Annotated in this window: 41 protein-coding genes, 1 tRNA gene and 1 other annotated feature (1 of these 43 cut by a window edge); of the genes, 29 read left to right on the top strand and 13 right to left on the bottom strand. The window is 33.9% G+C overall.

Annotated elements, in window-relative coordinates:
* Window positions 1-108: 108 nt before the first annotated feature.
* The 5 genes from PTSHG_RS04910 to PTSHG_RS04890 form a co-directional block, all read right to left on the bottom strand.
* The gene (locus tag PTSHG_RS04910; protein ID WP_019107775.1) at window positions 109-1,845 is read right to left on the bottom strand and encodes an NADH-dependent [FeFe] hydrogenase, group A6; all 1,737 of its coding nucleotides are present in this window, start codon (window positions 1,843-1,845) and stop codon (window positions 109-111) included.
* A gap of 9 nt (window positions 1,846-1,854) precedes the next feature.
* Window positions 1,855-3,624: an NADH-quinone oxidoreductase subunit NuoF gene (locus PTSHG_RS04905; protein ID WP_019107774.1), complete on the bottom strand. Its 1,770-nt coding sequence runs from the start codon at window positions 3,622-3,624 to the stop codon at window positions 1,855-1,857.
* A complete protein-coding gene (locus PTSHG_RS09780) occupies window positions 3,617-4,006 on the bottom strand; it encodes a hypothetical protein (protein WP_019107773.1) in 390 nt (129 codons plus the stop codon). The genes PTSHG_RS04905 and PTSHG_RS09780 overlap by 8 nt, the downstream gene beginning before the upstream one ends.
* Window positions 4,007-4,034: 28 nt before the next feature.
* Complete coding sequence (locus PTSHG_RS04895) at window positions 4,035-4,541, bottom strand: NADH-quinone oxidoreductase subunit NuoE family protein (protein WP_019107772.1); 507 nt, start codon at window positions 4,539-4,541, stop codon at window positions 4,035-4,037.
* Between the two features lie 168 nt (window positions 4,542-4,709).
* Complete coding sequence (locus tag PTSHG_RS04890; protein WP_019107771.1) at window positions 4,710-5,894, bottom strand: coenzyme F420-0:L-glutamate ligase; 1,185 nt, start codon at window positions 5,892-5,894, stop codon at window positions 4,710-4,712.
* Between the two features lie 228 nt (window positions 5,895-6,122).
* On the opposite strand from PTSHG_RS04890, the gene ftsE reads away from it, so the two are divergent.
* The 4 genes from ftsE to PTSHG_RS04870 are packed head-to-tail and all read left to right on the top strand — an operon-like array spanning window position 6,123 to window position 10,095.
* Entirely contained in the window at window positions 6,123-6,821 is a 699-nt protein-coding gene (ftsE, locus tag PTSHG_RS04885) for a cell division ATP-binding protein FtsE (RefSeq protein WP_019107770.1), read from the top strand.
* Window positions 6,796-7,698 (top strand): permease-like cell division protein FtsX, encoded by a 903-nt coding sequence (gene ftsX / locus PTSHG_RS04880; RefSeq protein WP_019107769.1) that lies wholly within the window; start codon window positions 6,796-6,798, stop codon window positions 7,696-7,698. Before ftsE ends, ftsX begins: the two co-directional genes overlap by 26 nt.
* 13 nt (window positions 7,699-7,711) lie before the next feature.
* A complete protein-coding gene (locus PTSHG_RS10230) occupies window positions 7,712-8,926 on the top strand; it encodes a murein hydrolase activator EnvC family protein (protein ID WP_019107768.1) in 1,215 nt (404 codons plus the stop codon).
* Window positions 8,926-10,095 carry a S41 family peptidase gene (locus PTSHG_RS04870; protein ID WP_019107767.1) on the top strand — a complete coding sequence of 390 codons (1,170 nt, stop codon included), beginning with the start codon at window positions 8,926-8,928 and terminating at the stop codon, window positions 10,093-10,095. Before PTSHG_RS10230 ends, PTSHG_RS04870 begins: the two co-directional genes overlap by 1 nt.
* An 83-nt stretch (window positions 10,096-10,178) precedes the next feature.
* Here PTSHG_RS04870 and PTSHG_RS04865 read toward each other — a convergent pair.
* Window positions 10,179-10,252, bottom strand: a tRNA-Cys gene (locus tag PTSHG_RS04865).
* A 163-nt stretch (window positions 10,253-10,415) separates the two neighbouring features.
* Here PTSHG_RS04865 and PTSHG_RS04860 point away from each other — a divergent pair.
* The 3 genes from PTSHG_RS04860 to PTSHG_RS04850 are packed head-to-tail and all read left to right on the top strand — an operon-like array spanning window position 10,416 to window position 12,701.
* Window positions 10,416-10,892 carry a dihydrofolate reductase gene (locus tag PTSHG_RS04860; RefSeq protein ID WP_019107766.1) on the top strand — a complete coding sequence of 159 codons (477 nt, stop codon included), beginning with the start codon at window positions 10,416-10,418 and terminating at the stop codon, window positions 10,890-10,892.
* Window positions 10,889-11,563, top strand: a complete 675-nt coding sequence (locus PTSHG_RS04855; RefSeq protein ID WP_019107765.1) for a response regulator transcription factor — start codon at window positions 10,889-10,891, stop codon at window positions 11,561-11,563. Before PTSHG_RS04860 ends, PTSHG_RS04855 begins: the two co-directional genes overlap by 4 nt.
* Window positions 11,550-12,701: a sensor histidine kinase gene (locus PTSHG_RS04850; protein WP_019107764.1), complete on the top strand. Its 1,152-nt coding sequence runs from the start codon at window positions 11,550-11,552 to the stop codon at window positions 12,699-12,701. The genes PTSHG_RS04855 and PTSHG_RS04850 overlap by 14 nt, the downstream gene beginning before the upstream one ends.
* A 10-nt stretch (window positions 12,702-12,711) precedes the next feature.
* On the opposite strand, the gene lepB is transcribed toward PTSHG_RS04850, so the two are convergent.
* Window positions 12,712-13,233: a signal peptidase I gene (lepB, locus tag PTSHG_RS04845; protein WP_019107763.1), complete on the bottom strand. Its 522-nt coding sequence runs from the start codon at window positions 13,231-13,233 to the stop codon at window positions 12,712-12,714.
* A gap of 82 nt (window positions 13,234-13,315) precedes the next feature.
* Between lepB and PTSHG_RS04840 the strand changes: the two genes are divergently transcribed.
* From PTSHG_RS04840 to rplL, 11 genes are all read left to right on the top strand, one after another.
* Window positions 13,316-14,872 carry an NAD(P)/FAD-dependent oxidoreductase gene (locus tag PTSHG_RS04840; RefSeq protein ID WP_019107762.1) on the top strand — a complete coding sequence of 519 codons (1,557 nt, stop codon included), beginning with the start codon at window positions 13,316-13,318 and terminating at the stop codon, window positions 14,870-14,872.
* Entirely contained in the window at window positions 14,866-15,330 is a 465-nt protein-coding gene (locus PTSHG_RS04835) for a tRNA (cytidine(34)-2'-O)-methyltransferase (RefSeq protein WP_019107761.1), read from the top strand. The genes PTSHG_RS04840 and PTSHG_RS04835 overlap by 7 nt, the downstream gene beginning before the upstream one ends.
* 38 nt (window positions 15,331-15,368) lie before the next feature.
* Window positions 15,369-17,666 (top strand): ATP-dependent DNA helicase, encoded by a 2,298-nt coding sequence (locus PTSHG_RS04830; protein WP_019107760.1) that lies wholly within the window; start codon window positions 15,369-15,371, stop codon window positions 17,664-17,666.
* A gap of 403 nt (window positions 17,667-18,069) precedes the next feature.
* The gene (locus tag PTSHG_RS04820; RefSeq protein WP_019107758.1) at window positions 18,070-18,957 is read left to right on the top strand and encodes a CPBP family intramembrane glutamic endopeptidase; all 888 of its coding nucleotides are present in this window, start codon (window positions 18,070-18,072) and stop codon (window positions 18,955-18,957) included.
* 185 nt (window positions 18,958-19,142) lie between these two features.
* Window positions 19,143-19,292, top strand: coding sequence for a 50S ribosomal protein L33 (gene rpmG, locus PTSHG_RS04815; protein WP_010242627.1), 150 nt, complete (start codon window positions 19,143-19,145; stop codon window positions 19,290-19,292).
* Between the two features lie 9 nt (window positions 19,293-19,301).
* On the top strand, window positions 19,302-19,517 hold the full coding sequence (gene secE / locus PTSHG_RS04810) for a preprotein translocase subunit SecE (protein WP_005956279.1): 216 nt from the start codon (window positions 19,302-19,304) through the stop codon (window positions 19,515-19,517).
* Window positions 19,518-19,531: 14 nt separating this feature from the next.
* The gene (gene nusG, locus PTSHG_RS04805) at window positions 19,532-20,074 is read left to right on the top strand and encodes a transcription termination/antitermination protein NusG (protein ID WP_019107757.1); all 543 of its coding nucleotides are present in this window, start codon (window positions 19,532-19,534) and stop codon (window positions 20,072-20,074) included.
* Between the two features lie 47 nt (window positions 20,075-20,121).
* Window positions 20,122-20,547, top strand: coding sequence for a 50S ribosomal protein L11 (gene rplK, locus PTSHG_RS04800; protein WP_019107756.1), 426 nt, complete (start codon window positions 20,122-20,124; stop codon window positions 20,545-20,547).
* A 39-nt stretch (window positions 20,548-20,586) separates the two neighbouring features.
* A complete protein-coding gene (gene rplA, locus PTSHG_RS04795; protein ID WP_019107755.1) occupies window positions 20,587-21,288 on the top strand; it encodes a 50S ribosomal protein L1 in 702 nt (233 codons plus the stop codon).
* Between the two features lie 98 nt (window positions 21,289-21,386).
* Window positions 21,387-21,508, top strand: a sequence feature (ribosomal protein L10 leader region).
* 8 nt (window positions 21,509-21,516) lie between these two features.
* Window positions 21,517-22,053, top strand: coding sequence for a 50S ribosomal protein L10 (gene rplJ, locus PTSHG_RS04790; protein ID WP_019107754.1), 537 nt, complete (start codon window positions 21,517-21,519; stop codon window positions 22,051-22,053).
* A gap of 45 nt (window positions 22,054-22,098) precedes the next feature.
* Window positions 22,099-22,482: a 50S ribosomal protein L7/L12 gene (gene rplL, locus PTSHG_RS04785; RefSeq protein ID WP_019107753.1), complete on the top strand. Its 384-nt coding sequence runs from the start codon at window positions 22,099-22,101 to the stop codon at window positions 22,480-22,482.
* A 91-nt stretch (window positions 22,483-22,573) separates the two neighbouring features.
* Here rplL and epsC read toward each other — a convergent pair whose 3' ends face one another.
* On the bottom strand, window positions 22,574-23,125 hold the full coding sequence (gene epsC, locus PTSHG_RS04780) for a serine O-acetyltransferase EpsC (protein WP_019107752.1): 552 nt from the start codon (window positions 23,123-23,125) through the stop codon (window positions 22,574-22,576).
* Window positions 23,118-24,008, bottom strand: a complete 891-nt coding sequence (gene cysK / locus PTSHG_RS04775; RefSeq protein WP_019107751.1) for a cysteine synthase A — start codon at window positions 24,006-24,008, stop codon at window positions 23,118-23,120. The genes epsC and cysK overlap by 8 nt, the downstream gene beginning before the upstream one ends.
* Before the next feature lie 546 nt (window positions 24,009-24,554).
* Here cysK and glmU point away from each other — a divergent pair.
* The 10 genes from glmU to pyk all read left to right on the top strand — a co-directional run bounded on the left by glmU (window position 24,555) and on the right by pyk (window position 39,840).
* Window positions 24,555-25,934 carry a bifunctional UDP-N-acetylglucosamine diphosphorylase/glucosamine-1-phosphate N-acetyltransferase GlmU gene (glmU, locus tag PTSHG_RS04770; protein ID WP_019107750.1) on the top strand — a complete coding sequence of 460 codons (1,380 nt, stop codon included), beginning with the start codon at window positions 24,555-24,557 and terminating at the stop codon, window positions 25,932-25,934.
* A 12-nt stretch (window positions 25,935-25,946) separates the two neighbouring features.
* A complete protein-coding gene (locus PTSHG_RS04765; protein ID WP_019107749.1) occupies window positions 25,947-26,897 on the top strand; it encodes a ribose-phosphate diphosphokinase in 951 nt (316 codons plus the stop codon).
* Between the two features lie 9 nt (window positions 26,898-26,906).
* Window positions 26,907-27,476 (top strand): aminoacyl-tRNA hydrolase, encoded by a 570-nt coding sequence (pth, locus tag PTSHG_RS04760; RefSeq protein WP_019107748.1) that lies wholly within the window; start codon window positions 26,907-26,909, stop codon window positions 27,474-27,476.
* 8 nt (window positions 27,477-27,484) lie between these two features.
* Entirely contained in the window at window positions 27,485-30,964 is a 3,480-nt protein-coding gene (mfd, locus tag PTSHG_RS04755; RefSeq protein ID WP_019107747.1) for a transcription-repair coupling factor, read from the top strand.
* Between the two features lie 46 nt (window positions 30,965-31,010).
* Window positions 31,011-32,096, top strand: coding sequence for a peptidylprolyl isomerase (locus PTSHG_RS04750; RefSeq protein WP_019107746.1), 1,086 nt, complete (start codon window positions 31,011-31,013; stop codon window positions 32,094-32,096).
* A 203-nt stretch (window positions 32,097-32,299) separates the two neighbouring features.
* Window positions 32,300-33,235, top strand: a complete 936-nt coding sequence (gene whiA, locus PTSHG_RS04745; RefSeq protein WP_019107745.1) for a DNA-binding protein WhiA — start codon at window positions 32,300-32,302, stop codon at window positions 33,233-33,235.
* A 1-nt stretch (window position 33,236) separates the two neighbouring features.
* The gene (locus PTSHG_RS04740; RefSeq protein WP_019107744.1) at window positions 33,237-33,503 is read left to right on the top strand and encodes an HPr family phosphocarrier protein; all 267 of its coding nucleotides are present in this window, start codon (window positions 33,237-33,239) and stop codon (window positions 33,501-33,503) included.
* Between the two features lie 209 nt (window positions 33,504-33,712).
* On the top strand, window positions 33,713-37,138 hold the full coding sequence (locus PTSHG_RS04735; RefSeq protein ID WP_019107743.1) for a DNA polymerase III subunit alpha: 3,426 nt from the start codon (window positions 33,713-33,715) through the stop codon (window positions 37,136-37,138).
* A 6-nt stretch (window positions 37,139-37,144) separates the two neighbouring features.
* Complete coding sequence (locus PTSHG_RS04730; protein ID WP_019107742.1) at window positions 37,145-38,098, top strand: ATP-dependent 6-phosphofructokinase; 954 nt, start codon at window positions 37,145-37,147, stop codon at window positions 38,096-38,098.
* 8 nt (window positions 38,099-38,106) lie between these two features.
* Window positions 38,107-39,840 carry a pyruvate kinase gene (pyk, locus tag PTSHG_RS04725; RefSeq protein ID WP_019107741.1) on the top strand — a complete coding sequence of 578 codons (1,734 nt, stop codon included), beginning with the start codon at window positions 38,107-38,109 and terminating at the stop codon, window positions 39,838-39,840.
* 50 nt (window positions 39,841-39,890) lie between these two features.
* Here pyk and PTSHG_RS04720 read toward each other — a convergent pair whose 3' ends face one another.
* From PTSHG_RS04720 to murJ, 4 genes are all read right to left on the bottom strand, one after another.
* Window positions 39,891-40,619, bottom strand: coding sequence for a putative ABC transporter permease (locus PTSHG_RS04720; RefSeq protein WP_019107740.1), 729 nt, complete (start codon window positions 40,617-40,619; stop codon window positions 39,891-39,893).
* Window positions 40,616-41,086: an HD domain-containing protein gene (locus PTSHG_RS04715; RefSeq protein WP_019107739.1), complete on the bottom strand. Its 471-nt coding sequence runs from the start codon at window positions 41,084-41,086 to the stop codon at window positions 40,616-40,618. Before PTSHG_RS04715 ends, PTSHG_RS04720 begins: the two co-directional genes overlap by 4 nt.
* 143 nt (window positions 41,087-41,229) lie before the next feature.
* Window positions 41,230-42,546 (bottom strand): hypothetical protein, encoded by a 1,317-nt coding sequence (locus PTSHG_RS09775; protein ID WP_019107738.1) that lies wholly within the window; start codon window positions 42,544-42,546, stop codon window positions 41,230-41,232.
* Between the two features lie 128 nt (window positions 42,547-42,674).
* Window positions 42,675-44,276: a murein biosynthesis integral membrane protein MurJ gene (gene murJ, locus PTSHG_RS04705; RefSeq protein ID WP_019107737.1), complete on the bottom strand. Its 1,602-nt coding sequence runs from the start codon at window positions 44,274-44,276 to the stop codon at window positions 42,675-42,677.
* 134 nt (window positions 44,277-44,410) lie between these two features.
* Here murJ and PTSHG_RS04700 point away from each other — a divergent pair, with 134 nt between their 5' ends.
* Window positions 44,411-45,068, top strand: partial view of an ABC transporter ATP-binding protein gene (locus tag PTSHG_RS04700; protein ID WP_019107736.1) — the 5' portion only. Its footprint extends 1,088 nt past the window's final position; the window shows 658 of its 1,746 coding nt (coding positions 1-658); the start codon lies at window positions 44,411-44,413; its stop codon lies beyond the right edge, outside the window.

Here is a 45,068-nt window from a genome sequence, read left to right as displayed (position 1 = left end):
GCCGGTGGATTTTTATTATGTTTAGATTTATATAATTATTACAAAGTAGAAAAGGTGGAGAACAAAATGTTATCTCCACCTTTTCTACTTTGTAATAATTAAATTGTTTTAAATTTTTTCTCTAGGAGAGTAAGATGTGTGAAGCAAATCGTGAGCTCTTTCTCCATAAGGCTTGCCAAGATAATTTTTATAAATTTCTTTTATCATTGGGTTTTCATGAGATTTTCGGATTTTTTTATTTTTATCAATGTCATAAAGGGCTCTTTGTCTCTTTAGTAAAATTTCTTCATGACCATGATGATAAGGTTGACCACCGCCACCGATACAGCCACCGGGACAAGCCATAATTTCTATGGCATCAAAATCATACTTTTTACTTTTTATACCATCTAATAATTTTCGTGCGTTGCCAAGTCCATGAGCTATGCCAACTTTTAAGTTTAAGTCGCCAACTTTAACTTCAGCTTTTCTTATGCCCTTTAGACCTCTAAGTTCGTCAAATTCAATTTTATCTAATTCTTGACCAGTGAGCCATTCACTTGCAGTTCTTATAGCGGCTTCTATTACGCCACCAGTTGTGCCAAAAATTGTTCCTGCGCCAGAAGATTCGCCCATTAACTCATCAAAATCACTTTCTTCAAGCCCGTTGAAATCTATTCCGTAAAGTTTTATCATTCGTCCAAGTTCTCTAGTTGAAAGAACATAATCCACGTCGCGAATATCTTTTGTGCCAAGTTCTGATCTTGCAGCTTCAGCTTTTTTTGCTGTGCAAGGCATTACTGAAACCATGACAATGTCCTTGGCTGGTATTCCCGTTTTATTTGAGTAATAAGTTTTTACCATGGAACCCATCATAATTTGTGGGGACTTGCAGCTTGAAGGTATGTCTAACATATCGGGATAATTCATTTCGATAAATCTAACCCAAGCAGGGCAACATGATGTCAAAATAGGAAGAGTCTTGTTGTTTTTTATTCTATCAACAAGTTCGCTTGCTTCTTCCATAACTGTTAAATCGGCAGAAAAGTCTGTGTCAAAGACTACATCAAAGCCAAGTTTTCTAAGGGCTGTGACAAGTTTTCCACTTGTAACTTCGCCAGCTTCCATGTCAAAGAGTTCTCCTATGGCAACTCTAATTGATGGTGCGACTTGAACTACTACGTGTTTCTTTGGATTTTTTATGGCATTAAAGACTTTTGCCGTTGCATCAATTTCTACTATTGCACCAGTTGGACAAACTGCCACACATTGTCCGCAGAAGGTACAAGAACTTTCGGCAAGGGGAATGTTAAAGGCAGGGGCAACTATGGCATCAAAGCCACGATTTAATCCACTGAGAGTGCCAACAGTTTGAACTTCGTTACACATTGTTTCACATCTTCTACACATTACACATTTATTTGGATTTCTATAGATGGAGTTTGAAGATGAGTCTACTTTGTGCTGCATTCTTTCGCCCTTGTAGGCAATTTCTCTTATGCCCATTTTTTCTGCTAAGGCTTGAAGTTCACAGTTTAAGTTTTTAGGACACACTAGACAGTCCTTTGGATGATTGGAAAGAAGAAGCTCTAGGTTAATTTTTCTTGCTTCAACTGCCTTTGGAGTATCTGTCTTTACTATCATTCCTTCACTTATTTCTTCTGAGCAAGCTGTGCAAAGTTTTGGTCTTCCCACAACTTCTACCATGCAAATTCGACAGCTTGAAGGTTTGTTTTCATAATTAAAGTTAGGAAGTTTCATATGACAAAGTGTAGGGATGTCTATGCCAATTTCTTTTGCAGCGTCTAATATTGTCGTGCCTTCCTTAACTTTTAATTTTTTATCATTAATAACACAATTTATCATAATTCACCTCTATTTAGGTTCCACAACTGCACCTACAGGACATGTCTTAAAGCAAGTTCCACAGGCTATGCACTTGTCTTCATCAATTTCATGCTTTTCTTTTGGTTTTCCAGATATACATTTTACAGGGCATTCCCTTGCACATCTGTGACAACCAATGCACTCATCTTTATTTATCTTATAGGACCTTTTGATTTGATGTCTTGCATATTTTAAGTATTCTTCAGGGAAATATTTCATAGTAGATAGAATTGGATTAGGTGCAGTTTGTCCAAGTCCACAGGCAGCTGAATTAATTACGTTGTGACATAAGTCTTCGATTTTTTGAAGGTCTTCTTCAGAGCCCTTATCATCCAAAAGTTTTTTTAGCATTTCCAGAAGTCTCTTTGTCCCAACTCTACAAGGTGTGCATTTGCCGCAGGACTCATCTTGAGTAAATTCAAGATAAAATTTTGCAATCTCAACCATGTCATTGTCTTCGTCCATGACAATCAGTCCACCGGACCCCATCATTGCACCAATTTCTTTTAAGTTTTCATAATCAATTGGCGTGTCAATATTTTCTTTAGTAATCATTCCACCAGAAGGGCCACCAATTTGTACTGCCTTAAACTTTTTGCCGTCAGTAATACCACCACCGATGTCATAGACAATTTCACGAATAGTTATGCCCATAGGCACTTCAACGAGTCCAACATTGTTTACCTTGCCAGCTAGGGCAAAGACCTTTGTGCCCTTAGATTTTTCTGTTCCCATGGAAGTGAACCAGTCAGTTCCACGCAAAATAATTTTTGGAATATTTGCATAAGTTTCTACATTATTTACAGTTGTTGGCTTACCCCTATAACCCTTTACACTTGGGAAAGGTGGTTTTCTAGTAGGTTCGCCTCTCTTACCTTCAACAGAGTGGATGAGGGCAGTTTCTTCGCCACAGACAAAGGCTCCGGCGCCATACCTAATTTCAATATCAAAATCAAAGCCTGAATTAAAAATATTTTTCCCCAAGAAACCATACTTTCTAGCTTGAGAAATTGCTGTCTTTAGTCTGTGAATAGCTAAAGGATATTCTGCTCTAATGTAAACAACTCCATGATTTGCACAAGTTGCATAGCCGCCAATAGTCATTGCTTCAACAATAGAGTTTGGGTCTCCCTCCAAAATACTTCTATCCATAAAGGCACCAGGGTCTCCTTCATCAGCGTTGCAGAAAATATATTTTTCATGACCTGGAGAATTATATGTATTTTGCCACTTGATGCCAGTAGGAAAACCACCACCGCCACGACCACGTAGTCCAGATGCTTTTATAATGTCAATTACTTCTTGTGGGGTCATCTCAGTTAAAACTTTTAAAAGAGCTTGATAGCCATCATAGGAAATGTAGTCATCAATATTTTCTGGGTCAATCTTGCCACAATTTTTTAGGGCGACACGAGTTTGTTTGCCATAAAAGCTCATTTCTTTTTGATTGTAAATTGGCTCTTTATTTTTTGGGTTTTTGTAGAGAAGTCTTTTGACAGGTCTGCCATGAAGAATGTGCTCTGCCACAATTTCATTTACATCATCTGGACTTACATGAGTGTAAAAGACATTGTCAGGCTCAACTTTTACAATGGGGCCTTCTCCACAAAAGCCAAAGCAACCAGTTATCATTGCCTCAACATCTCTGATTTTATATTTCTCAATTGCCTTGTCAAAATTCTCCTTAATCAAATCACTTCTTGCAGAGACACAACCAGTTCCCTTGCAAATAAGTATTTGTAATCTCAAATTATTCATGTGACACCTCTTTTTCGTACTCGAGGGTTTGACTCTTCATAGAAGCAACATTTAAAATAAAATCTTTAATGGAGTCTGTGTTAAGGGAGTTGCTCTTCACATTTGCACAGACGTTAAATTTTATTTCAATGTTAAACTTTTCTTTTTGATTTGGATCGTCTTTAAATAAAAATTTGCAGTTTCGCATACCCTTTTCGCGGACAAAACTTTTTAAGTCGTCAAAAACTTTTTCGATTTCTATATATTTTTCTGTTTCGTTTCCAGTTATAAAAATTTCTATAATATCATCGTCTTGCATTTCGCCAATATCTCTCAAAATAGTTTGATGATGCCTTGACTCTTTTATAGAAATAAGTTTTTCCAAGGAATCTATTTTTGTCATAATTACCTCCTTTGAATTTAAAGTTTTTCTATTTAGTCGCTTCTTCTAGTTCTTTTCTGTGAGAAGCTATTATGTCTTTTACATCTTCAACTTCAACATGACCATAAATTTTGTCATTTATACGGACTACTGGACCAATGCCACAAGCACCAAGGCATCTAATGGAATTGACATTGAAGAGACCGTCTTCACTTAATCCATCGCCGTCTACATTTAATTCATCCTTAAAAGCCTTCATAATTTCTTCGGAACCCTTTACAAAGCAAGCTGTACCTAAACATACGTCGACTCTAAATTTTCCCATTTTCTTTTCGTTGAAAAAGGAATAAAAAGTTACTATGCCATTTATTCTGCTTGCAGGGAGATCAGTAAGTCTTGCTATATAAACTTGAAGATCCTTTGGTAGGTAACCAAAAATATCTTGAGCGTAATGAAGAATACTAATAATATTGTTTTCCTTATTATCAAAAGTATCTATGTAGTCTTTTAAACTCTTTAAGAGAGCATTATCTAAGCCCATAGTTTTTAACTTCATATCTACCACCTCTTATTTCATTGTAATACAATGAAAAGGTTTTATCAAAGGAAAGGGGATATTTTTTAAAAATAATACAATAATATACTTAAAGGTGGATGAGAAATTTAAAAATTGGCAAGAAAAAAAAGGAGCCTAAGCTCCTTAAATTTTATGATTTTCTATTAATTATTCTGTTGCGAAGTTGTCGAAGTAGCCTTGGATTAAAATTACTGGAGTTCCCTTGTCGCCAGAGCCACTTGTTAGGTCGCAAAGACTTCCAAGTAAGTCAGTAATTCTTCTTGGAGTTGTTCCAAGAGTTTCATCAGTTCCAACTAAATCTTTATTTTTGTGATTTATTTTTTCTTTCATTGCAGCAGTTGCTTCTTCAGTGTTCATATCTTTAAGGTCAGTGTCTGCAATATATTTTATTTTAAGTTCGCTAGGTGTGCCAGCAAGTCCCTTTGTGTGAGCAGGGGAAACTACTGGGTCAGCAAGTTCCCAAATTTTTCCTACTGGATCTTTGAAAGCACCGTCGCCATAAATCATTACTTCGATTTCTTTATTGTACTTGTCAACTAATTTCTTTTGAACAGCATTTACAAATTCTTCTCCATCTCTTGGGAATAACTTTAATTTTGATTCAGAAGCGAAGTTTGAACCAAGTAGACCAAATTCTTCGTTGTAACCACTGCCATTAATTGATTCATTTAGAATATCGTCAAGACCAAGAACAACTTTTGCACCTTCATCTTTTAAAAGTCTCTTGATTGAAAATCTTGTATGAGTTGAACCAATAAGAACTTCATCAGTGTAATTTAAAATTGTCTTAGGGTCATTTGAGAAGTGGATTTCACAGTTGCCGCCACAAATTTCTTTGTAAAGAGTAACGTAGTCAATTCCTGTGAATTCGTGCTTAACAACTTCGCCAAAAATTCTTCTATAATCTTTTTCTTCTAACACATCAGTGAAAGGATTAATCTTTGCTTCGTAAATAAGATTTGGATCCATTAACGAATTTCCAACTTCATCGGAAGGGTAGGAGAATAGAAAATGGATTTTCTTTCCTGATTTTGCAATTCCTCTTAAAATTGTTGAAAATCTGTTACGGCTAAGAATAGGGAATACAATTCCAATTTCTCCGTCGTATTTCTTATTAATATCTTCTGCTATATCATCTACAGTTACATAATTGTTTTGAGCTCTAGCAACAAGAGATTCAGTTACAGCAACTACATCTCTGTCTTTCATAGAAATATTTTCAGATTCAAGAGCCTTACTTAGGGAATCAACGACGATATCAACTAAATTGTCTCCACTTTTTACAATCGGTGTACGAATTCCACGTACTACTGTTCCAATGTATCTTTGCATAATTCCTCCTACATTTAATAACATTAAAATAAATTACTTTTTTACTTCAAAATTATACACGAAGACTTTTGAAATGTAAAATATTTTTTTAAAAAAATTTTTTAAATATTTTAATGCGTTTTTTAAAAATATTAATAATGTTGGAAAATTTCAGAAAATTAACAAATCCACTGTACAATTGTAACCACTTTGTAATATAATTATTAGAGATTAGAGAAAGGTGTAAGTATGATTAAATTTGAAAATGTATTTAAGGAATACAACAACGGCGTTACTGCGCTTTCAAATGTAAGTATTGAAATACCTAGAGGCGATTTTGTATTTTTAGTTGGGCCATCTGGCGCTGGCAAATCTACTATGATAAAACTTTTGATTAGAGAAGAAAAAGTAAATCGTGGAAAAATTTTTATTGGCGACAATGACATAACAAAATTTTCTAAATATATGATACCTAAGCTTAGGAGAAATATTTCAGTTGTCTTCCAAGACTACAGATTATTAGAAAAAAAGACTGTCTATGAAAATGTGGCATTTGCCCTTGAAATTCTTGGAGAGTCAAAAAAAGAAATAAATGAAAAAGTTGACTATGCCCTTGATCTTGTCAATTTAACTGACAAGAAGAAGGACTATCCATCAGAGCTTTCTGGTGGAGAGTCACAAAGAGTTTCCATTGCAAGGGCAATAGTAAATAAGGCGCCTTACCTTGTTTGCGACGAGCCAACAGGAAATCTTGATGAGTCCACTGCTTGGGACATTATGAGTGCTTTAAAAAATATTAATGACGATGGAAAGACTGTTATTATGGCTACTCACGCAGTAAATATTGTAGATAAATTTAATAAGAGAGTTGTCACTCTAGAGGAAGGACGAATCATATCTGATGTTAAAGAGGGAGGTTACTATGAAAGTAATACGCCAATTCTTTAATGTTTTGAAAGAATCTTTTTCTGGCATCTGGAGAAATAAGACAATGTCTTTTACTTCTATAATTTCCATTTCTGCCATGCTAACACTCTTTGGAGTTGTCATGCTAATGATTTTAAACTTAAATGGAATTGTCTACCAAACTGGAGAAAAGTTAGATAAAGTTGTATTTTTCTTAAAAGACGAGGCAAGTCCTAGTGATGTTAATGCCTTTATTGATGAACTTCACAGCAATGAAAAGGTCAAAAAAGTTTCCTACGTTTCAAGAGATGAAGCTTTAAAGGAATTTAAGGAAGGTTTTGGAGAAAATTCTGAAATTCTTGAAAACATTCCAGGTGGAAACCCTCTTCCAGCTTCAGTAACTGTTGAAATGAAAGAATTGTCTTATGGCAAGGAAGTCGAAGAATCTTACAAGGATCTTCCAATTGTTGAAGACCATAATTATTATTACGATTTCGTCACTCAAATGATGAAAGTTCAAAATGGAGTAAAATATGTTGGGGCAGGTATTGTGCTTATACTTGTGCTTGTGTCTGTACTCATTATCCACAACACTATTAAAATTTCCATTTCAAATCGAAGAAAAGAGATTAATATTATGAAGTATGTTGGTGCTACTAACACATATATTAGAGGGCCTTTCTTGATAGATGGAATTATTTTTGGTGCTTTAGGTGCTCTTATTGCAGGTTTTATAACTATAAAACTATATGAAATTTTATTTGATAGGTTAAATCCTCAGCTTTACGATATTACTAATGTAGATTTGATACCCGCCTTGTCTATAAGGATGGATATGTATATAATATTTGTATGTATTGGTGTTGGAATAGGCTTCTTTGGAAGTTTGTTTTCAACTAAGAAATTTTTGGATGTGTAGGTGAATTGAGAGAATGTATAGTAAGAAAAAATTTCTTGCTCTATGCCTTGCAGCACTTATGACAGTGCCAACTGGCGCTCTTGCCAAGTCTTCAAAGTCTTTGACTATTGAAAAAAATAAGAAGAAGCAAGAGCAAACACAGTTAAATAAAAAAATCAAGGAGCAGAAGACTAATATTTCAAACACAGAAACTGAAAAAAAATCAGTCAATGGCGAAATTGAAAGTTTAGACGCAAAGATTCAAGTTGCTTCTGCCAAAATTTCATCATTACAAGGTGAAATTTCAAAATTAAATGCTGACATAGATGAAAATCAAAAGAAATTAGAAGAAGCGCAAGTTAATTTATCAGAAAATACTGATGCACTTCGCATGAGACTTAGAGAGATGTACAAAAGAGGTAATGTAAATTATCTTGAAGTTATTTTAAATTCAAGGGACATCGAAGAATTACTTAGAAATAATGAAATTATCTCTTCTATAGCAAAGGCTGATAGGGAATTAATCGAGTATATAAAAGAACAAATAGATACAATAAATGACGCTAAAGAGAGACTCCAAATTGACAGAGCAAAGGTATCTGCAAATAAGGCTGCTGTTGAAAATGAAAGGGCAACTTATCAAGCGGCAGTTAATGCAAAAAATGAATATATGAAAGTTTTAGAGTCAAATTTAGATTTATATAAAGCTGAATTTGAAAAAGCTCAGGCAAATTGGGAAAGTTTGGATTCAGAAATAGCAAGACTTCAAAAGGAAATTGCCGAGCAAAAGAAAGCTGAAGAAGCTGCTAGAAGAGCAACAAGAGTTCACAGTAATATTTCCGTATCCTCTGGGCCTAGAGATGGTCAAAAGTATACTTGGCCAGTTCCAGGACATTATTCTATCTCTTCTCCTTATGGATATAGAGTTCATCCAATATTAGGATATTCAAAATTCCATTCTGGAATAGACATACCTGCACCAATAGGAACACCTATAGTTGCTGCAAAATCTGGTACAGTTATTATGGCAAAGCTTATGAGCGGTTATGGAAATGTGGTAATGGTTGATCATGGAGAAACTGTTACAGTCTATGCTCACTGTTCAGCAGTAAATGTAAATGTTGGCGATTCTGTAAAGGAAGGCGATGTAGTTGCCTTTATTGGCTCAACAGGGCTTTCTACTGGACCGCATTTGCACTTTGAAGTGAGAGTTAATGGAGCTACTGTAAATCCAGTGGGATATGTTTAATGAAAAATAATAAATTTTTAAAAATCTTAGCAGTTGTACTTTTAGTAATTACAACTGCTTTTGTTACTAGAATATTAACTGTAAGAGAAGTTCTATCTTCCAATGAAAATTTTGGAAAGGTAATTGTATTAGAAAAATATTTGAAAGAGAATTATCTTTACAACAAAGATATTAAAGATAAAAATTTAGAGTCGGGTCTTTTGAAGGGACTTGTAGCAGGATTGGGAGACCCTTATTCACAATACTTAACTAATGATGAGATGAAAAAATTATCTGAAACAACAACTGGAAAGTTTCAAGGTATTGGGGTTATAATTTCTCCTGACGAAGACGGGACTGTAACTGTAGTTTCTCCAATAAAGGGTTCGCCAGCTGATAGGGCTGGAGTTGAATCTGGAGATAAAATTTTAAAAATCAACGGCAAAGATTTTTCTGCAGAAAAAATTGATGAGGCATCAAAGGAAATGAGGGGCGAAAGAGGAACTACTGTTAAGATTTTGCTTCTCAAAAAGAAAAATTTGAAGACAGAAGAAGTTGAAATAAAGAGAGAAGAAATTAAAATTGACTCTGTAATTAAAAATAAAATTGGAGACATTGGCTACATTGGCATAACAATGTTTGATGAAGAAACTGGAAAGGACTTTGTAAAGGCTTTAAAGGAACTTACAAGGGAAGGTGTAAAGGGAATAATCCTCGACATGAGAGGAAATCCTGGTGGAGTTGTTGATGCTGCCGTTGAAATTGGCGATGCAATTCTTCCAAAGTCCACTTTTGTAACATTAAAAGACAACAAGGGAGAAGTGGTTCAAGATTATAAATTAGATGACTCTTACAATGACATCAAAATGGTTGTATTAGTCAACGAAGGCTCAGCTTCTGCATCAGAAATTTTATCAGGAGCCATAAGAGACCTTGACCGAGCAAAAATTATTGGAAAGAAAACTTATGGCAAGGGCGTAGTACAAAATGTAATGGCACTACCTGAGGGCGATGGACTAAAACTAACCACTTCAGAATACTTTACTCCAAGTGGCAAGTCCATAAATAAGAAGGGAATAGAGCCGGACATTGAAGTTGATCTCCCAGAAGATATTAAGGGAATTGGAATTGACTATAAGGACACAGACACTCAACTTCAAAAGGCAATTGAAATTATAAATGAAAAGTAAAATTAGCAGCTCTCGGGCTGCTTTTTTAATAACCATTAAAAATTTGCAAAAAAAATCTACTGATAAAAATCAGTAGATAACTTTGGAGGCGACAACCGGATTTGAACCGGTGATAAGGGTGTTGCAGACCCGTGCCTTACCACTTGGCTATGTCGCCATAACAACATTAGTATAGCAGAGAAAGATAAAAATTTCAAGATAAAAATTACAATAAATTCAGTTATGTAAAAATTTTTTGAAAACCTTGAAAACAAAATACTTTTAATATTTTTTCTGCTAAGCTATGATTAATATAAGAATTTAATTTATTGGAGGATAAAATGAAATTACTTATACTAATTGACAATAAGAATGCTATTGCCAAGGATGGCAAACAAATTTTATTCATAGATGATGACCTTCACATGTTTAGAGATTATACAAATAATAATATTATTGTCATGGGTAGAACTACTTTTGATGAAATTGGAAGACAGCTTCCCAATAGAATTTCCGTAGTGTTTACTCGCTCTGATAGAAAAGATAAAAAGGATTTATACTATGTGGATTCAATAGAAAAGCTAGAAGAGATTATAAGAAAATCCCCAGACAAGGAAGTTTTTGTAATCGGTGGAGCAGAAATTGTAAAACTTTTGTGGAACAGGCTTGACGAGTTAATTGTTACAAGAGTTGACACAGTAGTTGAAGGGGCGGATACCTTTATTCCTGAATTTGATGATTTTAAATTAGTTGATAAAACTGAAATATCAGATCCAAATTATAAAGTTTATCACGAGAAATGGAAGAGAGTAAAATGAAAATATTAGTTGTTGAAGATGAAAAAAAACTTTTAGAGTCCATAAGAGAAGGCTTGGAGCACTCAGGTTATGTGGTTGACACTGCACTTGACGGAGAAGAGGGGTCTTTTATGGCATTTACAAATGATTATGATTTAATTATTTTAGACATAAATTTGCCAAAAAAAGATGGCTTTGAAATTTTACGAGAAATTCGTGAAGAGAATAGCCAAGTTAATATTATTATGCTCACAGCACTTTCTGATGTTGACGATAGGGTAAAGGGCTTTGATCTTGGCGCTAACGATTATGTCCTAAAGCCTTTTCACTTTGAGGAGATAAAGGCAAGAATCAGGTCACTTCTTAGGAGACAAACTACAATAAAAGATGCAGTAATAGAAACAAGTGGCATAAGCTTTGATACAGCAAAGAGGACTTTTAAGTTTGCTGGAGAGGAGTTAAAGCTCACGCAAAAGGAAGCTGGAATTTTGGAATATTTATTTTTCAACTTGGGAAGATATGTGACAACAGAAGAACTAATGGAACACGTCTGGAATGACGAGGTTGATTTATTTTCCAATGTGGTAAGAGTCCACATGTCTGCTCTTAGGAAGAAATTAAAGACAAGGCTTGGCAAAAATATTATAAGAAACGAAATTGGAAAGGGCTACATTATTGATGAAGAAAATTAAAAATGTTAAGAACACAATAGTCTTCAAGCTAATTTTTTCAATAATTTTAATTTTTATAATAATGACTGCGACTTCAAATTACATCATAGGCAAGTATCAAGAGAAGAGAATTTTAGATATTGGCGAAAAAATTGTGCAGGAAGAAGAAAAAAAGGGCAGCGATTATTTTATCGTTCTGGAAGATTCAAAATTAAAATCAACGAGAGAGATAAAAAATTTTTCCCTATTAGTAATTACAGCAACAATTGCCCTTGGCTCTTTAGTCTATTACTTATTAGTTTCAAGACTTTTAAAGCCATTAAAGATACTAAAGGATAGAGTCCAAGAGATTGATGTGGACAATATAAAGAGTGAAGAAAATATCTATATGCCAGGGGAATCCCAAGAGATTGAGGAACTTTCACTTGCTTTTGAAAAATCCCTAGATAAAATCTATTCAAGCTACGCCAGAGAAAAGTCACTTTCCTCAGCCATTGCCCACGAGTTAAACACTCCAATTTCCATAATGAAGTCCTCTTTAGAAATTTATCTAATGAAAAATGACCTTGCTGATGGGGAATTCAAAGACCTCTTAGAAAATTTTGACGAAAATATAGATAGAATTTCAAAAATAATTGAATCTCTTTTGTTTTTAAATAGGAGAGAAAATGCAGTTTTAAGTGACTTTAATATAAGGGAAGTTGTGGATGAAATTGTCTTTGATTTGGAAGACTTGGCAGAAGAAAAAAATGTAAAAATTATGTCAAGTGTTGATGATAAAATTATTTATTCCAGCGACATTTTATTAGAGAGAGCCATTTATAACCTTGGGAAAAATGGAATAATTTACAATAAAGATGGTGGAAGCCTTAGTTTTGACTTTAGGGAAGATGAGAAAAATTATTTTATTGAAGTAAGAGACACTGGCTGTGGCATCAGTGACGAGGAGAAAGTTAAAGTTTTTGATTTGTTTTATAGAGTTGATGAGTCAAGAGACAGAAAAAGTGGCGGCTATGGAATTGGTTTAAATCTAGTGAAGAACATCCTGAAAAAATTAAAAGGCGACATAAAAATTATGGACAACAAAAATGAAAAGGGTGAAATTATTGGGACAGTTTTTGAAATAATTTTGCCGAAACTAAAAGAAGAGACTAAGTGAAGTCTCTTTTTTAGTTAATTTCATTTATAAGTTTTTTTGAATTTAATGGGAAAAGTCTATAAAAAGGATGGGATCTTATGCTTTTTATTTTAATTGGTCCAAAAAGTCTAGAGTCAACAGAAGCTCCAGGATTTCTGTTGTCGCCAAGGACAAATAATTCATCCTCTTGGACTTTAAATTCCCTTGTAGGAGATAGGGTGTAGGGTTTTTCCTTAAAATATTTTTCTTCCAAAAGTTCTCCGTCAATATATATTGAGCCATCGTAAATTTCAACCTTTTCTCCGGGCAGTCCAACAATTCTTTTGATTAGCATTTTATTTTCAGAAGTGGACTTAAAGACAACAATGTCGCCTCTCCTGAAATCTTTTTTAAACCTATAAAGGGAAGAGGACAAGATTATGTCATTGGGTTTCAATGTTGGATACATTGAAGTTTGCTGAACCCTAACTATATTAAAGAGAAAAGTTCTTATTATAAGGGCAAGTATAATTGCAATAACTATAATTTTTATGTAAGATAAATCTTTTTTCATCACAACCTCCTTTTTTATTATAGCATTAAGCAGAATTTGAAAAAATAGGATTTTTTCGTGTTATAATGTTTTTGGTGAAATTATGATTATTTTAAGAAATATTAAAGTTCCCTATGACAAGGACGAAAAATTTTTGCGAGGAAAAATAGAAAAAGAATTAAATAAAAAAGATTTTGACTATAAAATTTACAAAAAGTCTCTAGATGCTAGGCGTGAAATTAATTACGTCTATCAAGTTTTAGTAGATTTAGATTTGAAAGACATTGACAAAAAAGTTGTAAAAAGGCTAAAGAATAATATTGATGAATTTCAGGAAGAAAAGCTTGAAGTTAAAAATATTAATGATATAAAAACTGCAGTGGTAGTTGGAAGTGGACCTGCAGGACTTTTTGCTGCCTATTTACTTTCAAAAGAGGGAGTAAAGGTAACCTTAATTGAAAGGGGCAAGGCAGTGGATGAAAGAGTTAAGGATATTGATGCTCTTCATGAGAATGGAAGGCTAGATGAAAATTCCAATGTGCAATTTGGCGAAGGTGGGGCAGGAACTTTTTCTGACGGCAAACTTACTTCTCGCTCAAAGGACAAGAGAGTTTCCCATATATTTGACATCTTCGTGGAAAATGGCGCACCAGAAGATATTTTATACGAGCAAAAGCCACACATAGGAACAGATATTTTGCGTGACGTGATAAAAAATATGAGACGTGAAATTGAAAGTCATGGTGCAATTTATAAATTTAATGAAAAACTTTTAGATTTTGACATAGAAGATAAAAAAATAAATAAAATAATAACAGACAAGGGAGAATATGTTGCCGATGCCTACATCTTGGCTCTTGGAAACTCTGCGAGAGATACTTTTTCTATGCTTGATAAATATAATTTACTTGAGCAAAAGCCCTTTGCAGTTGGCTTTAGAATTGAGCACAAGAGAAAAGACATTGAGAAGGCACAGTATGGCATGATTTCAGATAAACTTCCTGCTGCAACTTATCAGCTTAATGTTACAGATAAAAATGAAGCACACTCTGTCTACACTTTTTGTATGTGTCCAGGTGGCTATGTTGTAAACTCATCTTCAATAGATGGAAAGCTTGCTGTAAATGGCATGTCCTATCACGATAGGTCTGGCGACAATTCAAATTCAGCAGTAGTTGCAAGTATTGATGAGAAAATTTTTGGTCAAGGAAACTTAGCTGGCATGAATTTTCAAGATGAAATTGAAAAAAAAGCCTATGAAATTGGAAAGGGCAAGGCACCAGTGCAAAGAGTTAAAGACTTTTTGGAAAATAGAGTGACGGAAAAACTTGGAGAAGTTAGACCAACTTTTAAGCCAGGATATGTTTTTGCCGACTTAAATGAAATTTATCCAGAATCTATTAATCGGGCAATAAAAAATGCCCTAAGGGTTATGGATAAAAGAGTTCATGGATTTTGTAGTGATGATGCAATCTTAACGGGAGTTGAGACGAGGACATCTTCGCCAGTTAGGATTGTGAGAGAAAATTATAGAAGTATAAGATTGGAGAATTTATTTCCAATAGGAGAAGGCGCAGGTTATTCTGGAGGAATAATTTCTTCTGCCCTTGACGGACTTAAATGTGCCATAGAAATTTTGGAAGGAGACAAAAAATGTTAAATATAGTATTTTATGAACCAGAAATCCCCTTTAACACAGGTGCAATTGCAAGAACTTGTGGACTTACTCATACGAGACTTCATCTTATAAAGCCTCTTGGGTTTGAAGTTGATGACAGGCATTTAAAGAGGGCAGGACTTGATTATTGGCACCTTGTAGACATAAATTATTATGATTCCTATGATGAGCTTGTGGAAAAATATCCTGACAGCAATTTCTATCTTGCAAGTACCAAGGCGAAGAAGAGATATTCTGATGTGAAATTTAAGGATGGCGACTTCATAGTCTTTGGTCCAGAAACTCGTGGTTTGCCAGAAAATTTAATTTTTGAGAATTATGATATGGCAATAAGAATTCCCATGTTAAAGGATTATGGCAGGAGTTTAAACTTGTCAAACTCTGCAAATATTATTTTGTTCGAAGCTTTGAGGCAACTTGACTTTTTAGATTTGGAATAATTTTTTAGAGAAATAATTTTAAATAAGGAAGGGTTAGCGTGAAGGAAGTAAAAATCTCCGTAAGAAATTTAATAGAATTCGTAAAGAGATCTGGCGACATCGACAGGAGATTTTTTTCCAACAAAAGGGCTGTCGAGGGCATAAGAGCACACCAAAAAGTCCAAAGGGAATACTCCAAAGATTTTTTGACAGAAGTTTTTTTGAGGACCACAGAAGAAATTGAAGACATAAATTTTACTGTGGAAGGTCGTGCCGATGGCATTGAAGTTTCGGAGGAAGTCACAGTTGATGAAATAAAATCAACTACAAGGGACTTGGAAGATCTTGAAAAAGAAGAAAACATAATGCACTGGGCACAGGCAAAGTGCTACGCCTATATTTATGCCAAAAACAATGATTTAGACAGCATAAATGTCATGCTAACCTACTTCCAACTTGAAACAGAAGAAACTTTAAATATAAAAAAGACTTTTTCCTTTGGAGAACTTCGAGATTTTTTCATGGGAACTTTAATGGAGTATTTGGAGTTTTCCAAGAGAATTGTCCAGTGGAAAGATACAAGGGATGAGTCAATAAAAAAATTAAAATTCCCCTTTAAAAAGTTTAGAAAGGGTCAAAGAGAGCTTTCTGTTGCAGTTTATAACACCATTGAAGATGAAAATAAATTATTTGTAGAAGCACCAACGGGCATTGGGAAGTCGATTTCTACGATTTTCCCAACAATTAAAGCAATGGGAGAAGATAAAATTGACAAGGCCTTTTATCTCGTGGCAAGGTCTACGGGAAAGCAAGCTGCAAAAGATGCGCTGGAAAGACTTTTAAATAAAAAATTAAAACTAAAAATTACAATTGTTACGGCAAAGGAGAAAATTTGCTTAAATGACAAAGTTTCCTGCAATCCCAAGGACTGTCCCTATGCCAAGGGACATTTTGACAGAGTCAACGATGCAATCATAGACATATTTGATTCCTGCGACAATTTTTCCAGAGAAAATATTGAAAAATTTGCAAGACTTCACATGGTCTGCCCCTTTGAATATCAATTAGATTTATTGGACTTTTCGGACTTTATTGTCTGCGACTACAATTACATATTTGATCCAACAGTTTATTTAAAAAGATTTTTTGAAAACACAATGCTAAAGTTTAGTCTTTTAGTTGACGAGAGCCACAACCTTCTGGAGAGGGGCAGGGAAATGTACTCGGCAGAAGTTTTTATAGGAGATTTGGAAAAACTTTTAGAGCTTCTTCCCAAGAAGAGAAAGGCAAGCAGAAAACATCTCATAAGTGCCATTGAAGAATTTAAAAATTTGGGAGATAAAACATACTATACTTATGATTCTTTTTTAAGATTTAATGGAGAAGTGGAAAAGTTAGTTTTTTCAATGAATGACTTTTTGATCAAGGACAAAGAAGTAGATGGATATGAAGAAACCCTTGATATTTATTTTAAAGTTTTTAAGTACATAAAAATTTTGGAATACTACAATAAGGACTTCGTCTCCATAAAGAGTGATGACTCTGTAAAGATTAAATCCCTAGATATTGCACCAATTTTTGAAAATATCTTGAGGACGCCAAGATCTTCTGTATTTTTCTCAGCAACCCTAAGTCCAATAAAATATTACGGCAAGCTCCTTGGAGCAGATGAAAAGACAAACTATTACAAGATAAAATCGCCCTTTGACCCAGATAATTTAGTTGTACTTAGGAATAATAAGATTTCTACAGTTTATAGGGACAGGGAAAATTCTATTGATGAAATAATTGACAATCTTAAAAACTTTTCCAATGATGATGGAAATTATATTTTCTTCTTCCCATCATATTCCTTTATGGAAAGTGTCTACGAAAAATATATTGAAATAGACGATAAGGCTGTAAAACAAGATAGGGAAATGACAGAAAGTGAGCGCCAAGAATTTTTAAATAATTTTACCTTTTCTTCTAGTACAAGGGCTTTTGCAGTCATGGGAGGAGTTTTTTCTGAGGGCATAGACTTAATTGGCGAGAGATTAAGAGGGGTCGCTATAATAACTGTGGGCCTACCTGGACTTTCTTATGAGAGAAATATTTTAAAAAGCCACTTTCAAAAAAAGTACAAGAGAGGTTATGAGTACGCCTACATCTATCCTGGCATGATAAAAGTTGTGCAGTCAGCGGGAAGAGTTATAAGAACAGAAGATGATAAGGGGAAAATTCTTTTAATGGATAAGAGATTTTCCCTTGAACCTTACAACTTTTTACTACCAAGTCACTGGAGGATTTATGACTTTATGGACTCAGTTGAAATTAATGAAATCTTAAAAAAATTTGATGAAGAGAAAAATAATTAAAATTACAGAAATTTATTATTGACAAAAACAACTCAGTAACTGCTAGAAATTGTAATTTTATAATTATTAATAATCAGACAGTTTAGCAGGACAATTGTGTTATACTATAATAAAGTTATTATATAAATCAAAAAAAGTAGGGAATAATATGAAAAACAAGGGGCTAAAAATTGCTTTAATTACTTGGATAATAGTTGTACTTATAAGAAAATTTGTAGAATTAAATATAATTTATGAAGTCGTAATATGGTTCGCTATTTATTTTGTTTTATCTAAGTTATCCGATAAGTTAATGGGGAGTAAATCAGTTAAATAATTTATATAAAACAAAAGAAAGATAAGCTTTTACAAAGAAAAGATTATTGAAACATATAAGGGGATTTCGTAAAAAGGAGATTTTATAGTGAATTTAGATAGGGGAAAAATTCTAGAAAAAATTGGATATGCAGTAATAGTTTCTTTTCTTATTTTTATTTTTTTGGCATCAATTAAATTTAAAGAAATTTCAGACTCTTTTTTAGTATTTAGGTCTCTTTTAAATCCTATTTCCATTTTTATTGGATTTAGTTGTTTCTTTGGTATTCATGTTAGGGATTTTTTTAGAGATTTAATCAAGGGAATAAAAGAAATAAAAGTAAAAGACTTAATTTTATTTTTAAAATATGTTTTTATTTATCAGGGAATTATTATTTTAACAACAAATTTAGATGCTCTACAAGAAATGGGTAATGGTTCGACTAGCTTTATTGATTTATATGTAAGCATTACTATGATATTATTTGTCTTATTTGAAGAATACATCTTTAGATATTTAGTCCAAAGAAAATTAATGAATCTCACAAGTGACTATGGGATACTATTTATGGCAATAGTTTTTGGACTATTTCATTATGGAAAATATAAATCAGGTTTTTTATTTGGTATTGCAGTAGGAATTATTTACGCAATAAGAGAAAATATCGCCTATACCGTAATAATTCACTATTTTTTAAATTCAATTGTATCCTTGAGGATTGCAGTATTTTTTCAAAATCTTTTTACGGCAAATAATATTGAATTAGCAGAGATAAATAAGACAACAGGATTTATAAGTTTACTCTTGGGAGTTATTTTAATTATTGGACAGTTTTTATTAAATAAAGATTTTGTAGCTACTTTTAGTCAAAGGGAAAGGAAAATTCTTAAAAAAATAGTGCAAGAAATTAAATATTTGCCTGAGCTTATAAAGACATTCCCTCTTAATATAGGGCTTCTTTTTAGATTTTTTATTTTCCTGCAAAAATATATTTGAAATTTTAATCTTTTTAGCATAAAAAGTTATAGATTTGTTAGAAAATTTCCAATGGGATAAATTGCACAAAAAATAGATAAAAATATCATAAATTGCTTTACAAATGGGGATTTATGTGATAGTATTACTTAGTAAATTAGAAGGAGCCAAAGGCGGCTCTTTTTTTTAGCACTGGAGGTGTTTTTATGGCAGATAGAGTAGTACTTGAATGCACACAATGTAAAAACAGAAATTATGTGACATATAAGAACAAGAAAAATACTACTGAAAGATTGGAACTAAAGAAGTATTGTAAATTCTGTAAAGAGCATACAACTCACAAAGAAACTAAGTAAGGAGGATTTATGGCTACTAAAACTACACCTAAGACTGAAGAAAAAAAAGGCGGTCTAGGTAGATACTTTAGAGGTGTGAAATCTGAATTCAAAAAAGTTGTATGGCCTACTAAGGATACTGTAATCAAATATTCTATAATAGTAATTGTAGCAGTTATATTGTCATCTTTACTACTATTAGCGTATGATAAAATCATAATGTTTTTATTTGGTTTTATCTATTGATTGGAGTGTTTTAGTTGGATACACAAGAACTTAATAGCAATGAAGCTTCAAAATGGTATGTAATACACACTTATTCAGGTTATGAAAAAAAGGTAAAGGCAAATATGGAAGCTATGGTTCACAATCGCAATATGGAAGATGTCATCTTTGACATTAGAATTCCAATGGAAGACTATGTTGAAACTAAGGATGGTGTCTCAAAGGCAAAGGAAAGAAAGATGTTTCCATCTTATGTCCTTGTCAACATGATTATGAATGACGAAACATGGTATCTTGTGAGAAACACAAGAGGAGTTACTGGTTTCGTTGGGCCAGCTTCAAAACCTGTGCCACTTTCTGATGAAGAAGTGTTACTACTTGGAGTAACGGATAATAAAGAATTATTCGATAATTACGAAGTAGGAGAAGTTGTCAAAGTTATAAATGGACCATTCAAAGATTTGGTTGGCAAAATTGACGACTTCAATTATGACAAAGCTAAGGTTAAGGTATGTATCTCAATGTTTGGAAGAGATACAATTGTTGAATTGGATTTCAATCAAATTATTAAAGAGTAAGAAATGTGTGGGAGGGTAAACCCGCATTACCACAAGGAGGAAATAAAATGGCAAAAAAAGTCATAGCATTAGTAAAATTACAAATTCCTGCAGGAAAAGCTACACCAGCTCCACCAGTTGGTACTGCACTAGGACCTCATGGTGTAAACATCATGCAGTTCACAAAGGAATTTAACGCAAAGACTCAAGATCAAGCAGGTATGATTATTCCTGTTGTTCTAACAGTTTATCAAGATCGTTCTTTCACTTTTATCACTAAGACTCCACCAGCTGCAGTTCTTATTAAGAAAGCTCTTAATATGGCTAAGGCAAGTGGTGAACCTAACAAGAAAAAAGTTGGAAAATTGACAAAGGCTCAAGTAGAAGAAATAGCTAAAACAAAGATGCCTGATCTTAACGCAGCAAGCATTGAAGCTGCTATGGAAATGATCGCAGGTACAGCTAGAAGTATGGGTATAGAAGTAGAAAGATAAGTGGGAGGCTAAGCCGCAAGTACCACGAAGGAGGTAAATATGCCAAAAAGAGGTAAAAAATATCAAGATAGCGCAAAGCTAGTAGATAAATCAAATTTATATGATGTAAATGAAGCTCTTGACTTAGTTACAAAAACTGCTAAGGCAAACTTTGACGAAACAGTTGAACTTGCAGTAAGACTTGGTGTTGACCCAAGACACGCTGACCAACAAGTAAGAGGTACTGTAGTTCTTCCTAATGGAACAGGTAAAGAAATTAGAGTTCTTGTTCTTGCTAAAGGAGAAAAAATTAAAGAAGCTGAAGCAGCAGGAGCTGACTACGCAGGTGGAGAAGAATTAGTAGAAAAAATTCAAAACGAAAACTGGTTTGAATTTGATGTAATTATTGCAACTCCAGATATGATGGGCGTAGTTGGTAAAATCGGTAGAGTTCTTGGACCAAAGGGACTTATGCCAAACCCTAAATCAGGAACAGTTACATTTGATGTAGGACAAGCTGTAAAAGAAACTAAAGCAGGTAAAGTTGAATATAGAGTAGACAAAGCTGCAATCATTAATGTTCCAATCGGAAAAGTTTCTTTTGGAGTTGAAAAACTTGCTGAAAACTTTAAGACAATTGCAGATGCTATAATAAAAGCAAAACCAGCAGCTGCAAAGGGTCGTTATTTAAAATCAGTAACAGTTTCATCAACAATGGGTCCTGGAATCAAAGTAAACGGATCAAAATTAATGGAAAAATAAAAACACCTATGACCACAGATTTTTCTTTAAGATCTGTGGTTTTTTACATATTAAAAAATTAAAAAAAATCTCTTGACAAAACAATTAAGACTATATATAATACTAATGTTACTAAGCCGCAGACAGTAGGTGGCAATGCCATAAGTCCTACCGAGGTTTGAAATTCGGATTTATTTGATTTTCACATCTCACGGCGGCGTGAGATTTTTTTATTTTGGGGGTGACAAATTGAAAGAAGAAAAATTACAATCAAAACAAGCCCTAGTAGATGAAATTAAAGGAAAAATAGAGGGTGCACAATCAATTGTACTTGTAAATTACAGAGGTCTAACAGTTGAAGAAGTAACTGAACTTAGAAGTAAGTATAGAGCAGCAAATGTTGACTATAAAGTTTACAAAAACACAATGATGAGACGAGCTTTTGAAGAATTAGGAGTTAATGGTCTTGAAGAATTTTTAAAGGGACCAAGCGCTATTGCATTCGGAATGGAAGATCCAGCATCTGCAGCAAAAATTTCATCTGAGTTTGCAGAAAACCATGATGCATTGGAAATTAAAGCAGGTTATGTTGATGGAAAAGTATTATCACTTTCTGAAATCGACGCTCTTGCTAAATTACCATCTAAGGAAGTTCTTGTTGCTCAAGTTCTTGGTGGCTTGAATGCACCAATCCAAGGATTTGCTAATGTATTAAATGGAACATTATCAGGATTCGCAAGAGTTATTGCACAAATCGCTGATAAAAAGGAAAATGAAGCAGCATAATTGATATGCAAAAAATTAGAATTATAAAAATTACGGAGGAATAAAATGTCAGAAAAAGTACAAAAATTAATTGAAGAAGTTAAAGAACTTACAGTATTAGAATTATCAGAAGTTGTTAAAGCTCTTGAAGAAGAATTCGGAGTATCAGCAGCAGCACCTGCAGCAGTAGCAGCAGCACCAGTAGCAGGAGCAGCAGCACCTGCAGCAGCTGAAGAAAAAACTGAATTTGATGTAATTATCAAAGATGCTGGAGCAGAAAAAGTTAAAGTTATTAAAGTAGTTAAAGACTTAACTGGACTTGGACTTAAAGATGCAAAAGCAGTAGTTGACGGAGCTCCTAAAGCAGTTAAAGAAGGCGTTTCAAAAGACGAAGCTGACGATATCAAAGCTAAACTTGAAGAAGCTGGAGCAACTGTAGAAGTTAAATAATTTAATTCAAATTATAAAAATACTGCCCTCGTGGCAGTTTTTTTCTTGCAATAAAAAACTCGGGGGTTCCCGAGTTTTACTTTATAAAAGTTTAGTGGAACTTATTTTCGCTGGGATCGTGAAATTTTACAACTTCAGCTGGCACTCCAACGGCAGTTGAGTTTGCAGGAATGTCCTTTAAAACAAGAGCACCTGCACCAATTTTTGCCCCATCTCCAATTACAACTGGACCAAGAATTGTTGCACCAGTTCCTATTATAACGTTGTTTCCTACTGTGGGATGTCTCTTCTTTTCTTTTTCATTCCCCGTACCACCAAGAGTTATGTTGTGATACATGTGACAGTTGTCGCCAATTTCTGCAGTTTCTCCTATGACAACAGCCATACCATGATCTATAAATAAATTTTTGCCAATTTTTGCACCAGGATGAATTTCTATGCCTGTTTTCTTGCGAGATTTTTGAGAAATCCATCTAGCAAGAGTGGTGTGGTTTTTTTCGTAAAAGTAGTGGGCAATTCTGTGTCTAATCATGGCAGACACAATGGGATACATAAATATAGCTTCAAATAAGCTTTTGCAGGCAGGGTCTTCTCTTAAAATAAATTTCCCATAGGATTTTAATTCTTCAAAAAAATTATTCATTTTTAAATAAGTCAGTAGACATATACCTTTCTGCAGTGTCAGGAGCAACTGTAACAATGTTGCCGCCGGTTTCTTTTTGCATCTTTAGTGCACCCACTACATTTGCACCAGCAGATATTCCCACTGAAAGTCCTTCTTGGCGAGAAAGTCTTCTTGCCATTTCTATTGCTCCGTCTGATTTTACTGTTATAGTCTTATCAAGAATTTCTTGATTTAAAACTCCAGGAATAAAGTTTGCACCAATTCCTTGAATTTTGTGTCCACCAGCATGACCTTTTGTTATAAGAGGGGATTCATCTGGTTCAAGACCCCAAATTTGTATCTCTTTGTTTTGAGTCTTTAAATATTTTCCAACGCCAGTAACTGTTCCACCAGTGCCAATACCTGCGATGAAACCAGAAATATCTTTTAAGTCTCTATAAATTTCTGGACCAGTAGTTTCTTCGTGAGCAAGAGCATTATATTTATTTTCAAATTGGTTTGGCATGAAGTAATTTCCTGTTGCAACAAGTTCTTTTGCTTTGTCAAGAGCAGCCTGCATTCCACCTTCTCCAGTTAAAATTAAGTTTGCACCAAAGGATGCGATTAAATTTCTTCTTTCAACAGACATTGAAGAAGGCATTACTATATTTACTTTGTAACCAAGAGCACGACCAATCATAGCAATAGCTATGCCAGTGTTGCCACTTGTAGGCTCAACAATTTCCATTCCCTCTTTAAGTGAGCCATCTTTAATAGCACCCTTTATCATGTAAAGAGCAGCTCTATCTTTAATTGAGCCTGCAGGATTAGATTTTTCAACCTTCACAAAAATTTTTCCGGCGCCAATATTTTCTAATTGTACTAATTTTGATTCTCCAACTGTTTCTAATAATTTTGTCATTTTTTCCTCCTAAAACTAAATAAAAAAAGAGAGTATATGAATTCATATACTCTCAAAATCTTTCTTTTTCTTAAAAAATCTTAAAATATTGATTCACATTCAAATAAGTTCTATAAAATTTTTTATAGAACAACAACAGAATGCTTGGCTTGTGAAATTTTTAAAGTTTTTAAAGTTTTTCATTTTTATCGCCTCATAAATATGGGTCATACTATACTATTATTTTTTTGTTTTGTCAAGGAAAAGAAAAATTTTATTATTGGATAGGGTAGAGCACCCATTCGGGCACGCAGGTGTCATTGCCGCCCCCTTTACCCCCTCCTTAAAAACAATTAAAGCAGAGCTTTAGAAAAAATTTTATAAGGAAAAATTCTTACACATTTTTCAATCAAAAACCGCGAGGCTTTAAATAAAAAATTTTTTTATTAGTTTTAAAAGCGAAGCTTTTAATAATTTTTCTTTTCTTTTTATTTAATTCTCGAATTTTCTTGAATATAATAGGACAACTTAGTTATAATGTAATAAGTAAATAAAAAGAGGTGTTTTATGAAAGTTTCAGTTATCCTGGCAGCAGGAGAGGGAACGAGAATGAAGTCCAAAAAACCAAAGGTACTTCATGAAATTCTTGGAAGACCCATGCTTTTTTATGTCCTAAATTCTTGCAAGCATTCGCAAATTGAAAAGAATCTTGTAGTTGTTGGGCACAACAAGGAAAAAGTGTGCAATGCTTTTAAGAATGATAAAGATGTTGAATTTATTGAGCAACCTATTGGCGAAGGTGTGCCCTATGGCACTGGTTACGCTGTGTTAAATGCTCTTGATAAAATAAATGATGAAGATACAGTTATTATTTTAAATGGGGATACACCCTTAATTTCAAATTCAACTATTTCTTGCTTTTTGAAATTCCACGAAGAGAAAAACAATGATGTCACAGTTTTATCTGCTGACATGAAGGATCCTACAAATTATGGAAGAATTGTTCGTGATGAAAATGCTAATGTAGTTGCAATTGTTGAAGAAAAGGATGCAAGTGAAAAGCAAAAGTTAATTCGCGAAATTAATTCTGGGATTTTTGCCTTTAGGGGAGAGTCACTAAAGTTTGCTCTTTCAAAGATTGACACAGATAATGCAGCAAATGAAATGTATATAACTGATGCTCTTGAGATTTTAGTAAAGGCTGGTAAAAAGGTTGATTCCTTTAAACTTAGAGATACTAGAGAAATTTTGGGAGTAAATTCAAGGTATGAGCTTTCTATTGCAGCAGAAATTTTGCAAGAAAAAATTAATAAGGAATATATGTTAAAGGGCGTTGGCATAATTGATTCAAAGTCCACTTATATTGAATGGGGTGCAGAAATTGATAGAGATGTAATGATTTATCCTGGCACTCGCATTGACAGAAATTCTGTCATAAAAGAAGGCGCAGAAATTTATTCTTCTACTATTAAAAATTCTGTAATTGGCGAAGATGTAATTATAAGAAGCTCTGAAATCGAAGACTCTTCTGTTGGAAGGGGAACTACTGTTGGACCTTATGCACACCTTCGACCTAATTCAAATGTTGGAGAAAATTGTAAAATTGGAAACTTCGTTGAAGTTAAAAATTCTAATGTTGGCAATGGCTCTAAGATGAGTCATCTTGCTTATATTGGCGATGCCGATGTGGGATCTGGCGTTAACATTGGCTGCGGAGTTGTATTTGTAAATTATAATGGCAGAGAAAAATTTAGAGCAAAAGTTGGCGACAATGCCTTTATAGGCTCTAATTCCAATTTAGTTGCGCCAATTGAAGTGGAAGATGAGGCATATATAGCTGCTGGATCCACAATTACTAAAAATGTTTTGAAGGGTCAGCTTTCTCTTGAGAGAGCACCTCAAAAAAATATAGATGGTTGGGTTAAAAGAAAAGGATTTGTCAAATAGGAGGACATAGTAATGAATACTGTTAACGGAGATATTGTAGTATTTACAGGAAATTCTAATTTAAGTCTTGTAGATAAGATTTGTGAAAATTTAGGAATTGAAAAGGGTGCTTGTACTGTTTCAACTTTTTCTGATGGAGAAATTTCTATTGATATTGGAGTTTCTGTAAGAGGTAAGGATGTTTTTGTAATCCAATCAACTTCTTCACCAGTAAATACAAATTTAATGGAACTTTTAATTTTAATTGATGCCCTAAAGAGAGCATCTGCGGGAAGAATTAATGCAGTTATTCCTTATTATGGATATGCAAGACAAGATAGAAAGACTAAGGCAAGAGAACCTATTACATCAAAACTTGTTGCAGACCTTTTAACTAAGGCTGGAGCAGATAGAGTTGTTGCAATGGATCTTCACGCAGGACAAATTCAAGGTTACTTTGACATTCCTGTTGACCACTTAACTGCAATTCCTTATCTTGCTAGATATTTCAAGGATATTGTTAAAGAAGATGACTTCGTAGTTGTTTCTCCAGACTTAGGCGGAGTTACAAGAACAAGAAAATTTGCCAATGAATTAAATCTTCCAATTGCAATTATTGAAAAGAGAAGACCAAAGGCAAATGTATCTGAAGTTATGAATATAATTGGAGATGTTGATGGCAAGTCTGTAATTTTAGTTGATGACATTGCAGATACTGCAGGAACTATTACTAAGGCTGCTGATGCTCTAAAAGCTAGAGGGGCAAAATATGTTTACGGCGCAGCAACTCACGGTGTATTATCTGGTCCTGCTATCGAAAGAATAAAAAATTCTTCTCTTGAAAAATTCGTAATCACTGATACGATTGAACTTCCAGAAGAAAAGAAGATTGATAAAATTGATGTTGTTTCTGTTGCTCAAATTTTTGCATCTGCAATTAAGAGAATCAACACTGCAACATCAGTTAGTGAAATGTTTGAATAAGGTGATTAAGTGTATATAATAGCAGGTCTTGGAAATCCCGGCAAAAAGTACGAGGATACTAGACACAATATTGGTTTTAATACTATTGATAGACTTGCTGACAAATTAAACATAAAAGTAAATAAGATTAAATTTAAGGGGCTTGTAGGTGAAGGGAGAATAGCGGCAGAGAAGGTTATTCTCCTAAAGCCCCATACTTTTATGAATAATTCTGGCGAGTCAATAGTTGAAATTTTAAATTTTTATAAATTAAAGCCAGAAGATTTAATAGTAGTAGTTGACGATATAGACATTGAGTTTGCACAGCTAAAGATAAAGAAAAATGGCTCTGCAGGCACTCACAATGGTTTAAAGTCAATTGTCAATTTAACAGGAAGTAAAGATTTTGCCAGGTTTAAGGTTGGTGTTGGCAAGAAACACCCAAATGAAGATTTGGCAAATTTTGTGCTGTCCACTTTTCCTGCCAAGGATAAAAAACATATTGAAGATGCAATAGATGCCTGTGCCGATGCAATAATTAATGCAGTTGAGTCTGGTATTGACAAAGCTATGAATTCTTACAACAACAATATTTATTGAGGTGAATTTTGAATTTTTTAATAGATAGTGTAAAGAATTTAAGGTCTTTTAAAGAGTTAGATAATTTAATAAAAAATTCAAAGAACACTGCTGTATTTGGTTCAGAAGAGGCAGTGCTCTCTCTTTTTGCGCCTACCTTTAATGAGCTTGGCAAAAAAGTTTGCGTAATTTCGCAAAATAGAGTCACTGCTCGAAAGGCTTATGAAGATATTTCAAGTATTTCCAGAAAAAAATGTGTGCTCTATCCAGAAAAAGATGTCTTCTTCTATGACAGAGATTCAAAGTCAAAGGAAAACACAAAGAAGAGACTTGAGGCAATGGCAGAAGTTTCTAGCGACAAGGCAGATATTGTTGTGACTACACTAAATGCTCTTACAGCGAAAATTTCTAAGAGAGAAATATTTTCTAACTATAAGATAAATATAAAGTCTGGAGCACAAATTTCTCTTGAAGATTTAAGAGTAAAGTTAATTGAAATGGGTTATGAAAGATTTCCAAGTGTTGAAGGTCTAGGTCAATTTTCCATAAGAGGGTCAATTATTGATATTGCAACTTATGATGCAAACTATAGGATTGAACTCTTTGACGATGAAGTGGACTCTATAAGAAGCTTTGAAATTGAAAGTCAAAGGTCTATTGAAAGGCACGAGGAAATAAATATTTTTCCCATTGAAGATTTGATTTTAAAAAGCCATGATAAGAAAAAAATTGCTGAGAAGATAAAAAAGGATATAGCGAAGACAAAACTCACAGGGAAAGAAAAAGATAGGCTTACAGAAAAGTTTTTGAGATATGTAGATAGGCTAGAAAATGATGAGAGTATTTTAAACAAGGACTTAATTCTTCCCTATGTGGATGAGGATGAAACTTCATCATTTTTAGATTACTTAGATGATTTTATTTTTTTAATTGATGAGCCTACGAGGATTGTGGAAAGAGAAGATGAGCTTTTGGTCTCAAATGGAGAAAAGTTTGCCATCTTAATAGAAAATGGAGAAGTGACAAAGTCTCACGAAAAAACTTTTTACTCCTACAAAGATCTTGTAGATAAATTAAATGAAAAGAGCCTTATAACTTTTAACGCACTTCTAAAGCCACCTAAGATGTTTAATCCACAAGATATTGTAAATATAAAGGTAAAGAGCGTTACAAATTATATGTCCAAGATAAAGCTATTTAAGGAAGATTTGGACTATTATGCAAAAAATGATTTTAAGGTAATTCTTCTTGGTGCTACAGAAAAAAGGGCAAAGAGACTCTTTGAACATTTAGTAGAGCTTGGTTATTCGCCAGAACTTGCAAAGGACTTTGGCAGTTTTAAAAAGTATGCCAATTTAGTTGTAACAACAGGTGCTTTAAATGATGGTATAGAGTTTTCTGATTCAAGAACTGTCTTTATAAATTATTCTGAAATTTATGGCTCTTTTTCTAAGAAGAAAAAAAATAAGCCAGCCAAGAAAAAATCCTTAAATTTTGATGATTTAAAAATTGGGGACTATGTTGTCCACGAGGCTCATGGAGTTGGCAAGTATGTGGGGACAACAAGACTTGCTGTCTCTGGAATACAAAAGGACTACATTGTTATTGAATATGGCGGCGAGGATAAATTATTTCTTCCGATTGAATCACTTGACTCAATTTATAAGTATGTCCAAGATGGCAAGAGAGAGCCCAAGGTAAATAAATTAAATTCTCTCGACTGGAAAAAGAAAAAGGCTCACGCAAAGAAATCTATTGATGACATGGCAGATGAGCTAATAAAACTTTATGCAACTCGTGAAAATACAAAGGGTTTTGCCTTTAGCGAGGACTCTCAGTACCAAAGAGAGTTTGAAGATGCCTTTATCTACGAAGAGACAAGTGGACAGCTAACTTCTTCTGAAGAGATAAAGGAGGACATGGAAAAGCCAGTGCCTATGGATAGACTTCTCTGTGCTGATGTTGGATATGGCAAGACTGAAGTTGCTCTTCGTGCTGCCTTTAAGGCAATCCTAGATGGCAAGCAAGTGGCACTACTTGTTCCAACGACAATTCTTGCCCAACAACATTACAACACAATTAAGGAGAGATTTAAAAATTTCCCAGTTGGGGTTGGACTTTTGTCGAGATTTAGAAGTAAGAAAGACCAAAAATCAGACCTTGAAGGCTTAAAAAATGGAAATATTGACATAATAGTCGGGACTCACAGACTTCTTTCCAAAGATGTTCATTTTAAAGACTTGGGACTTTTAATAATAGATGAAGAGCAGAGATTTGGTGTTCGTCACAAGGAAAAGTTAAGGATGTTAAAGGAAAATGTGGACACACTAACTTTAACAGCTACGCCAATACCAAGGACCCTACAAATGTCCATGATTGGCATAAGGGATATGTCCGTAATCGACGAGCCACCAGAAGAGAGATTTCCTGTTGAGACCTATGTCTTGGAATATAACAATTTAATGGTGCGTGAGGCAATTTTAAAGGAAATTGAAAGAGGAGGACAAGTTTATTTCTTATACAACAAGGTTTCTAACATGGAAAATAAACTCTTGGAATTAAGAAAACTTGTGCCCGAAGCGACTTTTTCTATGGCAAATGGTCAAATGAGTGAAAAAGCTCTCGAAGATACAATGATTGACTTCATAGAGGGAAATATTGATGTATTAGTTTGCTCTACGATTGTTGAGACAGGCATGGATGTTCCAAATGCCAACACAATGATAATCACAGATTCAAATCGCCTAGGTCTTTCACAACTTTATCAGCTTCGTGGAAGAATTGGCAGATCATCTAGGATTGCCTATGCCTACTTCACTTACGATAGGTCCACATCAATTTCTGAAATTGCACAAAAGAGACTTCAAGCCATAAAAGAATTTACTGAGTTTGGTTCAGGTCACAAAATTGCAGAGAGAGACCTTGAGATAAGGGGTTCTGGCTCGATTTTAGGTTCAAGACAATCTGGTCACATTGAGAAAATTGGCTATGACTTATATATGAAGTACCTAAAAGATGCAGTCATGAAGTTAAAGGGTCTTGAGGTGGAAGAAAAAGTTGACACAACAATTGATTTAAAACTGGATTCCTTTATACCAAAAGAATATATTGAAGATGACAAGACAAGGCTTGAGATTTATAAAAAAATTTCTGTAATTGACACAGAAGAGGCTTACTCTGATTTAGTAGAAGAGTTAATCGACAGATTTTCAGATTTTCCTGATGAAGTTTCAAACTTAATGGACATTGCCCTTTTGAAAAACAAGGCACAAAGGGCAAATGTATCTGTTATTTCAGAAAAAAATGGAGAGTATAGAATAAAAGTAGAAGGAGAAGTTTCTCTTGAAGCGATTATGGAAATGAATAATGAATTTGAAAATATTTCTTATTCAATGGGCGATGAGAATGAAATTATACTTACCAAGTTAAAATATCCACTAGATGAACTTAAAAAACTTGTTACTATTTTGTATTTACACAAAAAGGACACAAAAACATCTAAAAAGTAGTGTATAATATAGTTATTATTTAGAAAAATATAGTAAGGAGAGAATTATGAATTTTAAAAAATTTAGTAAATTAGCAGTAGCTATTGCCCTTGCTGGGACATTAGTTGCTTGTAATGGAAAAAAAGAAGGAGTAGCAGCAACAGTTGGTGGAGTTGATATTCCAATGGAAGATTACTACAAATCTTATGCAGCCAGAGTAAATCAACTTATTTCAATGTATGGCGAAGATGTTCTTGCAAATAAAGCAGATGGAAAAAAATCTACTGATGAACTTTTAAGAGAACAAGCAATCACTGACTTGACAACAACTGAAGCATTAAAACAAGATGCAGAAAAATCAAAAATTACAGTTACAGATGAAGAAGTAAACAAAAAGATTGGAGAAATTCAAACACAACTTGGCGGCGAAGAAGCTTTTAATAAGTTCTTAGAAGAAAATGGTCTTCCAAAGGATTATGTTGTTGAAAATATGAAGAATCAAATGTTAGTTGGCAAGTACACTCAAGAAAAAACAAAAGAACTTGAACCAACTGAAGAAGAAGTTAAAAAATATTATGAAGACAACAAGGACAAATTCTACAAGGCTAAGGCATCTCACATTTTAGTAGATGATTTAAAAGAAGCAAATGTGCTAAGAAAACAAATTTTAAAGGGCGAAGATTTTGCTAAGGTTGCAAAAGAAAACTCTAAGGACACAGGAAGTGCTCAAAATGGTGGTTCTCTTGGCGAATTTACAAATGGTCAAATGGTACAAGCTTTCGATGAACAAGTTGCAAAGATGAAGGCAGGAGATATCTCTGAACCAATTCAAACTCAATTTGGTTACCACATTATCAAACTTGACGAAAAAACTCCTCTTGAATTTGATGCAGTTAAAGACCAAATAAAGGCAACTCTTCAACAAGATAAATTTAAAGAATATATCGACAAGGTTAAGAAAGATGCAAAAATTAAATCTTTTGTTGACACTTCAAAGGAAGTTGAACTTCCAGATGAATACAAAAACTTTGGAAAAATAGCAAAAGAAGATGAAGCTGCAAATGTAAAAGCTAATGCAAAGGCTGAAAACAAAACTGCTAACAAAGAAGCTAATGCTAAGGCAAATGCAAAAGCAGAAAACAAAACTAAATAAGATTTGAAATTTTTTGAATTTTAATTTATAATTTAAAACCTGACTTGAGATTAATGTTAAATTAATTTAGTCTCAAACAGGTTTTTTATTTTATTAAAATTATGTAAATTAGTTAAAAAACTTTAATAAAGGAATTATAGGTAAATATAAATTTTCAAATCTGTTATAATAGGGTAAAAGGATTTCAGTAGTGAGGTGGAGTCATGAGTTTTTCATCTGAAGTTAAGGATGAGGTCGCAAAGATAAAAGTTGATAATTATGAAATTATTCTATCTGAACTTGCGGGCATCACTCCTATGTGTGGAGTTTTAAACTTTAAAAATAATAAAATTTCCATGGAATATATCACGGAAAATGCCCCTGTGGCGAGAAGAATTTTTACTTTTTTGAGAAGATCCTTTGGATTTGATGTTGAAGTAAAAAATGTAAGGTCAACTCAACTTAAAAAAAATGTATTTATTATCTATATATCTCAAGATGAGTCTTGCAGGTTGTTACTTGATGAGTTAAAATATATAAAGGGTGCAAGCGTATTTATGATAAATTATGTGCCCACTGATCTCATAAAAACTGTGAATGAGAAAAAGGCATATATACGCGGTGCCTTTATGGGTTCAGGTTCGATTACAAACCCAAATAAGGGATATCATTTGGAATTTGTCTCTGAAAACGAATCCAACGCATATTTTCTTATGGATGTAATTAATGAATTTGGATTTAATTCTAAGATTATTATGAGAAAGGAAAAGTACATAGTCTACATTAAGGACTCGGAAAAAATTTCAGATTTTCTATCTCTCATTGGTGCTTATAACTCCGTTTTGAAGTATGAAAATATTAGAGTTATAAAAGAAATGAGAAACAATGTCAACAGAATTGTAAATTGTGAAACTGCAAATTTAAACAAAACTGTGAAGTCTTCTTATGACCAAGTTGAAGACATTAAGTTAATTGATAGAGAAATTGGTATAAAGAATTTAGACGAGGAACTTAAAGCTATTGCGATTTTAAGACTTAATAATAGGTCTATGAGTTTAAATGACATTGCAAATTCATTAGAGCCTAAAGTCTCAAAGTCCACTGTTAATTATAGATTTAAAAAACTTAGGAATATTGCAAACAAGTTGAGGGGTGTATGAAATGACAAGTAAAAAAGTTGTACTTAATAATAGCGACGGACTTCATGCAAGAGCTGCTGCACTTTTTGTCAGAGAAGCAAATAAGTTTGCATCTGACATTAATTTAGAGGCTCATGATGATAAAGTCAATGGCAAGAGCATTATTGGGATAATGTCTCTTGGTGCTTTTTCTGGAGAAGAGATAGTTATTGAAGCTGAAGGCGCCGATGAAGAAGAAGCTGTTGCAAGACTGTCTTACATAGTTGAAAAAGAATTTATAAATCTTTAATGGTACTTTTTTAAGAGTTTCGCTTTTTACGAAACTCTTTTTTCATGTCCTTTTATTTGTTTCCTTGCTTTGATAAAATATAGCTAAGATTTGTTTATAAGTTATAAAAAATTTCCAAAAGAAATTGTCTTGTGAAATGAAAAGTTTTTAAGGATTAAAAAATTTTCAAGATTAAAAAAAGATTTAGATATAGATTAAAGGATGATTCTATGAATAATTTTGTGCATTTGCATCTTCACAGCGAGTATTCTCTTTTAGACGGCTCAACTAGAATAAATATTTTGCCAAAAAGAGTTAAAGAACTTGGCATGGATGCAGTTGCCCTAACAGACCATGGCAATATGTATGGTGCTATTGCCTTTTACAAAGCCTGCAAAGATGAAGGCATTAAAGCAATTTTGGGCTGCGAAGTTTATGTATCTGAGAAGGACATGACCATAAAGGACAAGACCAACAAGAGGTTTCATTTAATTCTCTTGGCAGAGAACAATGAAGGCTTCAAAAATATTATGAAAATAGTCTCTCTAGGTTTTGTTGAGGGATATTATTACAAGCCAAGAGTTGATAAGGATGTTTTAAAAAAATATGCTAAGGGAGTAATTGCCACATCAGCTTGCCTTGGAGGCGAAGTGCAGAGATTTATTTTAGATAGAGACTTAGAAGCTGCAAGATCTGCTGCCCTTGAATACAGAGAAATCTTTGGAGAAAATAATTTTTTCTTGGAGCTTCAAGACCATGGCATGCCAGAACAAGCTCGTGTAAATCGTGAACTTGTAAAATTATCAGAGGACCTAAACATTCCACTTATAGCATCAAATGATGTTCACTACTTAAACAAGGATGATGCAAAGAGTCACGATGTCCTCTTGTGTATTCAAACGGGCAAAACTATTAACGAAGAAAATAGGATGAAGTTCCCATCAGATGAATTTTATTTGAAATCTCCAGATGAGATGGCGGCAATTTTTCCAGAAAATAAAGATGCTCTAGAGAATACTGTTAAAATTGCCAAGAGATGCAATGTTGATATAAAGTTTCATGAGCAACATTTGCCTGAATTTACTGTGCCAGAGGGCTACACTCACGAGGACTATTTAAAAAAACTTGCTACTGATGGAATGTATGCTCGCTATGAAAATGTAACTGATGAGATAAAAGAAAGATTTGATTTTGAATTTAATACCATAAAAAATATGGGCTTCGTGGATTATTTTTTAATAGTTTGGGACTTTATTAGGTATGCGAGAAAACACGAAATACAAGTTGGACCGGGTAGAGGTTCAGCTGCTGGTAGCGTAATTTCTTTTTGCCTTGGCATAACAGATGTTGACCCCCTAAAGTTTGACCTCCTATTCGAAAGATTTTTAAATCCAGAGAGAGTTTCCATGCCTGATATTGACATCGACTTCTGCTATGAAAGGCGTGAAGAAGTTATTGAATATGTCAACAGAAAGTATGGCGACTCCCATGTTGCACAAATAGCAACCTTTGGAACAATGGCGGCGAGAAATGCCATAAGAGATGTGGGTAGAGCCCTTGATATGTCCTATGCCAAGGTGGACTACATTGCAAAGCAAGTTCCACAGGTACTCAACATGACTATTGAAAAAGCTCTGGAAATTTCTGAAACTTTTAAGGGGATTTATGACTCTGAAGAGGACTCAAGATTATTAATTGATATGGCATTAAAGCTGGAAGGTCTTCCAAGGCACACGTCAACTCATGCAGCAGGTGTTGTGATTTCAAAAGATGAGCTGACAGAGTATGTGCCCCTAACTCGTAACGACAAGATAATTGCAACGCAGTTTAATATGATTGAACTTGAAGAGCTTGGTCTACTAAAGATGGACTTCTTGGGACTTAGAACTTTAACTGTCATTCGAGATGCAATAAATTTAATAAGAGAAAATGAGGGCAAGACTATTTCCTTTGAAAAGTTTGACTACAATGACCCAGATGTCTTAAAGATGTTTGCAAAATCAGAAACTCTTGGAGTATTTCAATTTGAATCCTCTGGCATGAGAGCCTTTTTGAAAGAGTTAAAGCCAGACGAATTTTTAGATTTAGTTGCAGCCAATGCCCTCTTTAGACCAGGACCAATGAAGCAAATTCCAAAATTTGTATCATCAAAGCATGACAAGAGTAAAATTTCTTACCTTCATCCAAAGCTTGAGCCAATACTAAAGTCCACCTACGGCTGTATTGTTTACCAAGAGCAGGTAATGCAAATCGTTCAGCAAATTGGTGGCTACTCTCTTGGCAGAGCCGACATAGTAAGACGTGCCATCTCCAAGAAAAAGATGAAGGTCATGGAAGAGGAAAGGCAAAATTTTATCTATGGCAACGCAGCCGAAGGAGTTTGCGGGGCAATTGCCAATGGAGTTGATGAAAAGGCTGCCAATGAAATTTATGATTTGATTATAGATTTTGCCGACTACGCCTTTAACAAGTCTCACTCAGTTGCCTATTCAGTAGTTGCCTACAGGACTGCTTGGCTAAAATATTATTATCCAAGAGAATTTATGGCGGCACAAATTTCCACTTACACCAATGACATCAAGCAGGTAAGTCTATACATCGAAGAGATAAAGAGACTTGGCATAGAAATTTTGCCACCAAATATAAATTATTCTTTTAAAAACTTTACAGTTGAAGGAGATAAAATTCGTTTTGGACTAAAGGCAGTAAAAAATGTTGGCGACAACTTAATAGATGTAATTGTAAGGGCAAGAGAAAAGGGTAAGTATAAGTCATTAAAGGACTTTGTAGATAGGATTAATGCAATTGACAAGTCTGTCTTAAATAAAAGGGCTCTTGAGTCTCTAATAAGGTGTGGAGCTATGGACGATTTTGAGGGCAATAGGGCACAGTACCTTGCCATTTATGAGTCAGTTCTCTCATCTTCATCTAATACTGCAAAGAATAATGTCCTTGGACAATTTTCTCTTTTCGAAGAGACATCCTTTCATGAAGATTTGCCTGAACTAAGAGACTTTAGGCAAAAGGACAAGCTTGACATGGAAAAGGAAGTCATTGGCATGTATATCTCTGGTCATCCCCTTGACCCTTATAGAGAATTAATTGAGAAGTCTACAAATATTAATACTAACCAAATTTTTGAGAAGTATAGAGAAAATCTCTTGAGGACTAGCAAGGTAAAAGTCGGTGGGATTTTAAAGGCAAAAAAAACTATGATTACAAAGAACAACAAGATGATGGCTTTTGCAGCCCTAGAAGATCTTTTTGGCACAATTGAGCTTGTTATTTTTCCAAATGTATTTTCAAAGTACAAGGATTTAATTGAAGATGAAAATATGGTCTTTATAGAAGGACATTTTCAAGAGTCAGAAGTTGAAGAACCAAAAATTTTAGTGGATGCTATTTCAAAGATTAAGATGCCCACAAAAAATAAATTATACATTTCCATTGATTCTATGAAAAATGAAAAACTTGGCGAAATGAAAAATATTTTAAGAGAATATGAAGGTAGCACTCCTGTAATATTTTTTGAAGAAGAGACGAGGAGGGCCTTTGGGACTGAATCAAATTTGTGGATTGATGAAAAATCTTTTACAGAAATTCAAGATAAATTAGCAGTGTTTACAAAGAGTAGAGATAAAATTATTTTAAAGTAGGTGTTTATGAGAATTGCAATTTTAACAAGTGGCGGCGATGCTCCAGGCATGAATGCCACAATAAGAGCAGTGACTAGGACTTGTATATACGAAGGAATAGAAGTTTTTGGCATAAGTGGAGGTTACGAAGGCTTAATTGATGCTAAGTTTGAAAAATTAGTTCAGTCTTCTGTTGCCGACATAATACAAAGAGGAGGAACAATTTTATCTACTTCAAGGTCTGAAAGATTTATGACAGAAGAGGGCTTAGAGAAGGCAATTTCTTCACTAAAAATTTTTGAAATTGATGCCCTAATTGTCCTTGGAGGCGATGGCAGTCTTAGAGGAGCAAAAATGCTTATGGATAGAGGCATAAATGTTATTGGCATTCCTTGTTCCATAGACAATGACCTTGCCTACACAGATTTTACCATAGGATTTATGACGGCAGTGGAAACTGTTACTGAAGCAATTAGTCACATAAGAGATACAACGGAATCACATGGTAGGGCAAATATAGTTGAAGTAATGGGAAGAGAATGCGGCGACATTGCTCTTTACTCTGGAGTTTCATCTGGAGCAGAGTCCATTATAGTGCCAGAAATTCCCATGGATATAAATGAAATAGCTGAGAAGGCAATCATGGGAAAAAACAGAGGCAAGAGACATCATATAATTATTATGGCTGAAGGCTGTGGCTCTGCCTTTGACTTTGCAGAGAAATTTGAAAACTTAACTGGAATTGACACAAAGGTTACTGTTCTTGGATATATCCAAAGGGGAGGAGCACCAAGCATTTTTGACAGGATTTTGGCATCAGAGCTTGGCTACTTGTCAGTAAAAGAAGCAAAAAAAGGAAATTCTTTAGCCCTTGGATTTAAAGATGGAAAAGCAATGACCATGAGCTTTGACGAAATTTTTGAAGTTAAAAAAGTTTTTAGAAAAGATTTATTAGATATACTAAAAACTGTTTCAATATGAGGTGTTTTATGAAAAAGACAAAAATAGTTGCTACAATTGGACCGGCAAGTGAAAGTGAAGAAGTGTTAAGGCAATTATTCACAGAGGGAGTCAACCTTGCAAGACTAAATTTTTCTCATGGAAGCCACGAGGAACACAAGATAAAAATTGATAGGATAAAAAAATTGAGAAGGGAAATGGATCTTCCTATTGGCATAATGCTTGATACAAAAGGACCAGAAATTAGACTTGGAGAAGTTAATGGAGAAGTGGTTCTTCAAAGTGGCGAAGAATTTATTTTAACTAACAAGGATTTACTTGGAAATGAGAAAATTTCTAGTATATCCTATAAGGAACTCTACAAGGATGTAAAAGAGGGCGACAAGATTTTAATTGATGATGGACTTGTGGAGCTTCTTGTGAAAGAAATTCGTGGAGAAGAAATAGTTACAGAAGTAAAAAATTCTGGTGCAATTTCATCTCACAAGGGAGTAAATGTGCCTGGAGCCAACTTAAATCTTCCAGCCCTAACTGGAAGAGACATTGACGATATAAAATTTGGAGTGAAGGAAGATATTGATTTTATAGCGGCATCCTTTGTAAGGTCTAGAGAAGATGTCCTCGCCATAAGAAAAGTTCTTGAAGAAGAAAGGGACTACACTACAAAAATTATTTCCAAGATTGAATCTCAAAAGGCAGTGGAATTAATTGACGAGATAATAGAAGTTTCTGACGGAATTATGGTTGCCAGGGGAGATTTGGGCGTTGAAATCGAGACAGAGGCAGTGCCAATTGTGCAAAAGGAAATTATAAAAAAATGTAACATAGTTGGAAAAAGTGTAATCACTGCAACGCAAATGCTTGACTCCATGATTAGAAATCCAAGACCAACTCGTGCAGAAACAAATGATGTTGCCAATGCAGTCCTTGATGGGACAAGTGCTGTTATGCTTTCAGGAGAAACTGCAAGTGGCAAATATCCAATTGAGTCAGTTGTTACAATGAGAAAAATTTTGGAATACACAGAAAATACTATTGACCACGATGAAATCTTGGAAAGTCGAATTAGGGATGTGGAAAATTCCATGACAAATTCCATAGGAAAAAGTGCCTGCGTAATTGCAAGAGACCTTGGTGCTCAGGCTATAATCACAGCGACAACTTCGGGCAACACTTCAAGAGCCATTGCAAAATTTAGACCAGAGACTCCAATAATTGCATCCACACCCTTTGAAAAAGTTAAAAATCAACTTAGTCTTGTATGGGGCATCTCTCCTGTAAAAGTTTTAAACTTCAAGGACACAGACAATTTAATTGACGCATCAATGGAAGTTGCTGTCACAAAGGGCTTCTTAAAATCTGGAGACTTAGTAGTTTTAACAGCAGGAGTGCCTACAGGGATAGCTGGTTCAACTAATCTTCTTAAAATTGAAACAGTATCAGAAATTTTGGGAAGAGGCACAGCTATTGGCAAAAAGAAAAAGAAGGCAAGAGCCGTAGTTGCAAATACAATTGAAGATTTAGAAAGAGACTTTAAGACCAAGGACATCATAGTTTGCATGGGAACTGACGGCAGGATGATTCCTTACATGGAAAAATCCTCTGGATTTATAACAGAAGAGGCAGGCTTCACATCAAATGGAGCAGTAGCGGCAATTTCTCTCGGCAAGACTGCCATAGTTGGCGTAAAAGATATTACAGAAAAAATAAATACTGGAGACTTGATAACAATAGAGCCAATGGATGGCACTGTTAGAAGATAAAAACTTTATATAATAAAAATTTGCAAAAAAAAAGACCTCTTTAGTGATTATTAAAAATTATCACTAAAGAGGTCTTTTATTTTTGTGTAATTAATTCTTTTTAAATTTTCTTCTCTGTCCTTTAGATTTGAATTAAAATTTTCAAATTTTACCTTAAACTTTTTTGATTCAGACATTAATTTTAAATTTGCTAGGCGATCTGACTCATTTAGATAGTTAAAATAATTTTCACTTTTTTCATCAAGGGCATAATAAATTTTTTCCAACTTAGAAGAAAGTCCAAGCAAGTGATTTAGTGTCAAGATAAGATCTCCTACAAATAGGAAAGAAAATACAGAAACTGTAGTTTCGATTACCTTGTCATCTGCAGCAGAGAAGAAGAGCAACATAATAGGTGTTAGGTACTTGACAATTACTATATTGGCAACGCCAAAAATTAATAAGCCATATAGGCAAACTCTACTTTTAATTTGGAATGGATAGGCACTGTAGTCCCACCATTTTTTGTGAAAAAATCTTTCCAAAAAATATCCTATGATGTACTCAATTGTGCATGATAAAAATGCTGAGTAAAGAAAAATATAAAAGTTTGATTCAAAATTTTTAAGCATCAAGTAAGAAAGTGTTGCGCCAATGCCATAGATGGGGCAAGATGGACCAATAAGAAATCCTCTGTTATAAAATCTATCTAGCTCAATAGTGGAACAGGGGAAACTCTCCCAGCACCAGCCAATAAAAGAGTAGATAAAAAATATTAGATATAATTCTGAAATTTTCATAAATTTTCAAAACCTACTTTCACAAATCTTGACGAAACAGTTTCCACAGCAGAAACATATTTGTCAGCACAAGTTACAATCCAAGATTCCAAATACCTTGGGGGAATAATAGTTAGGGGGAACATGTGCTTTATTATAATATCTCTCTCAAGTCTATTGAGATTTAATTCACTCTTAGCATTCTTATAAGCCTTCATGGGATGAGTAAAGCCATGAATCCACCTTTCCTTTTTGCCATCGTGCCAATCGTATAGGAAATAGTCATGAAGAAGGGCACCCCTTATCATGGAGTCCATGTCCACATCCAAATTGTATTTTTCTGCAATCTCAATGGATTTTTTTGCAACAGAAATAACATGAGTGTAGACAGAAGTGTTGCCATGCTGTATGAAATTTTTTGTTTCATCAAATCGCGTGTTCTCACTTAGGAAGGCGATGATTTCTTCAAGTTTTTCTTTGTTATTCATAAAATCTCCTCAGTCTTATTCTAATCTATAAAAGTAAAATTATTTCAAAGGTTTTGTTAAATTTTTAAGACATTTAAAATTTTTTGCTTTAAATATTTTTGCAAAAAAAATAAAAGTCATATTGCTATGACTTTTATATATTACTAAAATTTTGTTTCAAAGTAAATTCTCTTTTCGCCATCTGTCAAAATATCTGTGACTTCTAACAACTTAAAGTTTTCTTTGTCAACAGTGATTACAGAACTTGCCTTTTCAAAATTAGAAGAAGTTAGAGAATATCTATCTGCAATTTTTTTGATTTCATCTGCACTTTTAACTGTAAATTCGTAAGTCATATTGTCTTTTCTCTTTAAGATTGTTGGATTAGTCTTTACCATATTTAAAAATTCAGATAAGTTTTCTCTTGTAAGTGATTTTTTAAGATCTTCAACTGAATAATTTTCATCTAAAGGTTTTTTAGTTTTAAGGTCTTCTACTTTGATGTTTATCTTTTCACTTGCAAGATCCCAAGGATTTTCGCTAAGGGCTTTTATAATGTCGCTGTATTTTTCGTTAGTAGAAATAATTTTTTGTGGTTGTGGTTTTTCCACTGGCTTATCAATTTTTTCTTTAGCCTCAGGCTTTTCTTCAACTTTTTCAACCTTTAGCTCAACTTTTTTCACAGGTTCATTAACTTTTGCCTTAGCCTCTTCTATCTTTGCTTCAACCTTTTCAACCTTAGCTTCAGTTTTTTCTGGAGCTTTTTCAACTGGTTTTACAGTTTCTTTTTTAATTTCAGGCTTTGCTTCGACTTTATCAACCTTAGGTTCAAGCTTTTTCACAGGTTCATTAACTTTTGCCTTAGTTTCTTCTATTTTTAGTTCAATCTTTTCAACCTTAGCTTCAGTTTTTTCGGGAGCTTTTTCAGTTTTAACTTTAGTTTTTTCAACTGGTTTTACAGTTTCTTTTTTAATTTCAGCCTTAGCTTCGACTTTATCAACCTTAGGCTCAAGCTTTTTCACAGGCTCATTAACTTTTGCCTTAGCCTCTTCTATCTTTGGTTCAAACTTTTCAGCCTTAGTTTCAATTTTTTCTGGAGCTTTTTCAGTTTTAACTTCAGTTTTTTCAACTGGTTTTACAGTTTCTTTTTTAACTTCAGCTTTAGCTTCAACTTTTTTATCTTCAATTTTTGTAGCAGGTGCTTCTTTTATCTCTTCAGCTTCTGCCCTTCTCTTTTCTCTTCTCTTTTTGCCACGATCCTTTTTCCTAGAACCATCGTATTTTTGTTCTTCTCTTACTTCAAAAGATTTTACAGAATCTTCAAGGTTTTTAAGATCTTCTTCCTTATGTAGCTTTTCATCAGCTGGCTTTTCTCTATTTTCTATAGATTTTTTCGCAGCAGGAGTATTTTTGCCTTGATTCTTTTTCCAAATGATAAAGCAAAGGATCACAATAATGACAACAACTATTAAACCGCCCATAATAAACACCTCCAATTAAGTTATATTATACCACTTAAATAGAAAATAAATACATTAACTTGATAAATTTATAAAAAAATTTAAAAAAGTTTTAATAAAAAAAGACTCGATTTCTCGAGCCAAAATAATTAACTTTCTATACTTTTTAATTTTCTATTTTCGATTTTATCTTTAACAATTTTTGATATGTCGCGAACTTCACGCACACCTAAGTGATATAGGCAGAGGACATAGACACAAGCTGCTATAAAGACTATTAGCATAAGGAGTATTAGTCTCAATAGTGTTTGGATTCTTCCATTTGTAAAGGACATTATTAGTTTTTCATAAGGGAAGTAGGATAAAGTCACAAGTCCCATGGCAAGTGATGCCATAAAAGTTTTTATTGAAGCTCTTATATAGGACTTTGTTCCAAGATTTCCAATTTTCCTTTTTAATAGTATGAAGGAAATAAAAAGTGCAAGTGTTGTTGCAATGGAAACTGATGCCGCAAGTCCATTTGTACCATAGTGTCTTGCTACCAAAAGGTTTAAGCCTACATTTATTGCCACATTAGTCACGCCAACATAGAAAGGCGTCTTTGTGTCTTCAATGGAATAATAAATTCTATTTAGTACATTTATTACTGAAATTGAAATAAGTGATAGGGAATAAAATCTAAGCGTTGAAGTTGCAGCAACACCATCGGCTGGTGTAAAGTAACCACGTACAAAGGCAATTTCTATTATTGGTCTTGCCAAAATTATTAGCCCAACAGTCGCTGGTACTGTTATAAATAAAACTGTTTTTATTGATGCGTTCATAACTTTTTTGCCAAGCTTCATATCTCCTGATCCCAAAGTTTTTGTAAGGATTGGGAAAACTATGGCAGTTATTGCAGTTATGAAAATCCCAATAATCATTGTGTTCATTTTATTTGAGTAGTATAAAATTGAGGCTGCACCTTCGCCCATACCTGATGCAAGGTTTCTATTTACAATTGTGTTTATGTCGTTAACTGAAACAGAAACAAAAACTGGAAGGGCAAGGACGATTGCTTCTCTTACATATTCATCTTTAAAGTCTGCCACAAATTTAGGTCTATAACCAATTTTCATTGCATTTGGTAGCAAAAATAAAAATTGTGCAAGTATTCCTAGGACTGATGCAATAGTAAGACCCATTATACCTACATGACGAGAAAATAATGCAAGATATATTATATAGGTTAAGTTAAGTGGAATGGCAATGGCACCAGTTGCTGCAAATTTACCTCCATGTTGCAAGTAGCCTTCCATTACTCCAACCCAAGAAGAGAATAATACAACGGGCATGCCAACTTGTATTAATTTAACTACAATTGCATATGTTTCTGGATCAGCTTGTGATGCAGTTAAAAGTGCAATTTGATTTGGAAAAAGAATTCCAAGAATTATTAGGAAAAAGGACACAAGTGATGTAACCATTAACAAGTTATTTGTGAAATAATTTTTTCTACTTGGGCCATGATCGCTTTCTGCTTTTTGGGCAGAAGGTATATAAGTTGTTGCTATTGCTTGTGTTACAAAACCTGCAATCATTGCTGTTGCAGCCTGTGCAAGAGAAAAGGCATCCATTTCTTTTCCTGCCCCAAAGACAGAAGCAGTCAGTGATTCTCTAAAAAAACCAAAAACTTTTCCAATTAATAAAAAGACAATTATGGCAATAGTGGATTTTGCAATTCTTGAGCCTGCGCTACTTTTATTTTCCATTTAAAATCTCCTTTATAAGTCTTATAAAATTATAATTTGTTTAAATTTTTATGTCAAGTAAGGTAGATTTCTGCGGTTTTAAAGAAAGGTAATTATGTGTTATTATTATTATAAAAATGATTAAGGGAGGAAAAATGAAAAATAGAAATTTGATAAAAAAAGTTCTGCCCTATTTTAATAAATACAGAATGACAGTTTTCTTGGATTTATTTTGTGCGGGGCTTACTACTGCAAGTGAAATGATTTTGCCACTTCTTCTTCGTGCACTTACAAGCAGGGGAATGGAGGACATAGCTTTAATTACTTCTGACTTTATATTAAAGCTCTCACTAATTTATATAGGAATAAAGACAGTAGAAGTAGTGGCTCAATATTTTATGACAAGTATTGGGCACATAATGGGTGCTCGCATAGAGACAGATATGAGAAGAGACCTATATGCTCATCTCCAATCTCTTTCTGATACTTTTTATAATGAGACAAAGGTTGGCGTCATTATGTCAAGGATTACAAACGACCTCTTTGACATAACAGAGTTTGCCCACCATTGTCCCGAAGAATATTTTATTGGAGCTATAAAAATAATTATTTCCTTAATTATTCTTCTTACAATTAATGTGAAGATGACTATTTTAATTTATATTATGATTCCACTTATGATATATTTTTCTGGACACTTTAGAAATAAAATGCGAAGGGCACAAAAGGAGCAAAGAGTTCACATTGGGAACTTAAATTCAGCTATTGAAGATTCTCTTCTTGGCATAAAGGTTGTAAAGTCCTTTGCCAATG

This window comes from Peptoniphilus senegalensis JC140, from assembly GCF_000321025.1.
Taxonomy (GTDB): domain Bacteria; phylum Bacillota; class Clostridia; order Tissierellales; family Peptoniphilaceae; genus Peptoniphilus_A; species Peptoniphilus_A senegalensis.
The sequence above is the reverse complement of the archived record's forward strand: the minus strand, read 5'-3'. Positions and strand labels throughout refer to the sequence as shown.

Bases quoted from the DNA above. Each gene is read 5' to 3' on its own strand.
- PTSHG_RS04910 (WP_019107775.1), bottom strand. From the start codon at position 1,845: ATGATAAATTGTGTTATTAATGATAAAAAATTAAAAGTTAAGGAAGGC.
- PTSHG_RS04905 (WP_019107774.1), bottom strand. From the start codon at position 3,624: ATGAATAATTTGAGATTACAAATACTTATTTGCAAGGGAACTGGTTGT.
- PTSHG_RS09780 (WP_019107773.1), bottom strand. From the start codon at position 4,006: ATGACAAAAATAGATTCCTTGGAAAAACTTATTTCTATAAAAGAGTCA.
- PTSHG_RS04895 (WP_019107772.1), bottom strand. From the start codon at position 4,541: ATGAAGTTAAAAACTATGGGCTTAGATAATGCTCTCTTAAAGAGTTTA.
- PTSHG_RS04890 (WP_019107771.1), bottom strand. From the start codon at position 5,894: ATGCAAAGATACATTGGAACAGTAGTACGTGGAATTCGTACACCGATT.
- ftsE (WP_019107770.1), top strand. From the start codon at position 6,123: ATGATTAAATTTGAAAATGTATTTAAGGAATACAACAACGGCGTTACT.
- ftsX (WP_019107769.1), top strand. From the start codon at position 6,796: ATGAAAGTAATACGCCAATTCTTTAATGTTTTGAAAGAATCTTTTTCT.
- PTSHG_RS10230 (WP_019107768.1), top strand. From the start codon at position 7,712: ATGTATAGTAAGAAAAAATTTCTTGCTCTATGCCTTGCAGCACTTATG.
- PTSHG_RS04870 (WP_019107767.1), top strand. From the start codon at position 8,926: ATGAAAAATAATAAATTTTTAAAAATCTTAGCAGTTGTACTTTTAGTA.
- PTSHG_RS04860 (WP_019107766.1), top strand. From the start codon at position 10,416: ATGAAATTACTTATACTAATTGACAATAAGAATGCTATTGCCAAGGAT.
- PTSHG_RS04855 (WP_019107765.1), top strand. From the start codon at position 10,889: ATGAAAATATTAGTTGTTGAAGATGAAAAAAAACTTTTAGAGTCCATA.
- PTSHG_RS04850 (WP_019107764.1), top strand. From the start codon at position 11,550: ATGAAGAAAATTAAAAATGTTAAGAACACAATAGTCTTCAAGCTAATT.
- lepB (WP_019107763.1), bottom strand. From the start codon at position 13,233: ATGAAAAAAGATTTATCTTACATAAAAATTATAGTTATTGCAATTATA.
- PTSHG_RS04840 (WP_019107762.1), top strand. From the start codon at position 13,316: ATGATTATTTTAAGAAATATTAAAGTTCCCTATGACAAGGACGAAAAA.
- PTSHG_RS04835 (WP_019107761.1), top strand. From the start codon at position 14,866: ATGTTAAATATAGTATTTTATGAACCAGAAATCCCCTTTAACACAGGT.
- rpmG (WP_010242627.1), top strand. From the start codon at position 19,143: ATGGCAGATAGAGTAGTACTTGAATGCACACAATGTAAAAACAGAAAT.
- secE (WP_005956279.1), top strand. From the start codon at position 19,302: ATGGCTACTAAAACTACACCTAAGACTGAAGAAAAAAAAGGCGGTCTA.
- rplK (WP_019107756.1), top strand. From the start codon at position 20,122: ATGGCAAAAAAAGTCATAGCATTAGTAAAATTACAAATTCCTGCAGGA.
- rplA (WP_019107755.1), top strand. From the start codon at position 20,587: ATGCCAAAAAGAGGTAAAAAATATCAAGATAGCGCAAAGCTAGTAGAT.
- rplL (WP_019107753.1), top strand. From the start codon at position 22,099: ATGTCAGAAAAAGTACAAAAATTAATTGAAGAAGTTAAAGAACTTACA.
- epsC (WP_019107752.1), bottom strand. From the start codon at position 23,125: ATGAATAATTTTTTTGAAGAATTAAAATCCTATGGGAAATTTATTTTA.
- cysK (WP_019107751.1), bottom strand. From the start codon at position 24,008: ATGACAAAATTATTAGAAACAGTTGGAGAATCAAAATTAGTACAATTA.
- glmU (WP_019107750.1), top strand. From the start codon at position 24,555: ATGAAAGTTTCAGTTATCCTGGCAGCAGGAGAGGGAACGAGAATGAAG.
- PTSHG_RS04765 (WP_019107749.1), top strand. From the start codon at position 25,947: ATGAATACTGTTAACGGAGATATTGTAGTATTTACAGGAAATTCTAAT.
- PTSHG_RS04750 (WP_019107746.1), top strand. From the start codon at position 31,011: ATGAATTTTAAAAAATTTAGTAAATTAGCAGTAGCTATTGCCCTTGCT.
- whiA (WP_019107745.1), top strand. From the start codon at position 32,300: ATGAGTTTTTCATCTGAAGTTAAGGATGAGGTCGCAAAGATAAAAGTT.
- PTSHG_RS04740 (WP_019107744.1), top strand. From the start codon at position 33,237: ATGACAAGTAAAAAAGTTGTACTTAATAATAGCGACGGACTTCATGCA.
- PTSHG_RS04735 (WP_019107743.1), top strand. From the start codon at position 33,713: ATGAATAATTTTGTGCATTTGCATCTTCACAGCGAGTATTCTCTTTTA.
- PTSHG_RS04730 (WP_019107742.1), top strand. From the start codon at position 37,145: ATGAGAATTGCAATTTTAACAAGTGGCGGCGATGCTCCAGGCATGAAT.
- pyk (WP_019107741.1), top strand. From the start codon at position 38,107: ATGAAAAAGACAAAAATAGTTGCTACAATTGGACCGGCAAGTGAAAGT.
- PTSHG_RS04720 (WP_019107740.1), bottom strand. From the start codon at position 40,619: ATGAAAATTTCAGAATTATATCTAATATTTTTTATCTACTCTTTTATT.
- PTSHG_RS04715 (WP_019107739.1), bottom strand. From the start codon at position 41,086: ATGAATAACAAAGAAAAACTTGAAGAAATCATCGCCTTCCTAAGTGAG.
- PTSHG_RS09775 (WP_019107738.1), bottom strand. From the start codon at position 42,546: ATGGGCGGTTTAATAGTTGTTGTCATTATTGTGATCCTTTGCTTTATC.
- murJ (WP_019107737.1), bottom strand. From the start codon at position 44,276: ATGGAAAATAAAAGTAGCGCAGGCTCAAGAATTGCAAAATCCACTATT.